The 57,671-nt window shown below is 47.1% G+C and carries 53 protein-coding genes and 1 other RNA gene (1 of these 54 running past the window's edge); 38 read left to right on the top strand and 16 right to left on the bottom strand.

Annotation, left to right across the window (positions count from 1 at the left end):
• The 3 genes from KGF65_RS09575 to KGF65_RS09585 form a co-directional block, all read right to left on the bottom strand.
• On the bottom strand, positions 1 to 481 hold a 481-nt coding region (locus KGF65_RS09575; RefSeq protein WP_216748372.1), incomplete at its 3' end, for a hypothetical protein.
• 83 nt (positions 482 to 564) lie between these two features.
• Positions 565 to 1,539, bottom strand: a complete 975-nt coding sequence (locus KGF65_RS09580) for a DNA/RNA non-specific endonuclease (protein ID WP_216748373.1) — start codon at positions 1,537 to 1,539, stop codon at positions 565 to 567.
• Positions 1,540 to 1,550: 11 nt separating this feature from the next.
• On the bottom strand, positions 1,551 to 2,162 hold the full coding sequence (locus KGF65_RS09585; RefSeq protein ID WP_105923699.1) for a cell surface protein: 612 nt from the start codon (positions 2,160 to 2,162) through the stop codon (positions 1,551 to 1,553).
• Between the two features lie 296 nt (positions 2,163 to 2,458).
• Here KGF65_RS09585 and mprF point away from each other — a divergent pair, with 296 nt between their 5' ends.
• Together mprF and KGF65_RS09595 are read left to right on the top strand one after the other, a co-directional pair.
• Positions 2,459 to 5,062 (top strand): bifunctional lysylphosphatidylglycerol flippase/synthetase MprF, encoded by a 2,604-nt coding sequence (mprF, locus tag KGF65_RS09590; protein WP_101874013.1) that lies wholly within the window; start codon positions 2,459 to 2,461, stop codon positions 5,060 to 5,062.
• Between the two features lie 264 nt (positions 5,063 to 5,326).
• On the top strand, positions 5,327 to 5,992 hold the full coding sequence (locus tag KGF65_RS09595; protein WP_101874012.1) for a helix-turn-helix domain-containing protein: 666 nt from the start codon (positions 5,327 to 5,329) through the stop codon (positions 5,990 to 5,992).
• A 176-nt stretch (positions 5,993 to 6,168) separates the two neighbouring features.
• Here the strand turns inward: KGF65_RS09595 and KGF65_RS09600 are convergent, their stop codons facing one another.
• The 4 genes from KGF65_RS09600 to KGF65_RS09615 form a co-directional block, all read right to left on the bottom strand.
• Positions 6,169 to 6,744 carry a TIGR00730 family Rossman fold protein gene (locus tag KGF65_RS09600; protein ID WP_050339179.1) on the bottom strand — a complete coding sequence of 192 codons (576 nt, stop codon included), beginning with the start codon at positions 6,742 to 6,744 and terminating at the stop codon, positions 6,169 to 6,171.
• 114 nt (positions 6,745 to 6,858) lie between these two features.
• Positions 6,859 to 7,869 carry a class 1b ribonucleoside-diphosphate reductase subunit beta gene (gene nrdF, locus KGF65_RS09605; protein ID WP_216788196.1) on the bottom strand — a complete coding sequence of 337 codons (1,011 nt, stop codon included), beginning with the start codon at positions 7,867 to 7,869 and terminating at the stop codon, positions 6,859 to 6,861.
• A 27-nt stretch (positions 7,870 to 7,896) separates the two neighbouring features.
• Positions 7,897 to 10,062 carry a class 1b ribonucleoside-diphosphate reductase subunit alpha gene (gene nrdE, locus KGF65_RS09610; protein ID WP_050339178.1) on the bottom strand — a complete coding sequence of 722 codons (2,166 nt, stop codon included), beginning with the start codon at positions 10,060 to 10,062 and terminating at the stop codon, positions 7,897 to 7,899.
• 140 nt (positions 10,063 to 10,202) lie between these two features.
• Positions 10,203 to 10,433, bottom strand: coding sequence for a redoxin NrdH (locus KGF65_RS09615; protein WP_003637785.1), 231 nt, complete (start codon positions 10,431 to 10,433; stop codon positions 10,203 to 10,205).
• A gap of 222 nt (positions 10,434 to 10,655) precedes the next feature.
• Between KGF65_RS09615 and KGF65_RS09620 the strand changes: the two genes are divergently transcribed.
• The 14 genes from KGF65_RS09620 (at position 10,656) to galE (ending at position 20,992) form a co-directional block, all read left to right on the top strand.
• Positions 10,656 to 11,264: a class I SAM-dependent methyltransferase gene (locus KGF65_RS09620; RefSeq protein ID WP_105923697.1), complete on the top strand. Its 609-nt coding sequence runs from the start codon at positions 10,656 to 10,658 to the stop codon at positions 11,262 to 11,264.
• 2 nt (positions 11,265 to 11,266) lie between these two features.
• On the top strand, positions 11,267 to 11,773 hold the full coding sequence (gene tadA, locus KGF65_RS09625; protein WP_003637787.1) for a tRNA adenosine(34) deaminase TadA: 507 nt from the start codon (positions 11,267 to 11,269) through the stop codon (positions 11,771 to 11,773).
• 47 nt (positions 11,774 to 11,820) lie between these two features.
• Positions 11,821 to 11,918: signal recognition particle sRNA small type (gene ffs, locus KGF65_RS09630), an RNA gene on the top strand.
• A gap of 323 nt (positions 11,919 to 12,241) precedes the next feature.
• Entirely contained in the window at positions 12,242 to 13,945 is a 1,704-nt protein-coding gene (gene dnaX, locus KGF65_RS09635) for a DNA polymerase III subunit gamma/tau (protein WP_101874010.1), read from the top strand.
• Positions 13,946 to 13,966: 21 nt separating this feature from the next.
• The gene (locus tag KGF65_RS09640; RefSeq protein ID WP_101874009.1) at positions 13,967 to 14,275 is read left to right on the top strand and encodes a YbaB/EbfC family nucleoid-associated protein; all 309 of its coding nucleotides are present in this window, start codon (positions 13,967 to 13,969) and stop codon (positions 14,273 to 14,275) included.
• Between the two features lie 15 nt (positions 14,276 to 14,290).
• Positions 14,291 to 14,890: a recombination mediator RecR gene (recR, locus tag KGF65_RS09645; protein ID WP_003637790.1), complete on the top strand. Its 600-nt coding sequence runs from the start codon at positions 14,291 to 14,293 to the stop codon at positions 14,888 to 14,890.
• 15 nt (positions 14,891 to 14,905) lie between these two features.
• Complete coding sequence (locus tag KGF65_RS09650; RefSeq protein ID WP_003637791.1) at positions 14,906 to 15,157, top strand: YaaL family protein; 252 nt, start codon at positions 14,906 to 14,908, stop codon at positions 15,155 to 15,157.
• 498 nt (positions 15,158 to 15,655) lie between these two features.
• Entirely contained in the window at positions 15,656 to 16,321 is a 666-nt protein-coding gene (gene tmk, locus KGF65_RS09655) for a dTMP kinase (RefSeq protein WP_101874008.1), read from the top strand.
• Positions 16,318 to 16,647 (top strand): cyclic-di-AMP receptor, encoded by a 330-nt coding sequence (locus tag KGF65_RS09660; protein ID WP_050339173.1) that lies wholly within the window; start codon positions 16,318 to 16,320, stop codon positions 16,645 to 16,647. The genes tmk and KGF65_RS09660 overlap by 4 nt, the downstream gene beginning before the upstream one ends.
• Positions 16,648 to 16,690: 43 nt before the next feature.
• Complete coding sequence (gene holB, locus KGF65_RS09665) at positions 16,691 to 17,710, top strand: DNA polymerase III subunit delta' (protein WP_101874007.1); 1,020 nt, start codon at positions 16,691 to 16,693, stop codon at positions 17,708 to 17,710.
• 24 nt (positions 17,711 to 17,734) lie between these two features.
• Positions 17,735 to 18,082 (top strand): DNA replication initiation control protein YabA, encoded by a 348-nt coding sequence (locus tag KGF65_RS09670; protein ID WP_003637796.1) that lies wholly within the window; start codon positions 17,735 to 17,737, stop codon positions 18,080 to 18,082.
• 96 nt (positions 18,083 to 18,178) lie between these two features.
• Positions 18,179 to 19,075, top strand: coding sequence for a 16S rRNA (cytidine(1402)-2'-O)-methyltransferase (gene rsmI, locus KGF65_RS09675; protein ID WP_216748375.1), 897 nt, complete (start codon positions 18,179 to 18,181; stop codon positions 19,073 to 19,075).
• A gap of 3 nt (positions 19,076 to 19,078) precedes the next feature.
• Complete coding sequence (locus KGF65_RS09680; protein WP_216748376.1) at positions 19,079 to 19,864, top strand: acyl-[acyl-carrier-protein] thioesterase; 786 nt, start codon at positions 19,079 to 19,081, stop codon at positions 19,862 to 19,864.
• A gap of 132 nt (positions 19,865 to 19,996) precedes the next feature.
• Positions 19,997 to 20,992, top strand: coding sequence for a UDP-glucose 4-epimerase GalE (gene galE, locus KGF65_RS09685; RefSeq protein ID WP_003637799.1), 996 nt, complete (start codon positions 19,997 to 19,999; stop codon positions 20,990 to 20,992).
• A 1,172-nt stretch (positions 20,993 to 22,164) separates the two neighbouring features.
• Here the strand turns inward: galE and phnW are convergent.
• From phnW to KGF65_RS09710, 6 genes are read right to left on the bottom strand one after another with little or no spacing between them, the layout of a single operon-like run.
• Positions 22,165 to 23,265, bottom strand: a complete 1,101-nt coding sequence (phnW, locus tag KGF65_RS17060; protein ID WP_050339169.1) for a 2-aminoethylphosphonate--pyruvate transaminase — start codon at positions 23,263 to 23,265, stop codon at positions 22,165 to 22,167.
• Between the two features lie 21 nt (positions 23,266 to 23,286).
• Positions 23,287 to 24,084 carry a phosphonoacetaldehyde hydrolase gene (gene phnX, locus KGF65_RS17065; RefSeq protein ID WP_122210995.1) on the bottom strand — a complete coding sequence of 266 codons (798 nt, stop codon included), beginning with the start codon at positions 24,082 to 24,084 and terminating at the stop codon, positions 23,287 to 23,289.
• 23 nt (positions 24,085 to 24,107) lie between these two features.
• A complete protein-coding gene (locus KGF65_RS09695; protein WP_003637802.1) occupies positions 24,108 to 24,962 on the bottom strand; it encodes an ABC transporter permease in 855 nt (284 codons plus the stop codon).
• Positions 24,959 to 25,762, bottom strand: a complete 804-nt coding sequence (gene phnE, locus KGF65_RS09700; protein WP_021336649.1) for a phosphonate ABC transporter, permease protein PhnE — start codon at positions 25,760 to 25,762, stop codon at positions 24,959 to 24,961. The genes KGF65_RS09695 and phnE overlap by 4 nt, the downstream gene beginning before the upstream one ends.
• Entirely contained in the window at positions 25,752 to 26,522 is a 771-nt protein-coding gene (gene phnC / locus KGF65_RS09705) for a phosphonate ABC transporter ATP-binding protein (protein WP_021336650.1), read from the bottom strand. The genes phnE and phnC overlap by 11 nt, the downstream gene beginning before the upstream one ends.
• A gap of 37 nt (positions 26,523 to 26,559) precedes the next feature.
• The gene (locus KGF65_RS09710) at positions 26,560 to 27,612 is read right to left on the bottom strand and encodes a phosphate/phosphite/phosphonate ABC transporter substrate-binding protein (protein ID WP_003637805.1); all 1,053 of its coding nucleotides are present in this window, start codon (positions 27,610 to 27,612) and stop codon (positions 26,560 to 26,562) included.
• Positions 27,613 to 27,889: 277 nt separating this feature from the next.
• On the opposite strand from KGF65_RS09710, the gene tsaB reads away from it, so the two are divergent.
• The 4 genes from tsaB to tsaD are packed head-to-tail and all read left to right on the top strand — an operon-like array spanning position 27,890 to position 30,677.
• Positions 27,890 to 28,615 (top strand): tRNA (adenosine(37)-N6)-threonylcarbamoyltransferase complex dimerization subunit type 1 TsaB, encoded by a 726-nt coding sequence (gene tsaB / locus KGF65_RS09715; RefSeq protein ID WP_216748389.1) that lies wholly within the window; start codon positions 27,890 to 27,892, stop codon positions 28,613 to 28,615.
• Complete coding sequence (gene rimI / locus KGF65_RS09720; RefSeq protein ID WP_050339165.1) at positions 28,599 to 29,177, top strand: ribosomal protein S18-alanine N-acetyltransferase; 579 nt, start codon at positions 28,599 to 28,601, stop codon at positions 29,175 to 29,177. Before tsaB ends, rimI (KGF65_RS09720) begins: the two co-directional genes overlap by 17 nt.
• Positions 29,170 to 29,625, top strand: coding sequence for a ribosomal protein S18-alanine N-acetyltransferase (rimI, locus tag KGF65_RS09725; RefSeq protein ID WP_101874002.1), 456 nt, complete (start codon positions 29,170 to 29,172; stop codon positions 29,623 to 29,625). The genes rimI (KGF65_RS09720) and rimI (KGF65_RS09725) overlap by 8 nt, the downstream gene beginning before the upstream one ends.
• A 5-nt stretch (positions 29,626 to 29,630) precedes the next feature.
• On the top strand, positions 29,631 to 30,677 hold the full coding sequence (gene tsaD / locus KGF65_RS09730) for a tRNA (adenosine(37)-N6)-threonylcarbamoyltransferase complex transferase subunit TsaD (protein ID WP_088769994.1): 1,047 nt from the start codon (positions 29,631 to 29,633) through the stop codon (positions 30,675 to 30,677).
• Between the two features lie 220 nt (positions 30,678 to 30,897).
• On the opposite strand, the gene KGF65_RS09735 is transcribed toward tsaD, so the two are convergent.
• Positions 30,898 to 32,880 (bottom strand): ABC-F family ATP-binding cassette domain-containing protein, encoded by a 1,983-nt coding sequence (locus KGF65_RS09735; RefSeq protein ID WP_105924311.1) that lies wholly within the window; start codon positions 32,878 to 32,880, stop codon positions 30,898 to 30,900.
• Between the two features lie 168 nt (positions 32,881 to 33,048).
• On the opposite strand from KGF65_RS09735, the gene KGF65_RS09740 reads away from it, so the two are divergent.
• On the top strand, positions 33,049 to 33,726 hold the full coding sequence (locus tag KGF65_RS09740) for a redox-sensing transcriptional repressor Rex (RefSeq protein WP_050339161.1): 678 nt from the start codon (positions 33,049 to 33,051) through the stop codon (positions 33,724 to 33,726).
• 111 nt (positions 33,727 to 33,837) lie between these two features.
• Here the strand turns inward: KGF65_RS09740 and KGF65_RS09745 are convergent, their stop codons facing one another.
• Positions 33,838 to 34,482, bottom strand: a complete 645-nt coding sequence (locus KGF65_RS09745) for a CPBP family intramembrane glutamic endopeptidase (protein WP_105920649.1) — start codon at positions 34,480 to 34,482, stop codon at positions 33,838 to 33,840.
• 1,279 nt (positions 34,483 to 35,761) lie between these two features.
• Between KGF65_RS09745 and groES the strand changes: the two genes are divergently transcribed.
• The 5 genes from groES to KGF65_RS09770 all read left to right on the top strand — a co-directional run bounded on the left by groES (position 35,762) and on the right by KGF65_RS09770 (position 42,529).
• On the top strand, positions 35,762 to 36,046 hold the full coding sequence (gene groES, locus KGF65_RS09750) for a co-chaperone GroES (RefSeq protein ID WP_003637813.1): 285 nt from the start codon (positions 35,762 to 35,764) through the stop codon (positions 36,044 to 36,046).
• A gap of 55 nt (positions 36,047 to 36,101) precedes the next feature.
• Complete coding sequence (groL, locus tag KGF65_RS09755) at positions 36,102 to 37,727, top strand: chaperonin GroEL (protein WP_003637814.1); 1,626 nt, start codon at positions 36,102 to 36,104, stop codon at positions 37,725 to 37,727.
• Between the two features lie 251 nt (positions 37,728 to 37,978).
• Positions 37,979 to 39,814, top strand: a complete 1,836-nt coding sequence (locus KGF65_RS09760; protein WP_050339158.1) for an APC family permease — start codon at positions 37,979 to 37,981, stop codon at positions 39,812 to 39,814.
• Between the two features lie 216 nt (positions 39,815 to 40,030).
• Positions 40,031 to 41,128: a glycosyltransferase family 4 protein gene (locus KGF65_RS09765; protein ID WP_082230276.1), complete on the top strand. Its 1,098-nt coding sequence runs from the start codon at positions 40,031 to 40,033 to the stop codon at positions 41,126 to 41,128.
• Positions 41,129 to 41,623: 495 nt separating this feature from the next.
• A complete protein-coding gene (locus KGF65_RS09770) occupies positions 41,624 to 42,529 on the top strand; it encodes a phosphate ABC transporter substrate-binding protein (protein WP_003637817.1) in 906 nt (301 codons plus the stop codon).
• Positions 42,530 to 42,608: 79 nt separating this feature from the next.
• Here KGF65_RS09770 and KGF65_RS09775 read toward each other — a convergent pair whose 3' ends face one another.
• Positions 42,609 to 43,250, bottom strand: coding sequence for a YigZ family protein (locus KGF65_RS09775; RefSeq protein ID WP_216748378.1), 642 nt, complete (start codon positions 43,248 to 43,250; stop codon positions 42,609 to 42,611).
• Positions 43,251 to 43,315: 65 nt separating this feature from the next.
• Here KGF65_RS09775 and KGF65_RS09780 point away from each other — a divergent pair, with 65 nt between their 5' ends.
• The 12 genes from KGF65_RS09780 to pstB form a co-directional block, all read left to right on the top strand.
• Positions 43,316 to 44,668, top strand: a complete 1,353-nt coding sequence (locus KGF65_RS09780; RefSeq protein ID WP_216748379.1) for a helicase-related protein — start codon at positions 43,316 to 43,318, stop codon at positions 44,666 to 44,668.
• Positions 44,669 to 44,702: 34 nt separating this feature from the next.
• A complete protein-coding gene (locus KGF65_RS09785; protein WP_225433472.1) occupies positions 44,703 to 45,314 on the top strand; it encodes a ComF family protein in 612 nt (203 codons plus the stop codon).
• Between the two features lie 133 nt (positions 45,315 to 45,447).
• Positions 45,448 to 46,014 (top strand): ribosome-associated translation inhibitor RaiA, encoded by a 567-nt coding sequence (gene raiA, locus KGF65_RS09790; RefSeq protein WP_003637821.1) that lies wholly within the window; start codon positions 45,448 to 45,450, stop codon positions 46,012 to 46,014.
• A gap of 316 nt (positions 46,015 to 46,330) precedes the next feature.
• A complete protein-coding gene (gene secA, locus KGF65_RS09795) occupies positions 46,331 to 48,694 on the top strand; it encodes a preprotein translocase subunit SecA (protein WP_003637822.1) in 2,364 nt (787 codons plus the stop codon).
• 104 nt (positions 48,695 to 48,798) lie between these two features.
• Positions 48,799 to 49,915 (top strand): peptide chain release factor 2 gene (prfB, locus tag KGF65_RS09800; RefSeq protein ID WP_099722273.1). Its coding sequence is split into 2 segments (ribosomal slippage): positions 48,799 to 48,870 and positions 48,872 to 49,915, totalling 1,116 coding nucleotides; the frame shifts between segments, so codons are not numbered across the junction.
• 184 nt (positions 49,916 to 50,099) lie between these two features.
• The gene (locus tag KGF65_RS09805) at positions 50,100 to 51,275 is read left to right on the top strand and encodes a PDZ domain-containing protein (protein WP_056952481.1); all 1,176 of its coding nucleotides are present in this window, start codon (positions 50,100 to 50,102) and stop codon (positions 51,273 to 51,275) included.
• Positions 51,275 to 52,003: a response regulator transcription factor gene (locus KGF65_RS09810; protein ID WP_082230274.1), complete on the top strand. Its 729-nt coding sequence runs from the start codon at positions 51,275 to 51,277 to the stop codon at positions 52,001 to 52,003. Before KGF65_RS09805 ends, KGF65_RS09810 begins: the two co-directional genes overlap by 1 nt.
• Complete coding sequence (gene pnpS / locus KGF65_RS09815; protein WP_088769988.1) at positions 51,996 to 53,396, top strand: two-component system histidine kinase PnpS; 1,401 nt, start codon at positions 51,996 to 51,998, stop codon at positions 53,394 to 53,396. Before KGF65_RS09810 ends, pnpS begins: the two co-directional genes overlap by 8 nt.
• A 1,244-nt stretch (positions 53,397 to 54,640) precedes the next feature.
• The gene (locus KGF65_RS09820) at positions 54,641 to 55,516 is read left to right on the top strand and encodes a phosphate ABC transporter substrate-binding protein PstS family protein (protein ID WP_050339151.1); all 876 of its coding nucleotides are present in this window, start codon (positions 54,641 to 54,643) and stop codon (positions 55,514 to 55,516) included.
• A gap of 10 nt (positions 55,517 to 55,526) precedes the next feature.
• Positions 55,527 to 56,456: a phosphate ABC transporter permease subunit PstC gene (gene pstC / locus KGF65_RS09825; protein WP_216748380.1), complete on the top strand. Its 930-nt coding sequence runs from the start codon at positions 55,527 to 55,529 to the stop codon at positions 56,454 to 56,456.
• On the top strand, positions 56,446 to 57,330 hold the full coding sequence (pstA, locus tag KGF65_RS09830; RefSeq protein WP_003637828.1) for a phosphate ABC transporter permease PstA: 885 nt from the start codon (positions 56,446 to 56,448) through the stop codon (positions 57,328 to 57,330). The genes pstC and pstA overlap by 11 nt, the downstream gene beginning before the upstream one ends.
• Before the next feature lie 14 nt (positions 57,331 to 57,344).
• Positions 57,345 to 57,671, top strand: partial view of a phosphate ABC transporter ATP-binding protein PstB gene (gene pstB, locus KGF65_RS09835; protein WP_216748381.1) — the start only. It continues 483 nt past the right edge of the window; 327 of the gene's 810 nt are visible here — the first part of the coding sequence; the start codon lies at positions 57,345 to 57,347; the stop codon falls past the right edge of the window.

Consider the following 57,671-nt stretch of genomic DNA (forward strand, 5'->3'; position numbering starts at 1 on the left):
ATTGATTTTCAATGAGTGAAATTAGCAAGAATAGAAGTGGTCCTAAATATAACCACGCTAGCAAAATAATTGAAAAAGATACTATCAACTTTCCAATCAACTTATTTTTGTACTTGGAAAAGAATATGGTGATATATTTGTACACAGCTAATCCAAACCAAAAGGAAAGCAAATAAATTAATATAGTAATGCTAAGAAGAAAAGGAAATTTCAAAGTAAGAGATATACTTGTCAGATGAAATACCCGTGTTATGTGAAATATTCCAACAATAAGTAGAGATAGAACAAATATAACAATATTTTTTTTGAATCCTCGTAAATCCCATATTAGCGCGAGGATTGTTTCTGCTTTATCATAATAAGAGATATTTGTCTTTGATAATATTGATTTGAAAGTATCACTTGAAAATTCCTCATTGGCAACAATCATAGCAGCAGGCATAGCGAAAATAATTGCTATCCAACTGATAAATATTAACATATGGGCCTCCATAAATCTTTGTTTGATTATTTGTAAAATTGAGCGATCATTGTGTATCTAACTTTTTGAACAATATAGCCCAATCAGCGACTCACCGAACTAGTCCCATCATTATAATTCAGGGTCATTCCAGGCTGAACATTGAAGATATAAACGTTAAAACTAACGGCGTTGCTGCCAACTGATTGACCACGCATTTGAACACCACGGGCTAACAATTCGTTGCCCCTGAAAATTGGGGTTACTTGGTAGCGGACGTAGTTATTGGGACTGGCTTTCAAATAGTCCGCGACTTGGTCTTCGTAAGTCGTCATTTCGGGGTCGTTCAAGGTGCGAGTTCCGGTCATCAGATTTTTGATGTTATTATTTTGCCCAGTCAACTGGTAACCAATCAAGTGACTGCGATTATAGAGCCAGCCGCTGCTGATTCGTTTATTATGCCAGCCAGTTGGTTGGACGTTGAGCGCCTCACGTTCGGCCTTAGGCATCAGCGATTGGTTGAGTAGGGCGTTGGCAGCCGTGACCCGGTTCAGTTGGTCTAAGTCACCGTATTTTTGCCAAGCGCCGCGGCTGGTACTGAGGTCGTCACGACTAAACGCCGGCTGATTTTGATTGACGGTGATCGTCTGTTGACCCGCGTAGGCTTTGTTGGCCAACGCTGCGTGACTTGGATTACTTCCGGTAGTGGTGGTTGCGGCCGTTTTGGACGTTGCACCAGCTTGTTGGTTCTTTTTCTTCTGATTATCGACTTGTGTTTTGTCTTTTGATAATTGCTTGGCAGCTTGCTTTAGGCTACTAGCAGAGGCCGAGTTCGCTTCTTGAAGCGTCGTCAATTTTTGATCATTGGTTGCGGTAACTAGGTGCGTTTTGGTGACGGTCTTGGTTTTGACTGTCAGTTGTGCCTGCTTTCCCGGTAGACTAAAGATCCCGATACTGACGAGCAATAAGAGTAGCGCTGGCCAACCGTGTCGCCACCATTGCCGCCCGGGATAATGGCGATAACTCCGCCAACCCCAGTAGATTGCGGCCAATAAAATAAGTGTTCCGATGATTCCCAATGTGCTTCCCCCTAACGTAGTGACTTGCGGTAGCCAGCAGCTTGTGCTTCGGCTTCTGTACTAAAATAAACCGCATTTTTACCCGCCATCCGGTAGTTTTGCCCCGTTTCAACGTGGTAAATCTTTGAATTGCGGTTACCGACGATGCGGCCCGTTTGCGCAGTGTTGGTATCGCCCGAGGTCCGGTTGGCATGGCTGGTCTGAGTGGAAGCAGTCTGGCTTTGGGCCGTTTGTTTGGATTCGCGCGCAGCTTCGGATGCAGCTTTGGACTGTGACTCCGATGCGGCTACGGCAACGCTGGCAGCGGATTTGGACGCCGCACGTGAAGAAGCTTTGACCGCAGAGGTGGAACTTGCGAGTTGGTCAGATTGTGAATCAGCCTGACTAGCGGCCAGTGAGAGTTGCTTTTCGCTTGAGCTGAGTGCCTTAGCTGATGCGGCGTTTGCTCGACTAGCTGCGCGTGCTTTGGCCCAAGCAGTCTTGTTGGCCTTAGTCCGTTTCGTGACGCGGACCACCTGCGTTTTGGTGCTGGTCTGCTTGGCAGAATCTTGTGCAGTCGTGGTGCAGCCCGTTAAAATGAATAAACTCGCAAAGATAATTGCAAGCTGTTTAGCATGGTGCATGTGTGTCTCCCCCTTGGTAAGTATATAAATATTATTATACAGAAACGGTAACCGCTGGTAAAGACGACTTGGCTATCAGAATACTAGTGGACTGCGGTTTGGAGAATCAGGTGGCTTGCTTGAGGATGGATGAGTGTTGCAAATTGCTGGTAAAGTCCGGCGGTTCAGCTTAAAGTTAGTAATGTGAAATTATTAGTTCAATCGGGCACTCGGACGCCGTAAAACGCCGATAACGGTTGTATAAACAGGCTAAGATTGCGATAATAGGAACAAACAGACCAGATGGGGGAATTTTTTTGAAGGCAAGGTTACAGAAAATCGGGGCGGCAATCAATAAACGCATGGGGATCATTAAGGCGCTGTTTGTGTTCTCCGTCCTGTTATTTGTGATTTCAGAAGTCGGCAAAATCGCGAAGGAGGTCAGCGGTGCGCAGTTGGCGACCGCACTGGCTTCGCAAAGTTGGTGGCATCTATTGAGCATGGTCGTGATTGGGATTGTTGCCGTCACGCCAATGCTGACATACGATGTGATGATTACGAAGTTTTTGCCCAATCACTATTCATTGGGCTATATTCTAAAAGCGGGGTGGATCACCAATACCTTTACGAATATTGGTGGCTTTGGTGGCGTGCTGGGTGCGTCCTTGCGCGCTAACTTTTATAACCGTGAAGCGACTAAAAAACAAATCGTATTTGCAATTTCTAAAATCGCGTTATTTTTGGTCTCGGGCCTATCACTGTACTGTATGATTTCGCTGGTCCTAGTTTATGGCTTCGGCATTGGTCAAATGTATGGGACTTACTGGATTTGGCTCGTCGGTGGGGCCTTGTATTTTCCAGCCATTTTTATTTTCACCCGGGTCAATGATTCGGAATTTTTTGATGGCTTGACACTAGGTAATGTCGTGCGCTTATTGAGTGGCTCATTTGGTGAATGGACCGGCTGCGTACTGTTCTTCCTGTTGATTGGGAACTTTATGGGACTGCCAATCGATTTTGCGGCAGTCGTCCCGTTATTCGTGATTGCCTCGGTCGTTGGTGAGGTTTCAATGGTGCCCGGCGGAATCGGCTCGTTTGACGTCTTCATGATTTTTGGCCTGGCAGCGGTCGGCGTTTCGCGCCCAGATGCCGTCGCCTGGCTGTTGTTCTATCGATTATTCTACTATATTATTCCGTTTGCCATTGGGCTAGTGCTATTCGTCCATGATACGGGACATCGGCTCAACGTTCGATTGGCAGGGATTCCTAAGCAAGCCTTGCAACGGGGCGCTCAGATGGTCTTGACGGTCTTTCTGTACGTCTCTGGCTTCTTGATGCTGCTCATGTCGACGGTCCCCAACTTCGCGTACAATAATAAACTGTTCTTGCAGTTCTACCCGTACACGTTCTTTTTCATTAACCAAGCAAGTAGTATCATCATGGCGTTTCTACTAATTGGGGTCGCGTTGGGAACGGCCGGACGGGTCAAAAAGGCGTTTTGGCCGACCGTGATCGTTCTGCTGGTCGCAATTTTGAATACGATTCGCTGGTTAGTCGTCTATGATGCAATTTCCATGAAATTTATTATTTTCCTAGTCATTATTCTGGCGTTAGTAGCACTGTCACGGCACGCCTATTATCGCGACCGGATGGCCTTTTCGTGGGGGCAAACGTTGTGGGTTGGTTGTGTCTACGTCGTGACCTTCGTGTTGTACACGATCGTGGGGGTCTACAACGCGCCGCAGATCCATCACCGGCACGCGGTTCCCGAAGCACTATTCTTCCCGTCACAGAAGCTCTGGTTATTTGGGGTGCTGGGACTCGTCCTGGCTGCCATGATTTTAGTTTTGATGTATCGATATTTTGCCAGCGGTCACAACCAGCGTTTACAGCAAACCGTGGATGCCGCGCGGGTCAAGCAGGTCATCGACAACTATGGTGGTAATGAAATTTCACATTTAGCTTACTTGAATGATAAGTTAGCTTACTATTACCAAGTTGATGGCCAAGACCAACTCATCTTCTTGTATCAGCTCAAGGCGGATAAATTAATTATCATGGGTGAGCCGTTTGGCAATCAGGCGGTGCTCCAGGCGGCGCTTGAACAATTGCTAGACGATGCCGATAGTGATGGCTGTTCGCTGGTATTTTATGAAATCAACGAGACGCTGACGATGCGGCTGCATGAGATGGGCTTTGACTTCATCAAAACGGGTGAGGAAGGTCATGTTAAACTAGCTGATTTTAGTCTGGCTGGTAAACGGCTCCGCGGTGAACGCGCGTTAATGAATAAATTTGCGCGTGATCAGTATGAGTTTGCGGTCTTGCAACCACCGTTTAGCGCAGAAGTCATGGCCGAGCTGCGGGCCGTTTCAGACAGTTGGCTAGCCGGTGAGACGGAAAAAGGCTTCTCGTTGGGCTTCTTTGATGAGTCCTACTTGAATCAGGCGCCCATCGCCGTCGTGTATGATCCTGAGCACCGGATTGTTGCTTTCGCCAACATCATGCCGCAGGGGAATCATCAGACGACCTCGATCGACTTAATGCGTTCAAGTAAGGCCGCACCATCCGGCATCATGGATACGGTGTTCGTGCACTTGTTTGAACAGGCGCGTGATGACGGCTATGCCTATTTCAATATGGGAATGGCGCCATTATCCGGCGTCGGCGTCTCCCGGTATAGTTTTATTCAAGAAAAGATTGCCCATTTGATTTATGAGTACGGGTACCAACTATACGGGTTCCAAGGGCTACGTTCTTATAAGGAAAAATATGTGACGGATTGGGCGCCGAAGTACATCGCCTACCGTAAACGCAATTCACTGATTTTCACCATCCTCCAGTTGCTGCAGGTGGTAAATACGCGGGTGCATAAATCTGGTCAACGCCGACCAGTGTGGTTATTCAAACGGTTGAAATAATTGAATGGGATGCGTCGTTGCTAGCAGTGACGGCGTGTCTTTTTTTAGGACGGCCGCTGTTCACTCGGATACGTCGGTGCCGCAATCTGTCAATACCAGGGGTGGTCATGGGGACGTTCGTAAATGAGGATCCTAAGTAAAAATTGATGGCAAAAATAATGATTGCACCAAAGCCCGATGTAACAGGTTGTAACACGATAGTTGCTCGACTTTTAGCGAGGCTTGCCGGTATGCTGAACTTGATAACAGAAAGGATTTGATGAATTGGAATTAGGGCCAGCGTTAAAACAGCAACGAGAGTCGTTAGGGTTAACCCAACAAGTATTGGCAGACCAATTACACGTGACCCGACAGACGGTTTCACGTTGGGAAAATGGCAGTACGTATCCCAACTTAGATACCTTGGTCGAATTGAGTGACCGTTTGAACATCTCATTAGATAAGCTACTTAAATCTGAGGAAGTCCCCGTAGTGCCGGTGGTTCATCAGATCAGTCGGGATGTACAGCTGAAACGGCGCTATTTACGTAGTTTGATTGTCATCATCAGTATGCTGGTTTTATTAGCCAGTTTATTCGGCTTGCTAAGTTGGGGCCATCGAAATCAGATTGAGATGATCGACCGCGTGAATCCGTTTTTAAGCACGAAACTTGGCTATGGTATTTTGCCAACTAAAGTGACGGGGATGGCCGATACGTACGTGTCAGATGATTCCTTGGGCAACGGAGAGTGGTTGAAGTTCTACTCGGGGCAACCGACTAAGTCTGCTCGGTGGGTGCTAGTTAAACACAAGGGATCGTACGTCAGTGCCGTTCGGGTGATCCGCCGCAATCAGATTCCACTCGTCATGCGGGAACAGGCCGGGTCGATCTATCTCAAGTATCATCAGAAAACGGATGGCCCACGCGCTAGTTGGAAATTTTGGGATTGACTATGAATCGGTGGCGGTATTTCCGCTTGATGACACGCGCCCAGATTTAGCCCCATCAACACAACTTCCCACACAACAAAAGACCCGACGCACCGTCTTTCAATTAGACGTGTACGTCGGGTCTTTTGGTTGTCATTGCGTCGTAGCGCCACGCGAATAATGGTATGGCGCGTGACTTAATTCGTATATTTAGGCGGTAGGACGTGTTTAAAATGCTGGAAGCCGTCGAAGATTTCGTCCAAATCATGACCATTAATAAACAGGTCAAGGTTTGCTTCTGGTGCAAAGCCCAAATCGGCGGTCTTTTGCAGCATATTGACTAGGTCATCGTAAAAGCCGTCAATGTTGTAAAGGGCGATTGGCTTTTGATGGATGTCCATCTGACTCCATGAGAGCATCTGCAGGAATTCTTCAAACGTTCCGAAGCCGCCGGGTAAGACAATGAATGCGTCAGCGAGATGCAACATTTTTTCTTTCCGTTCCGTCATCGTGCGCGTTTCGATGAACGTCGTCACTTCTTTAAAAGCGAGTTCGCGTTCGACGAGAAAGTGGGGAATGATACCAATCACGCGCCCACCAGCCGTCATGGTTGCTTTGGCGACTTTCCCCATCAGGCCATGGTCACCCCCACCATAGACCAGTTGATAATCATTGGCAGCGAGGTATTTGCCTAGCGCGACCGTCTTATCACTAAAAGCTTGGTCCAAACCAGAGTTGGACCCACAAAAGACACAAATATTATGAATTGCCATTTGAAACGACCCCCAAAATAAATTTTCCTAGCAAAAATGCGACTCGCTACCGAGCCGCATTTTAATTAATAACACCGTGATACCAACTAACAACGTTCGTACTGACGAGACGTTTTAGTCGTCTGGTTCACCAATATCGTAGTCGGTATCTTGCATGGCTTCAACTTGACCTAACCGATAACCATTCCCAACTTGTGAGAAGAAGTCGTGGTTAGAAGTCCCCGTTGAGATCCCGTTCATGACGACTGGGTTAACGTCTTCGGCCGTATCTGGGAAGAGGGCGTCTTGACCCAAGTTCATCAAGGCTTTGTTGGCGTTGTAACGACTGAAGGTCAAAACTTCATCTGACCAGCCAATTTGATCGTAAACGAGGTGCACGTAGTTTTCTTCGTTTTCGTAAAGCTTGTAGAGGAAGTCGAACATCCAGTCTTTGAATTCGGCTTGTTGCTTTTCGGAACGGTTCTTGAAGCCTAATTGGAACTTGTAACCAATGTAAGTGCCATGAACACTTTCGTCCCGTAAAATCAATTTGATGATTTCGGCGACGTTTGGTAATTGGTTATGACCCAAGTAATATAGCGGTGTGTAGAAACCGGAATAGAACAGGAACGTTTCCAAGAAGACGTTCGCCACTTTTTGCTTCAATGGGTCTTCATCGATATTATCGTAAAGCTTGTAGATCCATTGGGCCTTAGTTTGCAGGAATTCTTCACTGTCACTCCAGTCGAAGATTTCGTTGATTTCGTCAGGCGTATTCAACGTTTCAAAAATCGTTGAGTAACTCTTTGCGTGGACCGATTCCATGAATTGAATGTTATTCAAAACGGCCGTTTCGTGAGACGTTAAGACGTTTCGCCGAAGTGCTTGCAAGCCATCTTGTGATTGTAAGGTGTCAAGCAGTGTTAACCCGCCGAACACGTGTCCAACCACCCAACGATGGTCGTCATCTAATTCACGCCAGTCTGCCATATCGTTGGAGACCGGAATCCGGGTATCTAACCAGAATTGTTCCGTTAGTTTTTCCCAGGTACTTTTATCAATTGCATCTGAAACTTGCTCCCAGTTAATTGCCTTATAGTTGCCATTACTGAGCAGTTTTTGGTAGTAAGCCAAGTCTGTTGCCATTTGTTATCCTCCTAGAGATCTAAGATACTAGATTACGCAGCTTTCACATTCATTTACGCCAACTTCACCATCATCGTCGGTAAAGGTCCGGATGTAGTAAATGGACTTAATCCCTTTATGATAGGCGTAGTTCCGTAAAATGTTCAAGTCCCGCGTGGTCATCTTATCAGTGCGACCATCTTTCCATTCGTATAAGCCAGCTGGAATCGTTGAACGCATGAAGAGTGTCAAACTCATCCCTTGATCAACGTGTTGCTGAGCAGCCGCGTAAACGTCGATGACTTTGCGCATATCTGTATCATATGCTGACTTATAATAACCAATTGTATCATTAGATAGGTAAGGAGCGGGATAATAAATCTTACCAATTTTCTTTTCTTGCCGTTCTTCGACCCGATTGATGATTGGGTGCAAGCTAGCGGTCGTATCATTAATGTAAGAAATCGAGCCGTTTGGAGCGACTGCCATCCGGTTTTGGTGGTAAAGGCCATCGCGCATAACAGCTTCCTTGAGGGCTTCCCAATCTGCTTTGGTTGGAATGAAGATGCCATCAAAGAGGGCGGCCGTCTTGTCATATTTCGGTTGCCAATCTTGAGTCGTGTACTTGTCGAAGTAAGTCCCATCCGCGTACTTCGACTTTTCAAAGTTAACGAAAGTTTCGTGGCGTTCACGAGCGATTTCGTTAGAAGCTTTCAGTGTCCAGTAGTTTAAGAGTAGGAAGTAGATGTTCGTGAAGTCGACAGCTTCCTTGCTCCCATATTCCATATGGTTCTTGGCGAAGTAGGCGTGCAGCCCCATCGCACCCAAACCAATCGTATGAGCCTGATGGTTTCCTTTTTGAATCGAAGGCACAACGTCGACGTTGGAGTGGTCAGTGACAAACGTCAAGGCCCGCACCATCGCTTCAACGGAGTGACCAAAGTCAGGGGAAGCCATTAAGTTAACGATATTCGTTGAACCCAGGTTACAGCTGATATCGGTACCGAGTTTTTCATATTGTTGTTGATCGTTGATCAGTGATGGTGTTTGGACCTGCATCACTTCAGAACATAAGTTACTCATGACGATTTTGCCATCGATTGGATTGTCGCGGTTAGCCGTGTCCACGTTGACGACGTATGGGTAACCAGATTCTTGTTGTAACTTACTGATTTCATTTTCAAGGTCACGTGCCTTGATCTTAGTCTTACGGATGTTCGGGTTTTGGACCATGTTGTCGTATTCCTTAGTGATATCGACGTATGAGAATGGGACCCCATATTCACGTTCGACCCCGTAAGGACTAAATAGGTACATGTCAGCGTCCGCCTTGATTAGTTCATAGAACTTATCAGGAACGGTCACACCGAGTGACAACGTCTTTAACCGAATCTTTTCATCGGCATTTTCCTTCTTAGCAGAGAGGAAAGAAATGATGTCTGGATGGAAGACACTGAGGTAAACGACCCCGGCACCTTGGCGTTGTCCTAATTGATTGGAGTATGAAAAACTATCTTCCAATAACTTCATGACTGGAACGACACCACTAGCAGCGCCATCGATATGCTTGATGGGATCGCCGGCACCGCGCAAGTTGCTGAGGTTGATACCGACCCCGCCACCGATTCGTGATAATTGGAGTGCGGAGTTGATGGTCCGGCCAATTGAGTTCATGTCATCCGTCGACTGAATCAAGAAGCAAGAAATCAATTCGCCCCGCCGCGCACGACCAGCGTTTAAGAAGCTCGGTGTTGCCGGTTGGTAACGTTGATGAATGATTTCGTCAGCCAAATCCATGGCAAGACCTTCGTCACCGTCCGCAAAGTAGAGGGCGTTCATTGCGACCCGGTCGATGAAGTTTTCCAAGTAGTAGTCGCCATCGTCAGTCTTTAACGCGTATTGGGCGTAAAACTTGTAGGCGGCCATAAATGTCTTGAAATGGAAATCTTGGGACCGCAAGTAATCGTAAAGCTTTTCAATGAAGCTAAAATCATATTTGTCGATGGCAGGGGTTTCCAAATAGTCGTGTTCACGTAAGTAGTCAAACCGGGCTTTGAGACTATCAAAGGTCATCGTGTTGGGCTTAACGTTTTGTTCAAGGAAGGCCGCGAGTGCATCTTGGTCTTTATTGAGTGGAATCTGATTATTAACGGGAATATTGATCTCATTATTCAAGTCATAATACGTGACGTCTTTTAAATCTTTTAAGGTCATAAGGAATCCTCTTTCTACAATATAATAATAGTGACTGGCAAAATCGACGACCCACAATCATCGTCCAACTGATTGTGGGTCGTTCATGATATTTTGTAAGACAAACCAGCTATGTAACCACGCAAAAAAGCGCGGGTAAACTAGACAGCTAATTGTTTTAAAGCATCGGGACGGAAGCCAGAAATACTGTCTTCGCCATTGATCTCAACAACGGGAACTGCTTGGAAGCCTTGATCTTTCAAGTAATCCACGTATTCAGGATTCGTGTTGATATTCTTTTCTTCAAAGGCGATATTGTGCGCAGTGAGGAACTTCTTAGTCATCTTGCATTGCATGCAGTTGTTTTTAGTAAATACGGTAACTTTTTTCATCTTTCATCATCCTAACTCGTTTTTCTGATAAATTTAGTATACAACATGTGGTGAAAAAAACAATCAAAAAACACAACATCTAGGGTGTGGTAAAAATCACAAACCCCAGATGTTGTGTCAGTGTCAGCCTTTAACCGACGAAAAGTTTTTTTAAATTATTTGTGGTTCACTCGTTGAATCAGTTATCATAGATATAGACCAGAAATTCAGAGGAAAATAAATATGACCAACTATTATTATACACACAATCCGGATATTGTGCATGATGAAAAGCAGTGGAATTTTGAAATTTTTAATCACCAATTTAAATTTACAACGGACAACGGCGTCTTCTCTAAGCGGACCGTCGATTACGGCTCGCGGACGCTACTAGCGGCCTTTGACGCTACCGATTTACCGGATGGGCCGATTCTTGATTTGGGGACCGGCTACGGGCCAATCGGGATGGCGTTAGCGTATCAGTCGCCAGAACGGACTGTCGATATGGTCGACGTCAACGAATTAGCATTGAGTCTGGCGCGAAAAAATGTCGCCTTAAATGGGATCACCAACGTTAATATTTTTACGTCGGATGTCTATGAGCAGGTTACGGCGACCAACTATGCGGCCATTGTGACGAACCCGCCAGTGCGCGCGGGCAAGGCCGTCGTTGATGCAATGTTGAGCGGGGCTAGTTCAAGACTCGCTGTGGGCGGAACCCTGACCGTTGTCTTACAGAAGAAGCAGGGGGCGCCCTCTGCGAAGAAGTTGATGCAGGCCACTTTTGGTAATTGTCAGATTATTAAAAAGGATAAAGGCTACTATATATTGCAGAGTGTAAAGGAGGGATAGTCGTGGCAGAACCAACAGCGGAAGACTGGATGCAAGAAGCGTTGCATGAAGCGCGGATGGCTTACCTGATTGGTGAAGTCCCAATTGGTGCCGTGATCGTGCACCAGGGTGAAATCATTGGCCGCGGCCATAACTTGCGGGAGCATGGTCAAGATGCCACGATGCATGCTGAAATCATTGCGATTCAAGAAGCTTGCGAGTATTTGCATAGTTGGCGTCTAGAAGACTGCCAACTCTATGTGACTTTGGAGCCTTGCTTGATGTGCAGTGGCGCGATCATCAATGCCCGAGTACCAGAACTTTACTTTGGTGCGCGGGATCCGAAAGCCGGCGCCGTCCGTAGTTTGTATCAAGTCATGGATGATACGCGTTTGAATCATCAGGTGACGGTCCATGAGCGCATTCTAGCACGGCCAGCGGGTGAGATGCTGGAAAACTTCTTCCGTGACATTCGGAAACGCAAGAAAGCGGCGAAGAAAGCTCGCCGAGCAGCTGCCGAAAAAAATTAAGCGGATGGCTGGTAATTATCAGAAAAATCATGTATTATAGTATTTGCCGCAAGGCCAAAAGGCAAGGGTGGATTTACGAATCGTGTCAGGTCCGGAAGGAAGCAGCACTAAGTTTGCTTCATCTTGTGCCTTTTGTTTTTATGAAATGTAACAGCTCTTAGCCATTCGGTTGAGAGCTTTTTATTTAACCTAACTGGCTTTTACGGCCGATGCTTGGATGACGACTTGTCGTGCACACTGAGTTGAGGTCGCATTCACATACAGATGGTATTAATATAGTAATGTAACATTCGTTGTGTCGGTGATTGTTCAGCATTAACGCTGATTAAAACGTGCCAGTTGGTGGATTCTTGTTCGTCAGCCGGTATGCGCCTTAGTCCGACTTCTTGAGCCGACTGACGAACCACAAGCCAATGATTTTTTAATAACAAAACATAAATATGACTGATGTAAGAAAGGAAGAATCGCATGTATCGGGCACTATATCGGGTTTGGCGTCCCCAACGCTTTGATGAAATCGTCGGGCAACAAATGATTACCCAGACGTTAAAAAATGCCATTATGACCCACCAGACGAGCCATGCGTATCTGTTTACAGGTCCCCGGGGAACTGGGAAGACGTCGGCAGCTAAAATCTTTGCGAAGGCCATCAACTGTCACCATCTGGTTGACGGGGAGCCGTGCAATGAATGTGAGACGTGTACGGCGATCACCAAGGGGCAGTTGAACGATGTCATCGAAATCGATGCTGCTTCCAATAACGGGGTCGAAGAAATTCGTGATATCCGTGATAAGGCCAAGTACGCACCAACCCAGGCGGATTATAAAGTCTATATTATTGATGAAGTCCACATGTTGTCGACCGGGGCGTTCAACGCACTGTTGAAGACGTTGGAAGAACCGCCGGCAAACGTCATCTTCATTTTAGCCACTACCGAACCACATAAGATTCCGTTAACGATTATTTCGCGGACCCAGCGTTTTGACTTTCGGCGGATCACGGCCAAGGATAGTTATGATCGAATGGTCTACATCCTGAATGAAAAAGACGTGACCTACGATGAAAAAGCGCTGCGTGTGATTGCGGCGGCCGCTGAAGGTGGGATGCGGGATGCATTGAGTATCTTAGACCAAGTGATTTCCTTCGGGGATAATACGGTCACCTTAGATGATGCGTTGATGGTCACGGGGAGTGTCACCAAGCAGTTACTTGCCAATTATGTGACGCAGGTGACGCACCACGAGACCAAGCCGGCCTTGGAGACGATGCGCGAAATCTTACAAGAAGGTAAAGATGCGAACCGCTTCATCGAAGATTTGATTAGTTATACGCGAGACGTGTTACTCTATCAACAGGCCCCTGAAATGGTCGACAGTGTGGCCATGGGTGAAGATGATCAACAGTTTGAGGCTTTTGCCAAGGAAATCGACGCCGAAGTCTTGTATCAGATGGTCAAAACACTGAATGATATTCAGCAGCAGATGCGGTTCACGACGCATCCCGACGTTTACTTGGAAGTTCTGACGGTCAAACTCGCGCAGTTGGATGGTCAAACGGCAACTGCTCAGCCAGCGACAACTACCGCGGCCGTCAATCCAGAAGATCCAACAGTGCACAAGCTCGCACAACAAGTTGAACAACTGCAAAATGAAGTTAAAACGTTGCGAACGCAAGGTGGTGGGAATACTAAACCTGCGCCAGCGAAACCGCGTACGAGCAGTGGCCCAGTTGTTAAAAAGGTCAACGTTAGCCAAATCTATCCGATTTTGGGTGCGGCGACCAAGAATGACTTGTTGAAGGTTAGAGACGTTTGGACCGACTTGATGAATATCTTGAGTGTGACCCAACGTGCGCTGATGCACGTTGCTCAGCCGGTTGCTGCGAGTGCGGATGGCGTTGTAGTTGCCTTTGATTACGCGTTCGTTTATCAAAAGGCGATCGATGACCAGACACTGATTGATGCACTCGGTAATGGATTGGACCGCTTGATGGGTCAAGCACCTAAGATCGTGTGTGTACCTAAGGAGCAATGGCCGCAGATTCGTAAGGATTACTTGGCGACTCATCAGCCAGGGGGTGCCACTCCTGAGAAGCAGGCACCGGCCAAAGCACCCGTTGTTGAAGAAGCGAAGAACATGTTTGGCGACCTAGTCGAGGTTCAGCCAGACTAACCATGAAAGGAACTGATAATTATGATGCGTGGAATGGGAAATATGCAAAATATGATGAAACAAATGAAAAAGATGCAGGCACAAATGACGGCCGAACAAGCTGCTCTAAATGAACAGACGTTTACCGGGTCAGCGCCTGACGACATGGTCAAAGTGACCTTCACTGGCGACAAGAAGATGCAAGATATCACGATTAACCCCGACGCCGTTGATCCAGACGATGTCGACATGTTACAAGACTTGGTCTTAGCCGCAGTCAACGACGCGCTGACTAAGGTCGATGACCAGACACAGAGCACGATGGGCAAGTATACTAAGGGATTACAGTAAAAACGAGGTAAGCACATGCAGTATCCAGAACCAATTGCGAAGTTGATCGATAGTTACATGAAGTTGCCCGGCATTGGGGGCAAGACGGCGACACGGCTGGCGTTCTATACGATTGATATGAACGGTGATGATGTCACCGAGTTCGCTAAGTCGCTGATTGCGGCCAAACGGGACCTGCATTTTTGTAGTATTTGTGGCAATATCACTGAAGATGATCCGTGTGTGATTTGTAAGGACAAGTCGCGCGACCAGAGCACTGTGCTGGTGGTGGAAGAAGCCAAGGACGTCATGGCAATGGAAAAAATCAAGGAATATAACGGGTTGTATCACGTGCTGCATGGCGTGCTTTCGCCAATCGACGGTAAGGGCCCGGAAGATATCAACATTGCCAGTTTATTGAAACGGCTCCAGCAAAATGAAGCCATCAAAGAAGTCATCATCGCGACCAACGCCACGCCTGAGGGTGAAGCCACTGCGATGTATATTTCACGACTAGTTAAGCCCGCCGGCATCAAAGTAACGCGGCTGGCTCACGGGTTATCGGTCGGCAGCGATATTCAGTATGCGGATGAAATGACCCTGTTTAAGGCGGTTGAAGGTCGCCAAGAGATGTAATTCGGAGGTGTTAGTATGTTTAAACGTAAACAGAAGATCAAGCACCCCAAAGCAACGTATGATGAACAATTATTGACGACGTTGAATGCGGCCAAGGTCGACTGGGACCGCGCCAAGCAGAACCAAGAGGCGGTCTACGACAACAATACGAGTGAACTCGTCACTCAGACTGCGTTAGCGCGCGCCAAGTACTTGTATCTCTACCGTGAAGCGCGGTTACGGCAAGTCCATGGACAGACGATTCAGCGCTCGGTGATTGATAAGTAGTCGACTTAAAAAGTCGTGCCAACATAAAAACGCATTTCGCTGATACCCGTCAGTGGAATGCGTTTTTTATTAGCTGATAGTATGTCATTGTCAGGACGGCAAGTTTGAATGGATTTGATTTGAAGCGTGAACTCATATAAATTGCTGAGTTAGCGGTGATTTGATTTTTGAGTCATGGCTATCACGTTGCCCGCGATATTGCCGAAACGTGTTGGGGGCAGATTGGGACTTCAGGTTTGTTACGCCAGAGCGCCAAGCGGAAATACACTACTTAACGCTCTAGCTAGGCTAATTCTCAGTCCCAACCCGCCTGAGCCTCGCACTCTGAGCATTACTAACTATCAGTAATTAACTTAATAAATCGTCAAAACCACAATTGGTAGTAGCTATCGCCCCAAAAATCGGTCAAAAAATACCCTCACTAGTGGTAACCGGATTAGACAGGCCTCCCAAAATCAAGTACAATTGCTACATATAAGAAAATAGATGGGATTGGGAATGTTGACAGGAAAATTAGTTACTTTTGAAGGGCCAGATGGTGCCGGTAAAACGTCAGCTTTAAACGCGATTGTGGCACAGTTACAGCCGCAATTAGGGGATCGCTTAGTCGTGACGCGTGAACCGGGCGGTAATCAAATCTCAGAAGCGATTCGGAACATTATTTTGGATCGTAACAATACGGCAATGGATGACCGCACGGAGGCTTTATTATATGCGGCCGCGCGCCGGCAACACATTGTTCAAACGATTCAACCCGCATTAGACCGCGGTCAACTAGTCTTATGTGACCGCTATCTCGACAGTTCTGTGGCTTATCAAGGTGCTGGCCGTGAAATCGGTGAACAGGCCGTTTATGACATGAACCAGTTTGCGACCAAGGGATTAACGGCGGACTTAACGTTGTACTTTGACGTTGACGCCGCGGTCGGATTGAACCGGATTCAACAACATCGACAAAATGAAATCAATCGTTTGGACGTAGAAGCCCTCAGCTTTCATCATCGTGTCCAAGCAGCATACTTACAATTACTGGCTGATCATCCGGAGCGCATTAAGCGCATCGATGCCAGTCAACCATTAGAAGAAGTCGTCACGCAAGCCATTCAAATCATGACGACGAAGTTACCAACTTACATGGCTACCGAGGGAGGGGAACGCGAATGAAATTAATTATTGCAATCGTCCAAGATAAGGACAGTAACCGGTTAAGCAGCCAATTTATCGAAGCCAACGTCCGCGCAACAAAGCTTTCAACGACTGGTGGTTTCTTGCGTTCAGGAAACACCACCTTTATGATTGGGATTGAAGACGAACGCGTCGATGAAGTTTTGGCGATGATTAAAGAGACTAGTCATGCGCGTGAGCAATTCATGACACCACCCGTTAACTTAGACGTGACGATGGACGGCGCGTCCGCCTATCCAGTCGAAGTCCAGGTCGGCGGGGCCACGGTCTTTGTCTTACCAATCGAACAATTTCATCAATTTTAATGGGTCGATTTTAACGTTTAACTTTAATGAAGGATGATGATTAATGGCAACCGATTCATTTGCGCAAACGTTGACTGCCAAACAACCCCGTTTGTTGGCGGCATTTAAACACATTATTGCCCAGAACCATCTCGCACACGCGTATTTGTTTGCGGGCATGGAGGGCGCTGGGCAACCAGAATTGGCCCACTGGATCGCGCAACGGTTGTTTTGCCTACACGTGACTGACGATGGCGAACCGGATGGTACCTGTGAGGAATGCGTCCGCATCGCCAATGGGTCGCACCCAGACATCGTAACGGTCGCGCCTGAAGGGCAACGGATTCATGTGGACCAAGTGCGGTACTTAAAAGCCGAATTCTCTAAGAGTGCGGTTGAGGGTAATCGCAAGTTATTTATTATCAGTGATGCCGAAAAGATGACTGCCAGCGCTGCCAACAGTTTGTTGAAGTTTATCGAGGAACCGAGCGGCAACGTGACGGCGCTACTTCTAACGACCAATAAACAGTTGATGCTGCCGACGATCATCTCCCGGACGCAGGTCATTGAATTTCCACCACTCAACGCCCAAGCTTTGCAACAGACGTTTGAGCAGGCCGGAATCGCCCCTAATCAAGCCCAGATGGCCCGCTCGTTGACGAGTAGCGTCACTCAGGCGCAGGCGCTCCTAGAGGACGATTGGTTGCCACAAGCATCACAGGCCTTGTGGCGGTGGTTTGAACAGGCGGTTAAGGGTGATTCGCGCAGCTTTGCGGCAGTGCAAGTCAACCTGGTCGGATTAGCGAAGGATGCCGACCATCAGCTGGTGATGCTAGATTTGATCGCCGCGCTGTTTCAGGATTTATTACAACTACATTTTCAAGTGGCAACGACCGCATTGACGTTTGGTCAGTACCAGCAGGAATTGACGGCATTAACGACTCGGTTGAGTGATGACCAGTTGATTGCGGCGACTGAGCTAGCCCTAACTGCAAAGCGACAGTTAGCTAGCAATATTAGTTTTCAGAATGTCTTAGAGGGCCTAACCTTAAAGTTATGGCCGATTTTTCAAACAAACGCTTAATTAAAGGAAAACGAGGGTGAGCGCGTGGATAAGCGTGATTTATACGATAGTTTCGGTGATATGGAACAACAGATGCAACAAATGCTAGACAAAATGGCCAAATTACGCGCAGATATGACGACAGTGTTAGAAAAGAATGCGGAATTGGTCATTGAAAATGAACATTTACGTGAACACATGGTCGAGATTGAAAACGAATTGCCGAAAAAAACAACCAGCACGACCACGCTCTCAAAGTCACGCCAGAACCTAGAAAAGTTGTACGATGAAGGGTTTCATGTTTGCAACCAATTCTATGGCAAACGACGTGATGATGACGAATCCTGTGTTTTCTGCCTAGAAGTCATTTATGGTGAACGCGAACGTGCATAGTCATTAGAGTCTGGGGCAATCCCAGGCTTTTTGTGCTTCTGGCGACCGAAATTAAGTCAGTAGACAGGCAATGACGAGAAGAGTTAGGAGGATACTTTGCAAACACAACAAAGCTTTGCGGCACATGCCGGCGTCGGGACGTTATATTTGGTCCCTACACCCATCGGTAATTTACAAGATATGACCTATCGCGCAGTCGAAACGCTCAAAACGGTCGATTTGATTGCCGCAGAAGATACGCGCAATACGCAAAAATTATTGAATCATTTTGAAATTACAACGAAACAAATTAGTTTCCATGAACACAACACGCAAGAACGGATTCCCCAACTGGTGGAAAAGTTACACGCGGGCGTGAACCTGGCGCAAGTCAGTGACGCTGGGATGCCGTCGATCAGTGATCCGGGCAAGGAGTTAGTGGCGGCTTGTATTCAAGCCAATATTCCAGTCGTCCCATTGCCCGGAGCGAATGCGGGTTTGACTGCGTTGATTGCCTCTGGACTCGTTCCCCAGCCGTTTTATTTCTACGGCTTCTTACCACGCAAAAAGAATGAGCAAAAGGCTGACTTGGCGCAATTAGCGCAACGTCATGAGACGGTCGTACTGTACGAGTCTCCATTCCGAGTGGCGAAGACCTTGGCCTTACTGGCAACTGTTTGTGAGGGCAGTCGGCCAATCGTCGCCTGTCGTGAGCTGACGAAACGCTACGAGGAATTCGCGCGGGGCACCTTAACGGAGATGGTCGCCTGGGCACAGGACCACCAGCTAAAGGGGGAATTTGTCCTCCTGCTTGGCGGTAATCCGAATACGGACGAACCGGCCGCTACGGATGAGTTAGCACAACCGCCAATCAAGGCCCAAGTCGAGGCACTGATTGCAGCCGGTGACAAGCCCAACGCCGCTATCAAAACGATTGCCAAACGCCGCAATTTAGCTCGGCAGACGGTCTATAATCAATTTCACGAACTAAAACCTAACGATGAGGAGTCTTAATTAATGGCAACTTTAGGCGCAACTGCGAGTCTTTACAGTGAACAGCACCGGATTACTTACTATGAATGTGACCGAACGGGTCGTGCGACGTTGACGACCTTGATTGACATCGCCGTCCTAGCTTCCGAAGATCAGAGTGACGCGCTGGGGCTGACCACGGATTTTGTGCAGGGTCATGGAGTCGGCTGGGTCGTCACCCAGTATGCCATGGACATTACCCGGATGCCTCGCCAAGATGAGGTCGTAACCATCGCGATGCGGGGCAGTGCTTACAATCCCTACTTTGCTTATCGCGAATTTTGGATTCGGGATGCGGATGGCCAACAGTTGGCGTACATCACGAGTATTTGGGTATTGATGAGTCAGAAGACCCGGCGAATTGTCAAAATTATGCCGGAACTGGTCGCACCTTATCAGTCCGAGGCGGTCAAACGGATTCCACGCTTGCCACGTCCGATTAGCTTTGAAAAGACGGCGGATACCATTACTAAGCCTTACCACGTGCGTTTCTTTGACATTGACCCGAACCGGCACGTGAATAACGCACATTACTTTGATTGGCTGGTCGATACGTTGCCGGCAGATTTCTTGTTGCAACACGACTTAGTGCATATTGATGTGCGTTACGAAAATGAAGTGAAGTACGGCCAGACGGTGATGGCGCACGCCAACATTTTATCCGGCGAACAAGCGGACCAAGTGACGACCAGTCATTTAATTGAAGTCGGGGACGAAAAATGTTGCGAAGTGACGATTCAGTGGCGGACGTTACCCGCACCAATCGACTAATTGTCGCGTCTTGTGATTGGCCTCAGTTCAATTGAAGGCCGATTGTTCGGTCAATTAGAAAGCACGTTTTTCGTGCAGTTATTAACGTGACAGTATGCTATGATTAAAACATCCATACAGGGGAGGTTCATTATGTCAATTTTAGTTTTAGGGGGAGCCGGTTATATTGGTTCTCATATGGTCGACCGGTTAGTTGAACACGGTACCGACGTGGTCGTTGTCGATAATTTGGTGACTGGACACCGAGCAGCGGTCAATTCAGCTGCCAAGTTTTATCAAGGTGATTTACGGGATGCAGACTTTTTAAACCACGTTTTTGATACCGAATCGATCACGGCGGTCGTACACTTCGCAGCCTTCTCAATCGTACCTGAATCAATGTCAAAACCATTGAAGTACTTTGACAACAATACGGGCGGAATGATTACGTTGCTAGAAGCGATGCAAGCACATGATGTGAAGCAGATCGTCTTCTCATCTACGGCGGCCACTTATGGCACACCGGAACAGATTCCAATTAAGGAAACTGACCCGCAATTGCCAATCAACCCATACGGTGCAAGTAAGTTAATGATGGAACAAATCATGCACTGGGCGGATGTTGCTTATGGTATCAAATTCGTTGCCTTACGTTACTTTAACGTTGCGGGTGCTAAGCCCGATGGCAGTATTGGTGAAGACCATGGCCCAGAAACACACTTGGTGCCAATTATCTTACAAGTGGCTCAAGGTAAACGCGATGAGCTGAAAATCTTCGGTGATGACTATAACACGCCAGATGGGACCAATGTCCGCGACTATGTCCACGTCATCGACTTGGCGGATGCCCACATCTTGGCCCTGAAGTACTTGGCTGCGGGTAACGAAAGTAACGCCTTCAACCTCGGTTCTTCAACTGGTTTCTCAAACAAGCAAATGTTAGCTGCAGCCCGGGAAGTGACCGGCCAACCAATTCCCGCAACTTTAGCCCCACGTCGTCCTGGTGATCCCGACTCACTCGTGGCAGCCAGCGACAAGGCGCGCGAAGTACTCGGCTGGAAGCCAAACTATGATAACGTCAATGACATCATCAAAACGGCTTGGGCTTGGACTCAAAAGCATCCAAACGGCTACGACGATCGTCACTAAACTGACCGTCTGACGCCACTTGCCGGGTAATTAATGAAAAACACAATCAGCCCTAAACTCACGAAGCTTGATGAGTTTAGGGCTGATTTTTGGGTTCTATGTGTATTGTGCTCGCTGAATTGGCACGAATTATGATTGAATCAGGCCAATTTCTAAATTCAAAACCACCAGCTTAAGACCGCTGGAAAATAAAACGAGTTCGCGTAAACTTACAGTGATATGCGCGTCCTAAGCCGGCTTCCAGGCATTTTGGGCAATGGCCGTGACGTGGTGGACACAGATTTAAGCCGATAGCCCACGTCTCAAATACTGGTCTTTCACTAACCAAGCACAAAACGCTTGCTAAGTGAAATTTCACCACTGGGCCTTTCCCAGAATACCTTCCAGCCGGGATCCTATTCGAAAGGCGGACATTTGCGGACCCAACTTTAAATGAACTAGTCTTTGATATTTGGTACACGCTATATTGACATTCGGCTGTAAGACTGGCAAGTTTCGGGGTTATCTTGCTGTATTTCAATTCTGCGAACCTTCAGTATTACTGAAGGTTGTATAGATTTTGTCTACTCGCCTGAGGTAACAATATGCTAAGTGAAGCCAGGACTATCGACTAATTTCATGGCATTTTACCAACATTTAAATGCGACAAATCAGTGTAATGCTGATTCAAAGTTTGCTTAAAGTTACTGCAATTAAATATCCATTGGTCAATTGCACTCAGATAGGTGGCCGTTCATCTGCCATTCGAGCGGGTTCCCGACTGTAGGGGTTGGCTGACAATGCTCAAGGGCGAAATTCTTCTTGTCCGGGTGGTCTTCCCGGGCTAGAAGAAGACTCGTATTTGAAATTGCGCAGTGATTTTCTGCGTGAGTTCAAATCGATGTCCGCCCTGTTCCAGCGTTGTCAGCCGGCCCCGGAAGTCGGAATAAGACGCACATCGGCTGACGAACAGGAATCTACCAACTAGCATGATTCAATCATCTCTAGTGCCAAATAGGAACCAGCACAACAGTCTGCTGGAAAATAGCGTAAAAGGTTGGTAGACCACCGAGTAGCCATGATTACGATTACAACTGCTGATTACAGACAAACTAATAAAACCCGAACTGTAGGAATGGTGATGGGGTGCCTACAATTCGAGTTTTATTAGTTGTTTTGGAGGTGTTTATTAACTATTGGTGTAGTTGTTGGTAATCACCAATAATTGTCAGTAACCGTTGGATATCTGAAGGTTCTACATCACCAATTGTTCCAATACGGAAGCTAGGGATGTTGGAGACTTTGCCAGGGTAGATGACAAAGCCCCGTTGTTTAATAAACTGATAAAAATCGGCAAAATCGAAATCAGTGTTTGGATATTTAAACGAAGTAATGATTGGCCCTTGAATTGCTGGATCAATCACCAAATCAAATCCGAGCGCTTGCATACCATCACTCAATAACTTTTGGTTGGCGTGATAGCGTTCGTAACGTGGTGTGACGCCGCCTTCAGCTTGTAATTCAATTAACGCTTGTGCAAAGGCGTGGACCACGTGGGTTGGGGAAGTGAAGCGCCACTTACCCGGTTGCTTAGTCATCGCTTGCCATTGGTCGTACAAGTCTAGGCAGAGTGAACGTGCATTGTCGACGGTTTGTGCCAAGGTCGATTGCTTGGCAATAATGAAGGCAAAGCCCGGAACCCCCTGAACACATTTGTTCGCGCTACTGATGAGGTAATCACAGTCGAGTTCATCCACATTGATTGGAACGCCGCCTAAGCTAGACATCGCATCGATAATCGTTACGATGCCGTGTGCATGCATAATTGGCATCAATGCTTCGATCGGATTTAGAATCCCAGTCGTCGTTTCGCTGTGGACCGTGGCAAAATGCGTGATTTCTGGATGCGCAGTCAAGGTCGCTTCGATGCGTGCTGGGTCAACGGCTTCATCTTCATTGAAGACGACGTCAACGTGCGGAATACCGTAATATTCAGCAATTTGGCTGATTCGTTGCCCATACGCCCCGTTGATGGCAATCATCAAAGTGGCTTTGGTGCGTGGTACGGCAGTTCCAATCGTTGCTTCGACGCCAAAACTACCACTCCCTTGTAGGAGCACCGTCGTGTACGTCTCAGCATCGGCTTGAGCCATGGCCAGAATCTGCTGGCGAATCGTTTCAGTGACCTGGCGATAATCACTATCCCACGTGCAGTAGTCGATTTGCATGGCATCCTTAACACTCGCCGTAGTACTGAGTGGGCCAGGTGTTAAGAGTAAATAAGGTTGTTTCATTATGATTGTGCTCCTTGCTTGCTAATGATCAGTGGCAACGGGTTGATTGATTTGCGCGATTAACGCTGGTAGTTCCGCCATCGATTGCAGAATGTAGTCCGCACCCGCACGCTGGTATTCAGCGGTCACTTGGGCCCGGCGTTCAGCTTGTTCGGCAGAACTGAGGGCGTGAAAGGCAATTTCAGAGAGCCCCATAATATTGCTGCCATCAATGATACCGACACTCACCGCATTGGCATTGTTACCTTCCAGAATGTCATTGACCGAATCGCCAACTTTCATGACCGTCGTTGGGTCAGTAATGTTGAGTTGTTCAGCAGCCAAGGCCAACATATCTGGGGCGGGCCGACCGACCCCGTTGGTTTGTTCAGAAGTAATGTTGACCGCTGGTTGGTAGCCTTGACGGGCGGCAATTGGCAAGACCAGTGCCAGCATTTCGGCATCGTATCCAGTCGTCGTCCCATAGCTGATATGGTGCGTGTTCAAATAGTCAATCACCTCAGACATACCAGGTTTCAACTGACCAAATTCAGTCAATGAGCTTAGTAAGATGGCCTTGAAGTCACTGAAAATTTGATTGCAGTCATCTTCAGTAGGTAAGACTTGAAAGCGTGCTTGCCAGTCGTTTTGAACGGCAGGTAAGTCCATGATTTTATGGATATGCGTGTACTTGTCGAGGCCCATATCTTGACGAATCTCGGCTTCAGAGATTTGAATACCAACATTTTCAAAGGCCTTTTGAAAGGCGACGATTGGTGCGCGGCTACCATAATCAATCGTGGTACCAGCCCAATCAAAAATTACTGCGTTAATTGTCATTCGAGATAACTCCTTTGAGTAACTTAGTTTTGCTTCAGATAGTGTCCGCGTAACCGCATAGAAACCAATTCGAGTACGATTGCGACACCTAAGAGTAGGTAGACAATCAAGCCAACTTCATGGAAGTCGAAGTAGAAGCTTCCCGCCATGAAGAGGAAGTAGCCGATATCGTCGGCCCCAGCCGCAGCACCAACTGCGACGGCATTTGCAAAGTTGATTTCAAACCGGATAAACGTCCAGCTGAGCAGTGCCGGAATAATCGAAGGCAAGATTGCCTGAAAAACGATTGGCCAGAAGCCAACCCCGCTGGCCTTGAGGGCTTCAATGGTATCTGCTGAAGTTTCCTCAATACTTTCAGAGTAAGCCTTGACCAGGTAAGCGACACTGTGGAACGTGAGCCCAACCACCGCAGCGCTGGCGCCAAGACCCATCACGACTGAATAAATCAGGACCCACAAAATCGTGGGAATCGCGCGGATGAAGGCCATGACTGCTTTGATACTGGTTGCAAGCCAGCTCGGGGCTAAGTTACGTGCAGCTCCGAGTGCGATGAAAAAGGCAATCAGTGCACCTAGTAAGGTGGTTAACATTGCGAGTGAAACACTGGTTAGTAGGGCCCGTAAGAGCTGCGACCAAGTATCTTGACCAATGCTTGGATGCAAGAACATGGCGTTCAGATTAAGGCCTAAACTGTGTAACGCATCGCTAATCGCTAAGTTCGCCGTGTTGAGCGTGACTAGTGAATAGATGGTGATCAGTGCCAAACTCAGCATGACGCCGCGCAGAATTTTACGGGGCTTCGTCACTAGCGAAATTCGATTAGTGGGTGGCGCTGACGGGTGGAGCACTTGTGGTTTTGGTTGACTATTTTCAATCATGCAATCGCCCTCCGAATTCGATTAGAAGTTAATTCTAAGACAATGACTAAGATCGCAATTAACAAAACAATCAGGCCGGCCGCATCGTAACGAAAGGCCTTGAAATAGTAGTCAAACAGGAACCCGACTCCCGTTCCAGTCAGTAAGCCAACCAAAGTCGCATCTCGCAAATTATTTTCAATCATGTAGAGCACCCAGCTGGTCAAGGTACTAGCAGCTTCGGGCAACACGCCGCAAAAAACGCATTGAAAATAATTGGCGCCAACGGCTTGGAGTGCTTGCAGCTTTTCAGCGTCCAGGTCTTCAATCGTTTCCGTAAAGGCCCGGGTCAAGTAACCCAATGTCATGAAGAAGAGGGCTAAAAAGCCGGTGAAGTCACTCTGCTTGAACGAAAATAAGAGAATCATTGCCCAAGCGACCACTGGGATATTCCGCAATAGGGAAGCACCGAAGCGAATGCCCCAGCGGAGCGCTGGCGTCGGGGTCGTCGTCTTCGCACCCAGAATGGCAAATACCAGGGCGAATAGACTGGCGACCATTGTTGATGAAATTGCCACAAGCAAGGTCCGCCACAGCTGATAGAGAATCGGTCCTAAATAAGAAATCGAGCGACTCGTCGGAATAAAGTTCGTAAACAACCACATTAACCCGGCTGGAATTTTACTGATCGATGCCCAGGCCTGAAAATTGACCAATGCCATCGAGATAACGTAAATCCCAATCAAGATGAGTAGGACGACGGATAGGCGTAGACGCCGTTGCCGGAAAAAACGTTCCGGAGTCATTGGATTAGTTTTCATTGGCAGTCACCGTCGCTGGTTGCTCCGACTGGCGATAAATCGCTTGTAAGACGGCATCGTCAACATCCTTCGTAGCGCCTTCAAAGACGATGGCGCCGCTGTTGATGCCAACAATGTGATCCGTGTAAGCCATCGCAATATCAACTTGATGTAAATTAATGAGAATAATGAGTTGTTTTTCCTTCGCTAAACGCCGCAAAATATCCATTACGATAGTCGTGGACTTCGGATCAAGTGACGCAATCGGTTCGTCACACAGAATCATTTTCGGATGCTGCATGAGTGCACGCGCAATCCCGACCCGTTGTTGTTGACCACCACTTAATTGGTCGCAACGTTGATAAGCATATTCTTTCAAACCAACTTCATCGAGTAGTTGTAGGGCTTCCTGCTTTTCGGCAGGACTGTACAAGCCGAGCATGCCAGCAACCGTTGATTTAGCGCCCAAACGACCATGTAAGACGTTTTCTAAGGCCGTCAATGGACTGATCAAATTGTAGTTTTGGAAAATCATGCCAATGTGGTGACGAATCTTCCGCAACTCGGACTTGTTAGCCTGGCGAATGTCTGTATCATCGAGCAAAATCTGACCACTGTCATCGCGAATTAATTGATTGATACTCCGTAAAATCGTCGTCTTACCAGCACCGGATGGCCCAATGATGGCAGTCACTTCACCGGGTTTAGCCGTGAAGTTGACGGCTTTGAGCGAGTGCTTATTGGAACCGTAAGTTTTATCTAGCTGAATAACCTTGAGCATGGGCAAATCCTTTCATTGTGAACTAATGGTACGTGGTTTAGTAACCCACTAACTTGTGTGTTGGCGCGTACCATTTGTCGGTAACTTTAACTAATTTAGACTTGTCAGACTTCTTAGGGAACATCATTGGTGTCTTGGCGTTTGGTTCTGAGAAGATCTGCTTGTTTTGTGCAAATGATTTTGATGTAAATTCAGTAGCGATCTTCTTTTGGTCGTCCTTGCTGAGCGCCTTGGTGTTGTATACCCATGGGCCTTGTTGAACTGGCATCATCGCGATGTTGACAACGGACTTGCCAGTTAAGCTCGTGAATGGTGCGTCGGCATTGTCTTTGACCGTGAACGTTGAACCAACTTTGTCCCATGAGCCCTTAGTGACTTTCAAATATGGCATCAAGTCAGCGTCATCGAAGGCGGCAACGTCTGCATCACCCTTGATCAAGTTAACGGCTGAGCCTTGGTGTGAACCACCGTAAAGTACTTTACTGAAGAATTGGCCGCTTTGCGTCAACTTATCTTGGTCGGATGTCTTAATGTTAAATTCACGGGAGATTTCAGCCGTTGGCACTAAGAAACCAGAAGTGGAACTGTTTGAAACGTAGGACATTTTCTTGCCCTTAACATTCTTAATACTGTACTTACCGTTTTCTTCATACTTTTTGGCGTCTTTTTGTTGTACCATTAAGTATGAGTTATAGGTTGCGTCTTTCAACGTCCCCTTAGCATCAGATTGTGCGGCGAATGGCACAACGTCCTTGCTCTTGTGATGTGCTTGGATATAACCGTTGGCCCCCATGTAAGCGACTTGGGCTTTACCTGAAGCAATCGCTTGAATCGCAACGTTGTAATCCGTGGTCGTTTGTAGCTTGACCGTCTTGCCAGTGGCTTTTTCAACAGCTTTCTTGATTGCTGTCCGTGAGCCGGCAAAACTCTTGGCCGATTCGTTTGGATAGAAGACGACCGTAATCGTTTTGCTCTTATCCGAACTGTCGCTACCGGATTGTGCGCTGGTTCCGCTGGCACAACCTGCAAGACCCAAACCTAAAACTGAAATGAACGAAAGACCTAATAAAGACTTACTTACTTTTGACATAGTTTCCAATTACCTCCAAGTAATTTTAGTTACTTGTGTAGCATAACAAGGTATTGTAAATGTGTTGACAAGGATACGTGAAGTATATGTATAAGTTATGTAAATAATATTTACATTGTGCTTACAATTTAACAATTGGTAAGGATGACAGGAAACTATCGAGGTGAGTCATCAATTGTTTGAAAATTGAATTGGTTGGTTGCACCCGTAAAGCTTTAAAAGTAAGCAAATTATGATAAGATATGTGAAGTAATTCAAAATGAGGAGTTTTAATATTATGAAGTTGTTGGCGATTGATACTTCAAATCGGCCCTTAAGTGTCGCCGTACTAGACGATACCCAGATTTTGGCCACAACGACCACGAACGTTGGCCGAAATCATAGTAGTACATTATTACCAATCATCGAACAGGCGATGGCCCAAGCCAAGGTGAAGCCAGAAGAACTCGAGCGGGTCGTCGTGGCGGCCGGACCGGGATCCTACACGGGATTGCGAATTGGCGTCACGACTGCAAAGACGCTGGCCTTTACATTAAACAAGGCGTTAGTCGGCGTTTCAAGTCTCGCTGTGTTGGCTGGCAATGTCGTTACGGAAGGACAACTCGTTGCGCCACTATTTGATGCGCGGCGTGACAACGTCTTTGCCGGACTCTATCGCATTGAAAACCAGCGCCCAGTGAACATCATCGCCGACCAACATGTGAGTGTTGCAGCCTGGGGGGAACAATTAGCGGCTTATAATGAATCGATTATCTTTATTGGTAGTGACGTGGATAAATACGCTGCACCATTACAGCAACAGTTAACGACCCAATTTGTCCGGGCCCAACCGCAATTGGATCTGCCGCAAGCAGCCGTTTTGGGCTTGATGGGACGGACGATGACCCCTGTCAGTGAAATTCATAATTTTGTGCCGAACTACTTGCGGTTAACGCAAGCCGAACGTGATTGGCAAGCCAAGCACCCAGAAAAGGAACATGCGCCCTATGTTGAAAAAATTTAAGGAGTACTTTCAGAAAATCAGAACTGGTGGCAACCAACGACGTCAACGCGTCCTCGCCATCCAAAATCATATCGTCCAAGTTGGTGCAACGAACTACTATGTGTCACGCGCGTTAATTACGGATGTGCCCGAAATGTTGGCGATTGAACGAGCGGTGTATGCCGGGCAAACGCCGTGGGACGAGAATGCGTTTAAGACCGAATTACGACGGCAAAGTGGTCGCTTTTATATTGTGATGCGCCATGAAGACCGACTCGTTGCATTTTGTGGCTGTGTCTTCGATGACCGGCGCCAAGATGCCCATATCACTAATATTGCCGTTCATCCGGACGTACAAGGTCGCGGCCTTGGGCATTTTATGATGCAAGTGATGATGAAACGCGCTCGGAAACTAAATTATCAAACCGTCACGTTAGAAGTTCGTTACAGTAATACGACGGCGCAGCAACTCTATCAGGACCTCGGTTTTGAAAAGACTGGCATTAAAAAGCGCTACTATTTTGGCGACCACGAAGATGCCATCGATATGACGTATCGAATTCCGGTTGCGGCCAATGACTGAACGGCAGTTGGTGACGGCGTCTGACTTGCCGGCTGAACAGGTTGCTCAGATTTGTTACCAACTAGCGACCAAGGCGTACGCCCAGGGTTCGCCGTGGCGACAGGCGACTTTTGCCAGTGATGTGGCGCTATCAACTGCCCATTACGCGTTATTGCGATGGCAGGGGGCGTTCGTTGGCTTCATCAGCCGTTCGACGGTGCTCGATGAGACGGAGATTACGAATATTGCGATCGACCCGGCGTATCAGCGTCAAGGGCACGCCCGGTGGTTGTTAACGCAATGCTTAGCGCAATTGTCAGCCGGCACGGTATTTTTAGAAGTGCGCGCACATAATATTGCTGCGCAGCGCTTGTATCAACAAGTGGGCTTTGAACAGCTCGCCACGCGCAAGGCCTACTATCAGGATCCCGATGAAGATGCGTGGATCATGCGAAAAATTATCGATTAAAAAGGATGGGAACCGTGGAAAAACAAAACTTGATATTAGCGTTTGAATCTAGTTGTGATGAGACGAGTGTGGCGGTCATCAAGGACGGCCACGAGATCTTATCAAACGTGATTGCAACGCAGATTAATAGTCATAAGCGGTTTGGCGGCGTCGTTCCCGAAGTTGCCAGCCGTCATCATATTGAACAAATTACGATTTGTATTGAAGCAGCTTTGGAAGAAGCACACGTGGGCTACGACGATTTGGATGCCGTTGCTGTAACCTATGGCCCAGGACTTGTCGGGGCCTTATTAGTAGGCGTTAATGCAGCCAAGACAGTCGCTTACGCTCACCATTTACCATTGATTCCAGTTAACCATATGGCCGGCCATATCTACGCGGCCCGGTTTGTGGAACCGTTCGAATTCCCGTTAATGGCACTGCTCGTGTCTGGCGGCCATACCGAACTGGTTTACATGCAGGCGGATGGTCAATTTGAAATCATTGGTGAGACGCGAGACGATGCGGCTGGAGAAGCTTACGATAAAATCGGTCGTGTGCTGGGTGTTCCTTATCCAGCGGGGAAAGTCATTGATGAGATGGCCCATCAAGGTCACGATACCTTCAACTTCCCCCGGGCAATGATTGATGAAGATAACTACGATTTCAGCTTTAGCGGGCTGAAGAGTGCCTTCATCAATACAGTTCATCATGCTGACCAGATTGGTGAAACGCTTGATAAGAATGATTTAGCTGCTAGTTTTCAAGCCAGTGTTGTCGACGTTTTGATGAGCAAGACGTTGCGGGTCTTGAAGCAATACCCAGTCAAACAACTCGTCTTGGCGGGGGGCGTTGCGGCCAATCGCGGCTTACGTGAACGTCTCCAACGCGATTTGCCAGCGGCGTTTCCAGACACCAAACTCATTTTGGCGCCATTGAAACTCTGTGGTGACAACGGTGCAATGATTGGTGCAGCCGGCTATGTGCAATATCAACACCACCAATTCGGTGATGCGACCCTCAATGCTGACCCTAGTCTGGAGTTTGACTGGATGCCAGGAATGCTGAAATAAATCAAAAATTGGCAGTCAGTCCAAATTAAGGATGACTGCCAATTTTTAGTTGGTTCTGTTGAAGCTAGATGGTCACAAACGAAAACGGACCGTCGTTTCAGTGATGTTAACTAGCGCAAAACCAAAATAGCCGCCGCAATTTTCCATAATGGAAAGACTTGCGGCGACTATTTTGGTTTCTCGGATAACCGAGTTTTAGCGAATGATTTACAAAACCGGCCTAATCAAAGGCTTCCAGAGCCTCAGCTTGTTCAGTCCATTCCGTTTCAACTTGCTCTTGTTGCGCGCTGATTTCATCTAATTCTTTTTGTAGATCCGTTAAGCGGCCAACATCCGCTGAGACTTCAGGTTGGGCCATTTCAGTTTGGATTTTGGTGGCTTGCTCATCGAGCGTGGTCATTTGTTCTTCCAGCGCTGCCACGGTTCGTTCCAATTTACGCTTTTCACGTTGCTGTTGCTTGCTAGCTTGATAATCTTGCTGGCCCTTTGAGCGGGGTGCAGCGGTTGCAGCAGAACTTGGCTCTGCGGCGTTAGCGCTAGCTGCTGACTCAGCGGCCTGACTAGCTGCGGCGGCTGCCATTTCAGCTTGTTCCTGTTTTTTATCAATATAATAATCGTAATCGCCAAGGAAGAGTTCGGTTCCTTCTGGCGAGACTTCCACGACGCTGGTTGCCACTTGGTTGATGAAGTAGCGGTCATGCGAAACGAAGAGGAGGGTACCATCAAAATCATTGAGGGCCACTTCTAACACTTCGCGACTATCAATATCCAAGTGATTGGTCGGTTCGTCCAAAATCAAAAAGTTATCGTTTTGCATCGCGAGTTTCGTCAGCAATAGCCGCGCCCGTTCACCACCAGATAGGGCGTGAACCGGTTTGTCGACATCGGCACCCGTGAAGAGGAAACTTCCCAAAATCGTCCGAATATCCTTCTCGGGCGTGGTGGGATGTTCGTCCCAGAGTTCACTTAAGACGGTCTTTTTGTCATTTAAGTTGCGTTGCTCTTGGTCATAGTAGCCCGTGACAACGCCGGTACCGAAGACGGCCTGGCCTTTGATGAACGGAATCTGGCCGAGGATACTCTTGAGAAAAGTCGACTTACCGATTCCGTTTGGACCCACGATGGCAATGGCTTCGTGCTTCTTAACGTTTAAGTTATCCGGTTCCGACAGAATATGCCCGTCGTAACCAACTGCGGCATCCTTGACGGTCAAAACGATGTTGCCGCTTTGCTTCGCAGCGTGAAAACCGAAGTGGGCCGTTTTTTCATCACTATCAGGACGGTCGATCCGGTCCATCTTGGCCAACTGTTTCCGCCGCGCTTGAGCTCGTTTGGTCGTCGAGGCCCGCACGATATTCCGGTTGACAAAGTCTTCAAGCTTGCTAATCTCGGCTTGTTGCTTTTCGTAATGCTTCCACTGAGCTTGAATCCGAGCGGCCTTTTCTTGCACAAACTGGTCGTAGTTCCCAGTATAGTGTACCATTTCGTGATGTGACAGGTCGTACACTTCATTGACGACGCGGTCTAGGAAGTAACGGTCATGGCTGACGATCAGTAGGGCACCGGAATAGGATTGTAAGTAACTTTCCAGCCACGTCAACGTTTCGACGTCCAAGTGGTTGGTCGGTTCGTCCAGGATCAGCAAATCGCGCTTTTCTAGCAGTAGCTTTGCTAAGGCCAGTTGAGTTTTTTGTCCACCGGAAAGTTCGGTGACCGACTTGTCATAAACATCGGCATCGAACTGAAAACCGTGTAGGACACCACGGATTTCGGCCTGGTAGCCATAGCCATTTTTCTGTTGAAATTCTGTCTGAACTTGGTCGTAAGTTTTTAAGGTTTGTTGGTAGGCCTGGTCATCGTTCATGATGGCGGGATCGCTGAGCTGATTTTCAAGCGCATGCATCCGCTTCTCAATGGCGTGTAGTTCAGCAAACACGCTGCTCATTTCTTCCCAGATCGTATTTTGACTATCCAATCCTTGGTCTTGAGCTAAGTAACCGATCGTTAGACCCTTGCGCATCGATATTTGGCCTTCGTCAGGCACGGTCTCGCCGGCAATCATTTTAAGTAAGGTTGATTTACCAGCACCGTTGCGGCCGACTAAGGCAACGCGGGCGTGTTCTTGGATGTCCATTTGTACGTTATCGAACAAGACATCGGCGCCAAAACGCCGCATAACTTGCTGTACTTGTAGTAAAATCACGCTTTATTAAGCTCCTTTCACATTTGATTCGTGAGATAATTGTAGCATATTGTTACGGTTCGACCCAATTATTCGGAATAATAAGTAATTATTATTTCACAAAGTCGCAGGTTATGCTAGAATAGTGTCAGCAAATTCACAAACTTTTGATTGGGAGGAAACGTCCGAATGGCAGAGACAAAGATTCCACGGGCAACGGCAAAACGATTACCAATTTATTATCGCTATTTGAATATTTTACTAGACGCAGATAAGAAACGGGTATCGTCAACTGAATTGTCCGAGGCGGTTAAAGTAGATTCAGCAACGATTCGGCGTGATTTTTCGTATTTTGGGGCCCTCGGTAAACGCGGGTATGGATACGATGTTGAAACGCTGCTGGCATTTTTCAAAAAAATTCTAAATCAGGACACGCTAACCAACGTCGCGCTGATTGGGGTCGGTAATTTAGGCCACGCCCTGTTGAATTTTAATTTCCATAAAAATAGTAATGTCCGGATCTCAGCGGCTTTTGATGTTAATGAAGCCATTGCAAATACGGTCCAGAGTGGGGTTCCCGTCTATCCAATGACGGAACTCAAAAAGCAATTGATCGAACAACAGATTGAAATTGCCATCTTAACGGTGCCAACAACGGTTGTTCAAAAGATTACCGATGAGTTAGTTGATGCGAATGTTAAAGGCATCATGAACTTTACCCCATTACGGATCTCAGTTCCAGAAACAGTGCGGGTTCAAAACGTTGATTTAACCAATGAATTACAGACCTTAATTTACTTTATTGAACATTATGGTCAACAATTGGGTGACAACGGTCAAGATGAACCAGACGAAGATGAAGATTAGTCTGCGCATGCATCTCAAGATTATGATACCAAAAAGCTTCTCTGAAATAAATTTTCGGAGAAGCTTTTTTGAACGTCTAAATTAATGCCACGAACGAATAAGCGACGCAATCTAATGAAGTGCAGTCAAGAGCGTCGGCACAACGACCGCAGCGTTCATCAAAATATGAGACGTCATCGAAGTCTGAATTCGGCCGGTATGTTGATAAAGCCAGCAGAACAGCAATCCAACGAAGGCGTAGAGAATTAGATGACCGTCCGCGTGGGCGAGGCTGAAGAGAAAGCTCGAAATCAAGGCGGCCCCGATTTTGCCGGTCACCGCACTCAAGTTACCAAAGATGACCTTGCGGAAGACGATTTCTTCCATAATTGGGGCACCCACGATAATGGCTAAGAAAAATACCGGGTATTGTTGCCCAACGGTGAGTAGGGTCGACGTATTGTTGGAAGCCGTCGATTGCCCCAACATCGCAGTTATTTTAAGAATCAGAACTTGGCCGACAATGACTAGGACGAGCCCAATCAGGCCCCATAGAATGGCGACCAGCCAGTTACTGCGCTGCTGCTCAACGGCGTTTTTGGCTGTCATTCGGCGTGCTAGCCACAGCAATAGCAGTGCGCCGACCAAGTAGTCGACCGTTTGAATCAAGAAGACTTGGGACCCCAGTTGATGAAAGGCGGCCACTAAGACGCTTGGTAGCGCATAAACAATAAAATAAATAATCAGAATTAAGATTGATTGGCGGCGATTAACCATCAGCTCACGTCCTTTTTGAAAGTTTGTTCGATTTTTTCATTAACACACGCATTGTGTTCGTTAATTTATCATGAATCATGATTAAATCATGGTGTTTTCTGAGTTCAAGCCCGCCAGCTGAGACCCGCTGGAAACAGTGCGAATTTGCGTAAACCTACTGTTGTGGTGACGTCCTAAGCCGGCTTCCAGGCATTCTGGGCAATGGCCGGAACGTGGTGGACACAGATTTAAGCCGAAGCCCACGTCTTAAATACTGGTCTTTCATGTCTCCTGCAATATGGATGAAACGTGTTCGGGTCAGACTGGGACTTCCGGTTAGCTACGCCAGAACGCCAAGCGGAAATGCACCGCTTAACGCCCTGGCTAGGCTAATCCTCAGTCCCAACCCGTCTGAACCTCACACTCTGAGAAACACTTGGCCTTGCCCAGAATACCTTCCAGCCGGGATGGTATTCGAAAGGCGGACATGTGCGGACCCAACTTTTGGTTGGATTAGTCGTTGGTTCCTTGGTACAGGTCCATTTTGACCTTTAACTGTCAGACTGGTTTCTAATGATAGTTAAACTTTCTTGCCCATGTTTTAGGGCCTCTGACAAGGAACGTCACTGAACTTGTCGAAATCTTTCCTAGTCGTCTGAGATAACAAAGTCTTGAACTCCAAATGAAGGCAATATTATCGGCTACTTTCAAAACTAGTTGTCATTGAAAGTAGTCAATAATATTTAGGTAACCCTCTCAGTGCTCAAACATCGTAAGGCATCCTCGATACTGATCAAAAAGTTTGCCTGAAGGACCAGGCACTTAATTCAGTGGTCAATTTTACCAAGATAGGTGGCTGTTCATCTGCCATTCGAGCGGGTTCCCGACTGGAGGGGCTGGCGGACAATGCTCAGTAGCCAAATTATTCTTAGCTGGAAGTGGGGTGCTTCCGGCTTAGAATAAGACTCGTATTTGAAATTGCGTAGTGGGTTTCTGCGTGAGTTCAAATCGACGTCGGCTTACGTTCCAGCAATTGTCAGCCAGCCCCGGAGGTCGGAATCGGACGCGTATCGGCTGACGAACAGGAATCCACCAACTGGCACATTTTAATCATTATGAATACAAAATAATAACAAGCACAACACATATTAACACGATAATACCCATTATAGTCGATTTGACATTCTTTGACTAATAATTGACAAATCACTTGCAATCTCAAATTAAAATGATATAGTTGACAATGTAATTAGCACTTGAGGTTCAGGAGTGCTAAAAAAGAATAAATGGAGGGATTCACGTGTTAAAACCATTAGGAGATCGCGTTATCTTGCAACAACAAGAAGAAGAAGAACAAACCATTGGCGGTATTGTTATCGCCAATAACGCTAAGGAAAAGCCCCAAAGCGGCAAGGTTGTTGCCGTCAATGACGGTCGTGTTTTAGATAACGGGACAAAAGTTGACCCCAGCGTGAAGGTCGGCGATCAAGTCTTATTTGACAAGTATGCCGGTACTGAAGTGAAGTACCAAGGTGATAAGTACTTGGTATTGCACGAAAAAGATATCGTTGCAATCGAAGACTAATCCATTTAAAGGACGCAATTTAAAATAAACTAAATTCATGAGGTGAATAAGGATAATGGCTAAAGAATTAAAGTTCTCTGAAGATGCACGTTCAGCTATGCTAAAAGGTGTCGACCAATTAGCTAACACAGTTAAGTCAACGTTAGGGCCTAAGGGTCGCAACGTCGTATTGGAACAATCATATGGTTCACCAACCATTACTAATGATGGGGTTACCATTGCCAAAGCCATCGAATTAGATGACCACTTTGAAAACATGGGTGCCAAGTTAGTTTCTGAAGTTGCTTCAAAGACTAATGACATCGCCGGTGATGGGACGACCACTGCGACTGTTTTGACGCAATCCATCGTAACGGAAGGTATGAAGAACGTTACGGCCGGTGCTAACCCTGTTGGCATTCGTCGTGGGATTGAAGAAGCTACTAAGACGGCGGTTGACTCATTACACGCGATGGCACACGAAGTTAAGACGCAAGAAGATATTGCACAAATCGCTTCTGTTTCATCAGCAAGTGAAGAAACTGGTAAGTTAATTGCTGAAGCTATGGAAAAAGTTGGTCATGATGGTGTCATCACGATTGAAGAATCCCGTGGTGTTGATACGAGCTTGGACGTTGTTGAAGGGATGCAATTCGACCGCGGCTACTTATCACAATACATGGTTACTGATAATGATAAGATGGAAGCCGACTTGGACAACCCTTATATCTTAATCACAGATAAGAAGATTTCAAACATTCAAGATATCTTACCATTGTTACAATCCATCGTTGAACAAGGCAAGCCATTGTTGATCATTGCTGATGACATTTCTGGCGAAGCTTTACCAACCTTAGTATTGAACAAGATGCGTGGGACGTTTAACGTTGTCGCTGTTAAGGCACCCGGTTTTGGTGATCGGCGTAAGGAACAATTACAAGATATCGCTATCTTAACTGGCGGAACGGTTATCACTGACGATCTTGGCCTTGAATTGAAAGATACGACGATCGATCAATTAGGTCAAGCGAACAAAGTAACGGTTACTAAGGACAACACGACCATCGTTGAAGGTGCGGGTTCTAAGGACGCCATCTCCGAACGGGTTGAATTCATCCGTAACCAAATCAGTGAAACGACTTCTGACTTTGACAAAGAAAAGTTACAAGAACGTTTAGCTAAATTAGCCGGTGGGGTTGCCGTTGTTCGTGTCGGTGCCGCTACTGAAACTGAATTGAAAGAACGCAAGTACCGGATCGAAGATGCTTTGAACGCCACTCGGGCTGCCGTTGAAGAAGGCTTTGTTGCCGGTGGTGGTACTGCCTTGATCAATGTCATCAAAGACGTTGCTGCATTGAAGGAAACTGGTGACGTTCAAACTGGGATCAACATTGTCAAACGTGCTTTGGAAGAACCAGTTCGTCAAATCGCTGAAAACGCTGGTTTGGAAGGCTCCGTTATCGTTGAAAAGATGAAGGAACAAAAGCCAGGTGTTGGTTTCAACGCTGCGACTGACGAATGGGTCGACATGATTGAAGCTGGTATCGTGGATCCTACTAAGGTTACACGTTCTGCTTTACAAAATGCCGCATCTGTTTCAGCCTTACTCTTAACGACTGAAGCCGTTGTTGCTGAAAAACCTGAAGAAAATGCACCCGCTGCACCAGCCGCACCAAACCCAGGTATGGGCGGTATGATGTAAACAAATCGTAACATTAAGCACTTACTCGGCTGAGTAAGTGCTTTTTTAATGCTGTTGGGGTGCAAATCAACTAAAATATGGGTATTGATTTATCCATAATGGAGCGGTAGGATTAGTCGTTAACGCAAAACAGGGGTACCTGGTCGTGCCCGGTAGTTTTAACTGGTAGTATTAATCAAGCTAAAGTAGTAGAATCTACTTTGACTTAGCTTACTTGGGATAATTATTTTGGACATAAAGGAGTTATTATCATGTGGCGTTATTTAAAACGGTTAGTTATTGGGAAACCGTTAAAAACCATGGACGAGGGTGGGCAAGCGCTCACTAAGTTCAAGGCCCTGGCGCTGCTGTCGTCAGATGCGCTATCATCAGTGGCTTACGGTACTGAACAGATTACGACGGTCTTAATTACACTTTCAGCGGCTGCTTTGATGTATCAATTGTATGTCGCGGCGTTAGTGCTGGTCCTACTGTTTGCCATCACGATGTCGTACCGGCAAATTATCCGGGCTTATCCATCTGGCGGGGGCGCCTACGTGGTTGCTAGTACTAACTGGGGTCGTCCAGCTGGACTAGTGGCTGGAGGCTCGCTGCTCGTCGACTACATGCTGACGGTGGCGGTTTCGGTGACTTCAGGGACTGAAGCCATTACGTCGGCAGTTCCGGCGTTAGCCAATTACCAAGTGCTGATTGCGGTACTGATCGTGATCGCAATTATGGCGCTGAATCTGCGCGGAATGCGTGAATCCGCATCATTCTTAACCTTCCCCGTATACTTTTTCATTATTATGATTATTGGCATGATTCTGTGGGGCATTATGAATATTGCGAGTGGTAACTTAACTTACCATGCATCCGCCGCTGTTGGGGCGCCCGTACAAGGCATGACGCTAGTACTGTTCCTGCGAGCCTTCTCCTCTGGGTCGTCATCACTGACCGGGGTTGAAGCTATCAGTAACGCGGTGCCAAACTTTAAACGGCCTAAGCGTAAAAATGCGGCCAATACACTTGCCATTATGTCGCTCGTGTTGGCAGTATTCTTTGGTGGAATCACTTATTTGAGCTACTACTTGGGAATCAAACCGCAAGCAGACAATACCGTGCTGTCACAAATTGCGACGGCGGTCTTTGGTCACGGCTTGTTCTACTACTTGCTCCAATTAGCCACTGCCTTGATTTTAGCGGTTGCCGCTAACACCGGTTTTTCCGCGTTTCCAATCTTGGCGTACAACTTGGCGAAGGATAAATTCCTGCCACATGCTTACATGGACCGGGGCGACCGGCTAGGCTACTCTAATGGGATTATCTCGTTAGCCGTCGGGGCGATCGCGCTCATCTTTATTTTCCATGGTAAGACGACGCTCTTGATTCCGTTATACGCGGTCGGGGTGTTCGTGCCGTTTACGTTATCTCAATCCGGGATGATCGTGCACTGGTTGCGCGAACGTGGTCAATGGTGGTGGATGAAAGCCGCTGTTAACTTCCTAGGTGCCTTGATTTCGTTAGGTCTAGTGGTCTTCTTATTCTTGCTCCACTTTGGCAACGTTTGGCCATACCTAATCGTGATGCCACTGTTGCTTTACATGTTCTTCCGGATTCACGTGCATTATAAACGAGTAGCTGCCCAATTGCGGGTGGTCGCAAAGGAAAAGGCCGCTATTCATGATTATGATGGGGCCACGGTGATTGTGCTCGTTTCAAATGTTACGCGGGTAACGGCCCAAGCGGTCAACTATGCGCGTTCGATTGGGGATTACGTGATTGCGATGCACGTGTCCTTTGATGAAAATCCTGAAAAGGAACATAAAACGGCCGCGGAATTCAAAGAAACCTTCCCGGATGTTCGGTTCGTCGATATTCATTCGTCGTATCGTTCGATTGCCACGCCAACGTTACGCTTCTGTGATGTGATTGCCAAACGGGCGGCGGAACGGAACTTCTCTACTACCGTTTTAGTCCCACAATTTGTGCCTAAAAAGCCTTGGCAGAATATTCTGCATAACCAGACCAGCTTACGGCTGCGCGCGGTATTAAATTCGCGTGAAAATATTATTGTGTCGACTTATAACTACCATTTAAAAGAATAGTAACTTGATATTGAAACCCGGTATAACTGCCGGGTTTTTAATTTTGTGTCATAATATGAGTAACGATGGTTATAATTTAAGGGTTTGATTAGCACGTGACGGTTCAAATGTGAACGAATTGTGTTGCCTTTCCTAAGTTTTGGTGAAGCAAGTTGTCAAGCGTCATTGGGATTTGTATAATTATCATAATAAGAGTGAGAAGGGGGTTGCGCACAAATGATCAGGTTTGAAATTTTAGTATGCCTAGTGGCGACCATGATAGTTTCTGCAATCTTGACGCCGTTTGTGCGGAAGCTCGCATTTAAAATCGGGGCGGTGGACAAACCGAATGTCCGGCGGGTCAATAAAATACCGATGCCAACAATGGGTGGCTTAGCGATTTTTATTTCCTATACCGTCGGGACAACTGTCCTCTATCTGATGCACCAATTTCCTAGTCGCATCTTTTTCGCGCTATTAGGTGGCGAGCTGATTATTATTGCGACTGGAATTATCGACGATATTTATGAACTGAAACCCCGTCAGAAGATGTTGGGTATCACATTAGCGGCACTTGAAGTTTACTTTATCGGTGGCATCCGAATGACGACCTTTACCTTTCCGTTGCTGGGATTGATTCATTTCCAATGGTTAAGTTTGCCGGTGACGCTGTTATGGATTTTAGCCATCACCAATGCGGTGAACCTAATTGATGGTCTGGACGGCTTAGCGACCGGAGTCTCAATCATTTCACTCACGACGATGGGGATCATCGGGTTATTCTTCTTGAATGCGAATATGTTTGTCTCGTTGCTGATTTTTACCCTAGTTGCAGCGATGATGGGCTTCCTGCCGTACAATTTCTTCCCAGCAAGAATTTATCTGGGGGATACGGGTTCCTTGTTCATCGGTTTCATGACGGCGGTGTTCTCGTTGTTTGGACTCAAAAACGTGACGTTGATTTCCGTTGGGATTCCAGTGATGATTTTAGGCGTGCCAATCACGGATACGGTCTACGCGATGATTCGCCGGATCTTGAATAAAAAGCCGATTTCGCAGGCGGATAAACATCACCTGCACCACCGGCTGATGCAATTAGGATTGACCCATCGACAAACCGTCATGGTCATTTACGGGATTGCATTGATTTTTTCGTTCATTTCATTGCTTTACCCGATTTCATCGATCTGGGGTTCAGTTCTCCTGACGATTGGCTTGTTACTGGGACTGGAACTCTTCGTTGAAGCAATTGGCTTAGCTGGCGATAATCGTCAGCCGTTACTCGATTGGATCAAACGAACCGTTGCCCGGCTGACTTCCAAGACTAATCATTAAAAGTTAAGTCAACAATCAGTTGAATGTAAGGCCCTCCGATATGGTGATTGGTGGCGACGTCATCAGTACGCATTAGTTAGTGGTCTAACTTACTGCTCAGTTCTGAGTGAGTCCACCGTGGTAGTTTGGCTGCCAGATTGATGGCCTCGCGCTTAAGACAATGGGCACAGCTGGTATCATTCAAATGAAAATACACTTTAAATTATTACAGGCATCCGCCACGTCAATCGTGCGGGTGCCTGTTTTTCGTTATCGCTGCTTGCGTTCATCAACCTCGACTTTACCAAAACTATACAAGCATTTTACACAATCGTCATTCACAATTTACAAACGATCAGTAATATTAAGCATGTTCCAAGCAATCAACGAAGTGTAACCGTCGAGTGGTGATGCTGCTCCATCACCAGCAACAATACTCCTACCCAGTTATGCGATGACGGTTATCATGTTGGTTGCTTCATTTTGATAGTCAATTGAAGAAGGGGAGTTTCAATTATGAAAAAAGCACTGACACTCGGCGCATTGGCAGTAACGATGACCGTTTTACTAGCCGGTTGCGGCAGTAGCTCAGCTACGAGCACGAAGAACACGAGTAGTAGTGGTAGTGGCAGCTCAAAAACAACCAAGATTGTGGCAACCGGATCAACCGCGTTACAACCACTGGTCGAACAAGCTGGCCAAGCTTACCAAAATGAACATGCCAACGTGACGATCAACGTTCAAGGTGGTGGTTCCGGTGCCGGCCTTAGCCAAGTTGCTAAGGGCTCAGTTAATATTGGAAACTCAGACTTATTTGCACAAGAACAAAAAGGGTTAGACGCCAAAGGGTTAGTTGATCATAAAGTGGCCGTTGTGGGGATGGCACCTGTCGTTAATAAGGATGCCGGGGTCACGAATGTTTCTAAGCAAGAATTAGTTAAGATTTTCCAAGGCAAGATTACCAACTGGAAAGATGTCGGTGGTAAGGACGAAAAGATCACCGTTGTCAACCGGGCACAAGGTAGTGGGACGCGGGCAACGTTTGAAAAATGGGGCTTAGATAATGCCAAAGTGGCAACGAGCCAAGAACAAGATTCAAACGGGACGGTTCAAAAAATCGTCAGCACCACACCGGGGGCAATCAGTTACTTAGCGTTCTCATACGTTAAGTCTGATGTTCAAGCCTTAGCCATTGACAATGTTAAACCAACTGAAGCCAACGTTGCCACTAACAAGTGGAAGATCTGGGCATACGAACACATGTATACTAAGGGTCAACCAACTGGCGAATTAAAGAACTTCTTGACGTACATGACGTCCAAGTCAGTTCAAGGCAGTTTGGTTAAGAAATTAGGTTACATTCCGTTGACTTCAATGAAAGTTGACCGGGGCCAATCAGGTGCCATTACTGATTTGAAATAACCGCAAAAAAGTCGAGCAAGTTGTGCTCGGCTTTTTGTGTATCCTAAATATGATCTAGCAGAACTACCGGTAATCCAGCTTAATCCTGAGATACCGGTACTTCCGCAAACTGTTCACCCTGTTCAGTGAAGGTCACTTGACCACTCAATAAATTAGTGATGGCCGTTTGCACCGCGGCTAACTCTGCTGCACTCACTGCGATCGTCTGGGTGACTTGAACGCCGTAATCGGTATTTAGTATGACCAGTTGGTTTTGCTGCAAGTAATAGTTCAACGCGTCGACGTTGCGGTAATCAAGAGCAATCGCCAGCCGCATCTGTAAAACCCGTTCGACTTTGCCACACGCTTCGATTGCAGCGGCCGGGGTCCCGTTGTAGGCGCGAATTAGGCCGCCAGCCCCCAGCTTGATCCCGCCAAAGTAGCGCGTCACGATCGCCAAAACATCGTGAACGTCATTAGCCTTAAGGACTTCCAGAATTGGGGAGCCAGCCGTTCCTGAGGGTTCACCGTCATCACTCATCCGTTGAATGTGGTCGTCGTCGCCTAGCATGTAGGCAAAGCAATTATGGTTCGCCTTCGGGTTGGCAGCGCGGACCGCGGCAATTTTAGCCTGGGCGTCCTCCTCGCTGGTAATGCGGTAAAGGTGTGCGATGAAGCGCGATTTCTTGATGGTCTGTTCAAAGACCGTGTCTTGGGTAATGGTGTAATAGGGTTTCGTCAAAATTATCGATTCCTTTCGTGGATTTCAGCATGATTTGCGTATGTAATCTATAAAGGGGTGAAGACGTGCAAGCACAAGAACTATATGGTCGGCAGTTAGCCTTATTCGCCGAGGCCGCGCGTGACTTACCGGCTGGCTGTCAAGTTTTGCCAGCGATGCAAGTGACGGCGACCCAGGTCCAGTGTCAACGCTGTGGCAGTCAGCTGGACCGCCAGCGCGCGCAATTACCGAACGAACAGTATTATTGTTACCAATGTCTGAATCTAGGTCGTATCAGCACCCTCGTTAAACTCTATCATATGTCAGAACCGAATGCTTTTGCAACGGTCCCGACCTGTACTTGGACTGGTCAGCTAACGGCTCAACAAGCCGCGTGTGCACAAATGATTCAAGAAAAGTTTGCCGCACGAGAACGACAATTATTGTGGGCGGTGACCGGTGCAGGGAAAACGGAAATGCTGTTTCCCGGGATCACTTGGGCCTTAGCACAACGGTGGCGCGTGGCCATTGCGTCACCGCGAGTCGATGTTTGTTTGGAACTGGCGCCCCGATTGCGAGCAGCATTTGCGGATGCGCCAATTGCCGTGCTGCATGGCCGTGACCCGGAACCGTATCAATATACGCAACTGACGATTTGTACGACCCATCAATTGTTACGTTTTCGCCACGCCTTTGATGTCCTGATTATTGATGAAGTTGACGCTTTTCCATTCGCAGCTAATCCGCGCTTGGCATTTGCAGTCAAGCAAGCGCTCAAACCAGATGGCGCACTACTGTATTTAACGGCGACCCCTAGTCCGGCGCTGTTACGGCAAGTTCGACGAGGACAGTTAGCGATTAGTTATTTGCCATTACGGTTTCATCAACACTTACTGCCGACGATTACGGTGCGATTGCAGCCCAACTGGCCCCAGTTACTAGCACACGGCAAGTTGCCGCGGTGCCTAATTCAACGGTTACGGCAGTATCAGACGCGGCACCAACGCTTTTTGTTATTTGTGGCGCGAATCGAACAGTTGGCGCCCGTGCATCATCTGCTCCAACAGTTATTTCCGCAAATGGCGGGGCAGACGGTACATTCGGCGGACCCAGACCGGTTGACGAAGGTCCAGCAGATGCGAGATAAAGCCGTTCAATACTTAATTACGACAACGATTCTGGAGCGCGGCGTGACACTGCCGGGAATCGATGTCATTGTCTTAGGTGCGGATGATGCCGTGTTTTCGACGGCGGCGCTGGTGCAGATTGCGGGCCGGGTCGGTCGTAGCAAGGCACAACCAACTGGACTAGTCTGGTTTATTTGTCAGCAGCATGGCCGTAACATTAAGCAAGCACAGCGTCAGATTCGTACCGTCAATCGAAAGGGGCGAGCATTGCGTGCCAGCATGCCTATTGTGTCAAAGTCAGATTCAGATTAAGTTAACCTTGCCGTGGTTATTAAGCTGGCAACCCATGCGCCGCCCAGTGGTTTGTGACCGTTGCTGGCAACGCTTTGAGTCGATCAAGCGTCTCCATGCTTGTCCAGGTTGTGGGCGCGCACAAGACCAACCGACGCAATGTCTCGATTGTGCCCGCTGGCCGACATTAGCTGGTTTTCATAACGAAGCCCTATTTCGTTACAATGAGGCGATGCAAACTTATTTTCATCAGTATAAATTCAGCGGCGACTATCAATTGCGACAGGTGTTTGCGACGGTGTTTCAACAAGCTGTTTGCCAGCGCATCGCCCACACCGCAGCAATAGTTGTGACGATTCCTGTCACGCTCGCGACGATGCAGACCCGGGGATTCAACCAAGTGAGTGGGTGGATACCCACGATTGAAACGGCGGCAGTACTGACGACTCAAGCGACGACTAAGTTAGTGCCGCAGTCCAAAAAAGACCGGCACGCGCGGTTGCTGACGCCCCAACCGTTTAAATTAACCACGCCGACAGATATTACCGGTCAGTCGATTTTAATTGTCGATGATATTTATACGACGGGCCGCACGATTCGGCATGCGGCCAGCCTGCTTTTAGAAAACGGTGCCAAGAGCGTGACAGGGCTGACCCTCGCCCGTTAATTTCGGTGGAAAGTGCCGTTTGGATTGTTTATTGTAGCGCTTTCTATTATAATGAAATTAAGCAAAGTAATTAGAGAGTGGTCCTTTAATTACTTTGGGTACACAGTAATGTGTGTGAAGGGAGAGAAGATCTATGCTAAATTTTAATATTCGCGGTGAAAATATCGAAGTGACCCAAGCAATTCGGGACTACGTTCAAAAACGGGTGGGCAAGTTACAGAAGTACTTTGACAATAATGTTGACTCAATTGCCCATGTCAACTTAAAAGTTCACCCAGACAAGACGGCTAAAGTCGAAGTCACTATTCCACTTCCCTATTTAGTTCTCCGGGCAGAAGAAACTTCTCCTGATATGTATGCGAGCGTTGATTTGGTGACCGACAAGTTGGAACGCCAAATCCGTAAGTATAAAACTAAGGTCAACCGTAAGTCCCGTGAAAAGGGCTACAAAGCGATTGACTTTGCAGCGACTGATGAAACAGTTGCCGCTGCCGACAATGATCAGGACGATAAGTTAGACGTTGTACGCACGAAACGCGTGGCTTTAAAGCCAATGGATAATGAAGAAGCAATTCTGCAAATGGATATGCTCGGCCATGACTTCTTTATCTACGAAGATGCGGAAACCGACGCAATTAATATCGTCTATCGGCGTAACGATGGCCGTTATGGTTTGATTGAAACCGACGACAATCACTAAATTTTGAAACGTAACTAACGAGGACTGGTCAGTTGACCAGTTCTTTATTTTTGACCATGGAAGTCAGTTAGGGGCAGATGTTCGGTTAAGAAATGCTGTCCGACTGAATTAAAGAACCCGGGTCAGCGATTGGAAATATGGGGTTAAAGACTAATATTTAGTTAAGGATGTAAATAAAACGGCTGACGGTATCGGTTACATAGGGGCCCGTGGTTTTCATTACTAGTAAATAATGGTAAAATGACAGATGGTATTTTATTTTGAAATGGACAATTGAAATTAAAATTTAGATTAATTATTTGGAGAGGATACGTAAATGGCCAACATTTTAAAACGCTGGGTTGAAAGCGACAAGCGGACTATTCGGCGTCTGGATAAGATTGCTAATAAAGTTGAAGCTTATGCTGACGAATACGCCAAGTTAAGTGATGCTGACTTGCAAGCGAAGACCCCAGAATTTCGTGAACGTTACAAGGAGGGCGAATCGTTAGACGATTTGTTGCCAGAAGCATTTGCTACGGCGCGTGAAGGTGCTAAACGGGTGCTGGGACTTTACCCGTTCCACGTTCAAATCCTCGGTGGGATCGTGTTGCATCAAGGTGACATTGCCGAAATGAAGACTGGTGAAGGGAAGACCTTAACGGCCACCATGCCAGTTTATTTGAACGCCATCTCTGGTAAAGGGGTGCACGTTGTTACGGTTAACGAATATTTGTCAGCTCGTGACGCGACCGAAATGGGTGAGCTCTATAACTGGTTAGGCATGAGTGTCGGCATTAACGGTGCTGAAAAGTCACCAGAAGAAAAGCGGGCTGCCTATAACGCAGACATTACTTATTCAACCAATGGTGAAATCGGGTTTGATTACTTACGTGATAACATGGTGGTTTACCGTGAAGACATGGTACAACGCCCATTGAACTTCGCGATTATTGATGAAGTTGACTCCATCCTGATCGATGAGGCGCGGACGCCGTTGATTATTTCTGGTCAGTCAGAAGGGACGACTGGGATGTACAAACGGGCGGACCGGTTTGCCAAGACGTTGACTAAGGATGAAGATTACAAAGTCGACCTCGAATCCAAGACGGTTGCGTTATTGGACGAAGGGATTCGAAAAGCAGAAAAGTATTTCGGTTTAAAGAACTTGTATGATACTGACAACACGGCTTTGAACCATTACTTGGACGAAGCCTTACGGGCCAACTACATCATGCTCAAGGATAAGGACTACGTGATTTCTGACGGTGAAGCGTTAATCGTTGATTCCTTTACGGGTCGGATCATGGATGGTCGGCGTTTCTCTGACGGGTTACACCAAGCGATTGAAGCGAAGGAACACGTTGAGATTCAAGAAGAGACCAAGACCATGGCCAACATCACTTATCAAAACTTATTCCGGATGTACAAGAAGCTTTCCGGGATGACAGGGACGGCCAAGACGGAACAAGAAGAATTCCGTGAAATTTACAACATGGAAGTTATTACGATTCCAACAAACCGGCCAATGATTCGTGATGACCGTTCTGATTTACTGTACCCAACGTTACAAAGTAAATTTAACGCGGTTGTTAAAGAAATCAAGGAACTCCACGAAAAGGGCCAACCAATGCTAATTGGGACCGTTGCCGTGGAAACATCAGAATATTTATCACACCGTTTGGATGAAGAAAATATTCCGCACGTGGTCTTGAACGCCAAGAACCATGCCAAGGAAGCCGATATCGTTGCCAATGCCGGTCAACGCGGCGCCGTCACGATTGCCACCAACATGGCTGGTCGTGGGACGGATATCAAGTTAGGACCGGGTGTCAAAGAAGTCGGTGGGTTAGCCGTTATTGGGACCGAACGTCATGAATCACGGCGGATCGATAACCAATTACGGGGCCGTGCCGGTCGTCAAGGTGATCCTGGGATGTCACAATTCTACCTATCACTTGAAGATGATTTGATGTTGCGGTTCGGTTCTGAACGAATCAAGAACTTCTTGCAACGGATGAACGTGGAAGATGACGACGCTGTGATCCAGTCACGGATGATTACGCGTCAAGTTGAATCTGCGCAGAAACGGGTCGAAGGGAACAACTACGACTCACGTAAAAACGTGCTGCAATATGATGACGTCATGCGGGCCCAACGTGAAGTGATTTACGGGGAACGTCAACAAGTGATCATGGAAGAAAAATCCTTGAAGCCAGTGATTATGCCAATGATCAAACGGACCGTCGAACGCACTGTTCAATTGCATATGCAAGGCGATGAAAAGGATTGGGACCTTGGTGCCGTGGTTGACTTTGCACAAGCGGCCATGGTCAAGGAAGATTCCATCAGCGTCGATGACCTGAAAGGCAAGTCACCAGCTGAAGTTGAGGATTACTTGATGAAGCGGGTCGACGAAGTTTACGATGCTAAGACGAAGCAATTATATGATGCTGGTCAAATGCTTGAATTTGAAAAGGTCGTTTTATTACGAGTGGTCGATTCACATTGGACAGATCATATTGATTCAATGGACCAATTACGGCAATCAATTGGGTTGCGTGGTTACGGTCAGTTGAACCCATTAGTTGAATACCAACGTGACGGTTATCAGATGTTTGAAGAAATGGTCGCCGATATTGATTACGATACGACACGTCTCTTCATGAAGTCAGAAATTCGCCAAAATATTCAGCGTTAAGATTAAGGTTAACGAAAGCGAGTCTGAGACTGAGGTCTTGGGCTCGTTTTACGATTGCAAACGATATTAAATAAATAATAAATAAGTTGAAAGAAGGGTTCTTTGTGGAATTAAGTGAATATAAACACCTGATCACGGAAATGCAAAGTGCTGTCGACGACTTTAGGGGGTCGCTTTGACTTAGATGCGTTGAACGAAAGCATCCAAGAAAACGAAGCCCGAATGGCCGAACCAGGGTTTTGGGATGACCAGGCTGCGGCGCAAAAAGTCATTGACGATAATAATGCGTTAAAGAGTAAGTATGAGACGTTCAAACAATTGTCTGATGAGGTCGGCGACTTAGCGGTGGCGTACGAGTTACTTAGCGAGGAGCCAGATGCTGAGATGCAAGCTGAGTTCGAAACGGACTTCAAGCATGCCGAACATGATTTACAACAGTACCGCCTCAGTTTGCTATTAGATGGCCCGTATGACCGTAATAATGCAATTCTGGAAATCCATCCCGGTGCTGGTGGAACGGAATCACAGGACTGGGGATCGATGTTGCTGCGGATGTACACGCGTTGGGCCGCTAGTCATGATTTCAAAGTCGAAACGGTCGATTATCAAGCGGGTGATGAAGCTGGTATCAAGAGTGTCACGTTACTCATTAGTGGACATAATGCGTACGGTTATTTGCGCTCCGAAAAAGGCGTGCACCGGTTAGTCCGGATCTCGCCGTTTGACGCAGCTGGACGGCGGCATACGTCCTTTGCCAGTGTCGACGTGATGCCGGAACTAGACGATACGGTCGATATCGATGTGCGGCCAGAAGATCTGAAAATCGACGTTTATCGGGCGAGCGGGGCTGGGGGTCAGCACGTTAACAAGACCTCTTCAGCCGTTCGAATCACGCATATTCCGACTGGAATCGTGGTGGCTAGTCAGGCACAACGGTCTCAATTGCAGAACCGGCAAACGGCCCTTAATATGTTGCGGGCCAAGTTGTATGAGCGTGAAGAAGAGAAGAAAGCCAAAGAACGCGCAGCGATTCAGGGTGAACAGATGGACATTGGTTGGGGCTCACAGATTCGCTCCTACGTCTTCCATCCGTACACCATGGTGAAAGACCACCGGACCAATTACGAGTCCCATGATGGTCAAGCCGTGATGGATGGCGACCTTGATCCGTTCATGGACGCCTATTTACAATGGAAATTAGCGCAACGGAACCCCCAATAATGATGGGGTAATACTAAGGTGACCTATCGTTGTGTAGGTCGTCTTAGTATTTTTTTGGCTAAAAGTCTTATAATATAGAAATATTAATGCGGTAATAGCAAGGCTGACCAGTTTGAAACGGCGTTGGTCTACACCGGTAAAAATGCTATACTAACTTCAGAGTTTAACGTTAGGGGTCACGCACATGCAGGTATTGAAGATATTCGAATTGTTCCTTTTACAGCCACTCGTTTGGATTGGTTTACTGCGCAGCTATTTAACCGCCAAACGCCGAGTCACCTATGAACGCCAAAATTTTCATAGCGCCATCAATTCACAATTGGTCGAGGTCCGGCACTTTTTCATGGACGGCTGCTTATTGGGAATTTTAATGACCATCATTAGTTTGGCACTCGGGTTAGTGGTCTCACCAGTCTGGGTCGTCCTGTATGAGGCACTTGCGACCATTAGTCTGATTATTCTGCCGGGAATGCTAGTTCCGGTGACGGTCTTTGGCTTGAGTTGGTTGGGATACTGGCTCATGAGCCCCCAATTGACAACAGTTGGTGGAATTTTGCAACAGCACGGCATTTCAACGACGAGCATGAGTGGCAACTTGGTCGTTAATGGCTTGATGTTATTAGCCGTTGTTTTGGGGACGACGGCATTACTGCTACGTTGGCATGACCATCAAGGCCGCTCACCGAAGTTGCAGCCGGATCAGCGTGGTAAACGGCTGGTTCGTTACCAATGGCAGCAACTATTAGTCTTACCGGTTGGTGTGTTGATTCCAGGAGATTGGATTCATGCGACGCTTAGCTGGTGGCCGGTATTCACGGTTGGCGAGCGGTCATTTAGTATTATATTATTGCCATTATTAGTAGGTGCCAGTGCGCGGGTTTACAAGCAGTTGCCCCAAATTGCGTGGCGCCAACTCGCGACCCGCTTGGGGGGTGTCGCGGTGGTCAGCGTGATTCTCGCCATTGTGGCCCGCTTTGCAGTACTTAGTCCACAGTGGTTGCTGGGGCTATTAGCATTCGTAGTCGTGTTGACTTGGGTTGTGATGATTCAACATCGATTTGATGATCGGCATCAGCAATTGCGCTTCTCTGATACCGAACAGGGTGTGCGCGTAATTGGTCTCAGACCGAATACGCCCGCGGATAAGTTGAATCTAGACTTAGGCGACGTGATTCTGGAATGTAATCGGCAGCCGGTCAACACGGAAGCGGAGTTTTATGCTGCGCTATTGAAAAGTCCAACCTACGTCCATTTAAAAGTACGTAACCGACAACAAGAATTGATTATTACCGAAACGGCGATTTATAATGGCGCCCCACACGAGTTAGGAATTGTGTTATTCACTGATCAGGAGGATTAATGACCATGGATAAGATTTTAGTGGTAGACGATGAACCGGCAATCGTAACGTTATTGTCATACAACTTAAAACAGGCGGGATACGAGGTCGTGACGGCGACGAATGGTGCGGACGCGTTGTCACTAGGTCTGGAACAATCGTTTACATGTATTTTGTTAGATTTAATGTTGCCGAAATTAGATGGAATGGAAGTCACTAAAAAGTTACGGCAAGAAAAGATTCAGACGCCGATTATTATTGTGACAGCTAAAAATGATGAATTCGATAAGGTCTTTGGATTAGAACTCGGGGCGGATGACTATATCACCAAGCCGTTCTCACCCCGCGAGGTCTTGGCGCGAATCAAAGCGGTGATTCGGCGGACAACCCCTGATGAACCGGTGACACCACCAACGCCAATCGCACCCGCTAATCGTTCCGTGATGCTAGTCGGCGATTTGCAGATTGACCAGAATAAATATCGGGTCGCACGCAACGGTGAAAATATCAGTTTGACACCGAAAGAGTTCGAGCTACTGATTTATTTTGTCGAACGTGAAGGTCGGGTGCTCAGTCGTGATGCGATTTTAAACCATGTCTGGGGCTATGATTATGCCAGTGAGACACGCATCGTGGATATTCACATTTCGCATTTACGGGAAAAAATCGAAGCAGATCCAAAACATCCGCGCCTGATTCGGACGGTCCGGGGCTTCGGCTACGAATTCGTGGGTGACAGTCATGCATAATCGCTGGCAACAGACGACCAGAATTTTAGTCATGGAAAACGTCCTGATTACATTGATTGTCCTGGTCGTGTTGCAGCATTTTTCACCAATCAAGTGGTCGTGGGGATTAGTGCTGAGCCTCTGCTGCGGGCTCATTGGCTTAGCAATTATTGAAGGGGTTATCACTTGGCATCAGCAATATAATCGCCAAAAAACGATCGACCGGATGGAAGCCAAACTGCGCCAGATGAGCAGTCAGCAGTTTCCACCCCACATTTTACTGCCACAGTCAGACCCGTTATATAGTCTGGCCCAGGCAGTCAATCAATTAGAAAGCTTTCAAAAGCATCAAACGCGGCGTGCGGAGTTACAAGAAAAAGAACTGATGATGATCATGCGCTATTTACCCGTTGGGGTGATGGTAATTGACCATCGCCGACAAGTACAACTGTCCAATCCAACGATGAGTGAGTTGTTACAGGTTTCCGTTAACTCTGTTGCCCACATTTATACGAAGGACATCCAACTGTACGCGTTGACCAAGTTGATTGAAGATACGATTACTAGTGGTGACAATCAACGGGCGACGATCACATTGACGCCGGCACCTAATACGCAAGTGGTGGAAGCTTCCACTGTTTACATTCAAGGGAACCGCGGCCAGTTTCAAATCGTCTTGATTCTGTATGATATTACTGAGGTCTATATGATCGAACAGATGCAGGATGATTTTGTTAGCAATGCCAGTCATGAATTGAAGACGCCGATTACGGCGATTGCGGGGTTCACTGAGACGCTACTAGGTGGGGCAAAGGATGATCCAGAAACGCTCGACCAATTTTTGCACATTATTGCGGATGAGAGTCAGCGGCTGATCGATTTGATTCAAGACGTGCTCTCGTTGTCACGCATTCGAGCTCAGAACACGACCAAGTTAACCTTGTCGTCAGTTGCGGTGCGACCGTTGATTACGCAAGAACTAGCGGTCGTTCAGCAGGCCACCGACCGGCAACACTTGACGATTAATAATCAAGTTGATCCGGATTTGACCGTGACCAGTGATGCTCAAAAACTCAATCAAATCGTCAAAAATTTGCTGACGAATGCGATTAAATATAATCGACCACAGGGGAGTGTGACGATTGCGACCCATGTCGGTGAACAATCTTGGTCGTTGATTATTAAAGATACTGGGATTGGAATTAGCGCGGACGACCAGCAACGGATCTTTGAACGCTTCTATCGCGCCAGCCCATCCCGCTCACAGCAACTCGTGAGCGGTACGGGACTCGGACTAGCCATCGTCCAGGAACTCGTGAATGCGATGCAAGGCACGATCGAAGTGGTCAGTCAGCGAGGCGTCGGCACAACAATGACGGTGACGTTACCTTTAATTGCGCCGGAATCAGATTAACTAACCGGTGATACGCATTGTAGGCGTTATTCTTTAGCATTAAAGATAATTAAAACGTGCTATTTTCTAAGTTCAAGAGCCGCCAGCTGAGACCCGCTGGAACAGTGCGAGTTAGCGTAAACTTGCTGTCGTGGAGACGTCCTAGGCCGGCTTCCAGGCATTCTGGGCAATGGCCGGAACGTCGTGGACACAGATTTAAGCCGACAAACCACGTCTTAAATACTGGTCTTCCACTAACCAAGCCAAGAACGCTTGCTAAGTGGAATTTCACCACTGGGCCTTGCCCAGAATACCTTCCAGCCGGGATGGTATTCGAAAGGCAGACATGTGTGGACCCAACATTTTATTGGATTAGTCTTTGATTCCTTGGTACACGGGGACTTTGATATTGAACTTTCAGATCGGTTTCTAACAATCGTTAACTTTCTTACCCATGTTTTAGCTTTTCGAATCAGCAACTCCACGGTACTTGTCAGAACTTTTCCTAGTTGTCTGAAATAGCAAAATCTTGGATTCTCAACGAAGATAATCCTATCGACTAAGTCCAAGACCAGTTGCTATTGAAGTTGGTGGCATTAAGATGGGTGAATAATATTTGCTAATCTTCTCAGCAGTTAAATGCCATAAGTCATCATCGATACTGATTAAAAGTTTGCTTGAAGGACCAGTCACCAAATATTCAGTGGTCAATTGCACCTAGATAGGTGGACGTTCATCCGCCATTCGAGTGGCTTCCCGACTGGAGGGGCTGGCTGACAATGCTCAAGGGCGAAATTCTTCTTGTCCGGGCGGGTTTCCCGGGCTAGAAGAAGACTCGTATTTGAAATCGCACAGTGGGTTTCTGTGTGAGTTCAAATCGATGTCCGCCCTGTTCCAGCGTTGTCAGCCAGCCCCGGAAGTCGGATTAGAAAGCGCATCTGCTGACGAACAGGACGCCAACTTGGCACGTTTTAATCATGATTCATGATAAATCAACTAACACATTGTGTCCGTGATATTAATGGTGCCCACTGACAAGTCACCATTAAAAATGATTCAAAACATAACGATTTTCAAAGTGAAATGTAAACTTTGAAAATCGTTTTTTTGTGCACCTTTCTCATGTTCTTGCCATTTTAGGGCGGATAAATCGTCAAATCCTTAAAAATAATTCGACGTTTACACAATCTTTACAAAACTCATATAAAGCATTTACACAAACTTTGTATTATTGATATTGAGCAATGGGTAGGAGGTATACATTTATGAAAAAAAGTCGGGTCATCCAATTAATTGGGTTGGTCGTGATTATTGGATTGGTCGGGTTGGCGTATGTGCGTCGTGACCGGACCAGTGCCAGTGAATCGATCACAGCAGTTGGATCAACGGCCTTACAGCCACTAGTTGAAGCTGCCGGTGAACAATATAGTAGTACCCACACCGGGGTGTTCATCAATGTGCAGGGTGGTGGTTCTGGAACGGGGCTGAGTCAAATTCAGTCGGGCGCTGTCGCTATTGGTAACTCAGATATTTTTGCAGAAGAACAATCGGGTATCACCGCTAGTAAGTTGATTGACCATCGGGTTGCCGTGGTCGGCATCGCACCAATCGTCAACAAACGCGCGGGTGTCACTAATTTGACGCAACAACAGCTCATCCAGATTTTCACGGGTAAAGTGAAGAACTGGCGTGAAGTCGGTGGACGGGACTTACCAATCACACTGATCAACCGCGCACAGGGCTCTGGAACACGTAAAACCTTTGAGCGGTATGCCTTAAAGGGTCATGAAAGTATTGAATCCCAGGAACAGGATTCTTCCGGATTGGCACGCTCAATCGTTGCCAGTACGCCAGGTGCCATCAGCTACGTGGCATTTTCATATTTAGACAAATCTGTTCAGACCGTCAAAGTTGACGGTGTTCGACCAACAGAGCAAAATGTGCGGAATAATCGCTGGTACATTTGGTCGTATGAACACTTATATACTGGGAAAAATCCCAACCAATTAACTAAAAAATTTATTGATTACATTTTATCAACCGCTGTTCAACAAAAGTTAGTCAAGCAGTTAGGTTATATTTCGGTCCATGACATGCAAGTTCAGCGGAATGCGGCCGGTAAAGTTTCAGTTGTGAAATGAGGGAGAGCGCATGGATAAAATTAGAGAGAGTTTATTGAAAAAATCAGTTGCTAGCAAGATCGAACGACGTGGTAAAGCCATTAGTTTGCTCTGCCTAGCTTTAATTGTCGGCGTCGTTTTTTTGATTTTTTACTTTGTGGCGTCACGGGGACTCGCAACGTTCTTCGAAAATCACATTAATATTTGGCAATTCTTGAGCGGCACACAATGGAATCCTGGCACGATTGGCAGTAATGGTCAACCGGCCGTGGGCGCCTTACCAATGATTGTCGGGTCGTTCTTGATTACGATTCTTTCCTCATTGGTTGCAACGCCCTTTGCCATCGGAACTGCCGTCTTTATGACTGAAATCTCACCTCGTCGCGGGGCACAAATCTTGCGGCCAGTTACTGAGTTATTGGTCGGTATTCCATCAGTTGTTTATGGGTTTATCGGTTTACAAGTTGTTGTACCATTCGTTCGCAATACGTTTGGCGGTAGTGGCTATGGGATCTTATCAGGGACGTTCGTGCTGTTTGTCATGATTTTACCGACTGTGACGTCCATGACGGCCGATGCGTTGAATGCGGTCCCTCGTTATTACCGAGAGGCGTCCTTAGCTTTGGGTGCCACTCGTTGGCAAACAATTTATAAAGTCGTGTTACGCGCGGCGACTCCTGGTATGCTGACGGCGGTCGTCTTCGGGATGGCCCGGGCGTTCGGGGAAGCCCTCGCGGTACAGATGGTCATCGGGAATGCGACGCTGTTACCACACAACTTAGTCTCACCAGCAGCAACCTTGACGAGTATCTTGACGATGGGAATTGGAAACACGGTCATGGGGTCATTACAAAATAATGCACTCTGGTCATTAGCAATGATCTTGTTACTGATGTCCTTAGTCTTCAACCTAGTTATCCGCTACATTGGGCGAAAGGGGAAATTAAACCATGAACGCTAAACGAACTGATAAAATGGCGACCGGGATTCTCTACGGCGTCGCGGCCTTCGTGGTCATTATTCTAGTCGCCCTGTTAGGGTACATTTTGATTCAAGGGGTGCCCAAGATTTCTTGGCACTTCTTAACATCACCAGCGTTAGCCTTTGAAGCTGGTGGGGGGATTGGGATTCAATTGTTCAACTCCTTCTACCTGTTATTTTTAGCCTTACTGATTTCGCTCCCTATCTCGCTGGGTGCCGGAATTTATTTAAATGAATACGCGCCACAAAATACGGTCACTGGTTTGATTCGGACGACCATCGAAATTTTGAGTTCTTTACCTTCCGTGGTCGTGGGGTTGTTCGGTTATTTATTCTTCGTGGTTCAGTTCAAGTTAGGCTTTTCGATTCTGTCTGGGGCGTTTGCACTGACTGTTTTCAACTTACCGATTTTGACGCGGAGTATTGAAGAAGCCTTAGCCAATATTTCAGATAATCAGCGAGAGGCGGGTTACGCCCTTGGATTATCACGCTGGGAGACGGTGACCAAAATCGTCGTCCCCGCTGCGTTACCAAGTATCATTACGGGGGTCGTCCTCAGTGCCGGCCGAATCTTTGGGGAAGCCGCAGCCTTGATCTACACGGCGGGCCAAAGTGCACCAGCGTTGGACTTTACCAACTGGAATCCGTTCGACATTAGTAGTCCGTTGAGCCCCTTACGACCAGCCGAAACGTTGGCGGTCCACATTTGGAAAATCAACTCTGAAGGGATCATGCCGGATGCCAAAGCCGTTTCAGCCGGTGCTTCAGCCGTGCTGATTATTGCGGTCTTACTCTTCAACTTCTTGGCTCGTTGGCTCGGCAAACGCTTGTACAAACACTTAACCGCTGAATAAAGGAGGCCGTTTTGATGGCAGATAACACAATGATAACAACGCAACGAAATATTATGACGTTTGATCCTAAAGACCACGAAATCGCGCTTTCTACCGAAGACTTACACGTCTTTTACGGGAATTCGGAAGCCATTTCGGAAGGTGATTTGCAATTCGAACGGTATAAAATCAGTGCGTTAATTGGCCCTTCTGGTTCCGGGAAGTCGACCTACTTGCGGTCTTTAAACCGGATGAATGACCGGATTGCGACTGTAAAGGGTAAAATTATGTATCGTGGCTTGGATATTAATAGTAATGACATTGATGTCTATGAAATGCGTCGGCACATTGGGATGGTGTTC

This window comes from Lactiplantibacillus sp. 30.2.29, assembly GCF_018991255.1.
Taxonomy (GTDB): Bacteria; Bacillota; Bacilli; order Lactobacillales; family Lactobacillaceae; genus Lactiplantibacillus; species Lactiplantibacillus pentosus.

Coding starts and splice junctions, on each gene's coding strand:
- KGF65_RS09820 (WP_050339151.1), top strand. CDS start 54,641: ATGAAAAAAAGTCGGGTCATCCAATTAATTGGGTTGGTCGTGATTATT.
- secA (WP_003637822.1), top strand. CDS start 46,331: ATGGCCAACATTTTAAAACGCTGGGTTGAAAGCGACAAGCGGACTATT.
- KGF65_RS09805 (WP_056952481.1), top strand. CDS start 50,100: ATGCAGGTATTGAAGATATTCGAATTGTTCCTTTTACAGCCACTCGTT.
- KGF65_RS09680 (WP_216748376.1), top strand. CDS start 19,079: ATGGCAACTTTAGGCGCAACTGCGAGTCTTTACAGTGAACAGCACCGG.
- tsaB (WP_216748389.1), top strand. CDS start 27,890: ATGAAGTTGTTGGCGATTGATACTTCAAATCGGCCCTTAAGTGTCGCC.
- galE (WP_003637799.1), top strand. CDS start 19,997: ATGTCAATTTTAGTTTTAGGGGGAGCCGGTTATATTGGTTCTCATATG.
- nrdF (WP_216788196.1), bottom strand. CDS start 7,869: ATGGCAACAGACTTGGCTTACTACCAAAAACTGCTCAGTAATGGCAAC.
- KGF65_RS09585 (WP_105923699.1), bottom strand. CDS start 2,162: ATGCACCATGCTAAACAGCTTGCAATTATCTTTGCGAGTTTATTCATT.
- pstA (WP_003637828.1), top strand. CDS start 56,446: ATGAACGCTAAACGAACTGATAAAATGGCGACCGGGATTCTCTACGGC.
- KGF65_RS09640 (WP_101874009.1), top strand. CDS start 13,967: ATGATGCGTGGAATGGGAAATATGCAAAATATGATGAAACAAATGAAA.
- recR (WP_003637790.1), top strand. CDS start 14,291: ATGCAGTATCCAGAACCAATTGCGAAGTTGATCGATAGTTACATGAAG.
- phnX (WP_122210995.1), bottom strand. CDS start 24,084: ATGACAATTAACGCAGTAATTTTTGATTGGGCTGGTACCACGATTGAT.
- KGF65_RS09660 (WP_050339173.1), top strand. CDS start 16,318: ATGAAATTAATTATTGCAATCGTCCAAGATAAGGACAGTAACCGGTTA.
- phnW (WP_050339169.1), bottom strand. CDS start 23,265: ATGAAACAACCTTATTTACTCTTAACACCTGGCCCACTCAGTACTACG.
- KGF65_RS09710 (WP_003637805.1), bottom strand. CDS start 27,612: ATGTCAAAAGTAAGTAAGTCTTTATTAGGTCTTTCGTTCATTTCAGTT.
- nrdE (WP_050339178.1), bottom strand. CDS start 10,062: ATGACCTTAAAAGATTTAAAAGACGTCACGTATTATGACTTGAATAAT.
- pnpS (WP_088769988.1), top strand. CDS start 51,996: ATGCATAATCGCTGGCAACAGACGACCAGAATTTTAGTCATGGAAAAC.
- KGF65_RS09600 (WP_050339179.1), bottom strand. CDS start 6,744: ATGGCAATTCATAATATTTGTGTCTTTTGTGGGTCCAACTCTGGTTTG.
- phnC (WP_021336650.1), bottom strand. CDS start 26,522: ATGCTCAAGGTTATTCAGCTAGATAAAACTTACGGTTCCAATAAGCAC.
- rimI (WP_050339165.1), top strand. CDS start 28,599: ATGTTGAAAAAATTTAAGGAGTACTTTCAGAAAATCAGAACTGGTGGC.
- KGF65_RS09615 (WP_003637785.1), bottom strand. CDS start 10,433: ATGAAAAAAGTTACCGTATTTACTAAAAACAACTGCATGCAATGCAAG.
- KGF65_RS09650 (WP_003637791.1), top strand. CDS start 14,906: ATGTTTAAACGTAAACAGAAGATCAAGCACCCCAAAGCAACGTATGAT.
- KGF65_RS09745 (WP_105920649.1), bottom strand. CDS start 34,482: ATGGTTAATCGCCGCCAATCAATCTTAATTCTGATTATTTATTTTATT.
- KGF65_RS09785 (WP_225433472.1), top strand. CDS start 44,703: ATGCGCCGCCCAGTGGTTTGTGACCGTTGCTGGCAACGCTTTGAGTCG.
- KGF65_RS09620 (WP_105923697.1), top strand. CDS start 10,656: ATGACCAACTATTATTATACACACAATCCGGATATTGTGCATGATGAA.
- dnaX (WP_101874010.1), top strand. CDS start 12,242: ATGTATCGGGCACTATATCGGGTTTGGCGTCCCCAACGCTTTGATGAA.
- pstC (WP_216748380.1), top strand. CDS start 55,527: ATGGATAAAATTAGAGAGAGTTTATTGAAAAAATCAGTTGCTAGCAAG.
- KGF65_RS09695 (WP_003637802.1), bottom strand. CDS start 24,962: ATGATTGAAAATAGTCAACCAAAACCACAAGTGCTCCACCCGTCAGCG.
- phnE (WP_021336649.1), bottom strand. CDS start 25,762: ATGAAAACTAATCCAATGACTCCGGAACGTTTTTTCCGGCAACGGCGT.
- rimI (WP_101874002.1), top strand. CDS start 29,170: ATGACTGAACGGCAGTTGGTGACGGCGTCTGACTTGCCGGCTGAACAG.
- KGF65_RS09760 (WP_050339158.1), top strand. CDS start 37,979: ATGTGGCGTTATTTAAAACGGTTAGTTATTGGGAAACCGTTAAAAACC.
- KGF65_RS09740 (WP_050339161.1), top strand. CDS start 33,049: ATGGCAGAGACAAAGATTCCACGGGCAACGGCAAAACGATTACCAATT.
- raiA (WP_003637821.1), top strand. CDS start 45,448: ATGCTAAATTTTAATATTCGCGGTGAAAATATCGAAGTGACCCAAGCA.
- tsaD (WP_088769994.1), top strand. CDS start 29,631: ATGGGAACCGTGGAAAAACAAAACTTGATATTAGCGTTTGAATCTAGT.
- KGF65_RS09770 (WP_003637817.1), top strand. CDS start 41,624: ATGAAAAAAGCACTGACACTCGGCGCATTGGCAGTAACGATGACCGTT.
- KGF65_RS09765 (WP_082230276.1), top strand. CDS start 40,031: ATGATCAGGTTTGAAATTTTAGTATGCCTAGTGGCGACCATGATAGTT.
- KGF65_RS09810 (WP_082230274.1), top strand. CDS start 51,275: ATGACCATGGATAAGATTTTAGTGGTAGACGATGAACCGGCAATCGTA.
- holB (WP_101874007.1), top strand. CDS start 16,691: ATGGCAACCGATTCATTTGCGCAAACGTTGACTGCCAAACAACCCCGT.
- tmk (WP_101874008.1), top strand. CDS start 15,656: ATGTTGACAGGAAAATTAGTTACTTTTGAAGGGCCAGATGGTGCCGGT.
- groL (WP_003637814.1), top strand. CDS start 36,102: ATGGCTAAAGAATTAAAGTTCTCTGAAGATGCACGTTCAGCTATGCTA.